Genomic DNA, 57671 nt, shown 5'->3' with positions numbered 1-57671 from the left:
GACCGCCGCCGCACCTGGAAACTGCTGGGCGAGCTGGCGGCCGGCTGAGCCGTCCGCCCTCGGTACCGCCGGGCGGGCCGGCGGCCGGCCGCGCCGTCCGTCCTCAGTGCGGCGCCCTGCTGAAGTGCGTGACCGGGCGCGGGAGGCGTTCGCCGTCCACGGTGAGGTCGACGGCCTCGTTGTAGAAGGCGAGCAGCCCCTTGATCGCGCCCACCGCGGGCAGCGGCTCCGGATAGCTCCACAGGACGTCGGGCGGGACGTCCGCCTCGCCCCCGCACCACGACCAGTACACGGCCGTGCCCTTGTAGGGACAGCCGGTGTGGTGGTCGCCGGGGTGGAACAGGTCGAGGCGGACGTCCTCGCGGGGGAGGTAGTAGCGGGTGGGCAGGCCGGTCTCGAACAGGAGCACCGGACGGCGGCTGTCGGCGACGACCCGGCCGCCGATCCCGACGACGACGTGCCGGCTGCTGGGCAGGGCGTCGACCCGCTTGTGCGGGTCACGGGGGTGGACGAAGATCTCCTCTTCCTCCTCGTACCAGTGGTCCAGGCCCCGGCCGGTGCGCCCGGACCACTCGAAGGCGATGTGGCCGGCCAGGTCCTCGGCGGGGAACGTCCAGGCCGCGTTCTCCAGCAGTGCGCCGTCCACCGCGAGGTCGTAGAAGACCGTCGAGCCGGTGTGCGCTCCGAGGAGCGGTGTCCGCGCCGGACGCAGCAGGTCCTCGCGGACCTCCGCGCGCGGGAAGGCGTACAGCGGCACGGGGACGCCGGGCTCCCACACGAGGACGGGGTGCCGGCTGTCGACGACGGTGACCTCGCCCTTCCGGCCCCGCACCCAGCGTTCACTGGGCTCCCAGAGCAGCCCTTCGGGGGTGGTGCGCAACGACGGGGCGATGCTGAGCGTGGCCATGGCCGCAACTCCTTCTCTTCGCTCTTCGGGCGCTCCGGGACGGGGCGCCTCCTACCCAGGGTGGACCGGGGTGACTCACCCGGTCGTGGACCCGGGCTATGCATGGGCATGCGCAATGATGCATACTCTTCCTATGTCCAAGGTCCTCACTTCCCTTCCGGTCGGCGAGCGCGTCGGCATCGCCTTCTCCGGCGGCCTCGACACCTCGGTCGCCGTCGCGTGGATGCGCGACAAGGGCGCCGTCCCGTGCACCTACACCGCCGACATCGGCCAGTACGACGAGCCCGACATCGCCTCGGTCCCGGGCCGTGCGAAGACCTACGGCGCCGAGGTCGCGCGCCTGGTCGACTGCCGTGCCGCCCTCGTCGAGGAGGGCCTGGCCGCGCTGACCTGCGGCGCGTTCCACATCCGCTCCGGCGGGCGGGCGTACTTCAACACCACGCCGCTGGGCCGCGCCGTCACCGGCACCCTGCTGGTGCGCGCGATGCTCGAGGACGACGTCCAGATCTGGGGCGACGGCTCCACCTTCAAGGGCAACGACATCGAGCGGTTCTACCGCTACGGCCTGCTCGCCAACCCGAACCTGCGGATCTACAAGCCCTGGCTGGACGCGAACTTCGTCACCGAGCTGGGCGGCCGCAAGGAGATGTCGGAGTGGCTGGTCGCCCACGGCCTGCCCTACCGCGACAGCACGGAGAAGGCCTACTCCACCGACGCCAACATCTGGGGCGCCACCCACGAGGCGAAGACCCTGGAGCACCTGGACACCGGCATCGAGACCGTCGAGCCGATCATGGGCGTGCGGTTCTGGGACCCCGAGGTGGAGATCGCCACCGAGGACGTGACGATCGGCTTCGAGCAGGGCCGGCCGGTGACGATCAACGGCAAGGAGTTCGCCTCCGCCGTCGACCTGGTGATGGAGGCCAACGCCATCGGCGGCCGCCACGGCCTCGGCATGTCCGACCAGATCGAGAACCGGATCATCGAGGCCAAGAGCCGCGGCATCTACGAGGCGCCCGGCATGGCGCTGCTGCACGCCGCCTACGAGCGCCTGGTCAACGCGATCCACAACGAGGACACCCTGGCCCAGTACCACAACGAGGGCCGGCGCCTGGGCCGCCTCATGTACGAGGGCCGCTGGCTGGACCCGCAGGCGCTGATGATCCGCGAGTCGCTCCAGCGCTGGGTCGGCGCCGCGATCACCGGCGAGGTGACCCTGCGGCTGCGGCGCGGCGAGGACTACTCGATCCTCGACACCACGGGTCCGGCGTTCAGCTACCACCCGGACAAGCTGTCCATGGAGCGCACCGAGGACTCCGCCTTCGGCCCGGTGGACCGGATCGGCCAGCTCACCATGCGCAACCTCGACATCGCCGACTCCCGCGCGAAGCTCGAGCAGTACGTCGGCCTCGGACTGATCGGCACCGGCAGCCCCACCATCGGCGCCTCGCAGGCGGCCGCGACCGGGCTGATCGGCACCATGCCGGAGCTGCCGGAGGGCGGCGCCGAGGCCATCGCCTCCCGCGGCGAGGTCTCCGAGGAGGACGCCGCGCTGGACCGCGCCGCGATGGAGTCCGGCACCGACTGATCCCGCTCGACGGCCGTACACCCTTGGACAGCGGGCCCCGCCGGTACACCGCCGGCGGGGCCCGTCGTCGTACCGTCCCTCTCGTACGCTGGGGCCCATGCCGTCCCCCCGTCTGCGACGCGTCGCCGTCCTGGTGCTCGAAGGCGCCAAGCCGCTCGACGTCGGCATCCCCGCGCAGGTGTTCACGACACGCGCGAGCATGCCGTACGAGGTGCGCGTGTGCGGGGCGGCGCCCGGACTCGTGACGGGCGGCGACGGGCTGTCGTACCACGTCGCCCACGGCCTCGACGCGCTCGCCTGGGCGGACATCGCCTTCATCCCCGGCTACCGGTTCCCGGACCGCGAGGACCCGCCGGCGCCCGTCGTCGAGGCGCTGCTCGCCGCCCACGCCCGGGGCACCCGGCTCGCCGCCATCTCGACCGGGGCGTTCGCCCTCGCGGCCACGGGCCTGCTCGACGGCAGACGCGCGACCACCCACTGGCACTACTCCCGGGCCCTCGCCGCGAAGCATCCGCTGATCCGGGTCGACGAGGACGTCCTCTTCGTCGACGAGGGCAGCGTGCTGACGTCGGCAGGCGCCGCCTCCGGCATCGACCTGTGCCTGCACATCCTGCGCAAGGACCTCGGGGTCGCCGTGTCCAACCACGCGGCGCGGCGCCTGGTGGCCGCGCCCTATCGCAGCGGAGGTCAGGCCCAGTACGTGCCGCGCAGCGTGCCCGAGCCGATCGGCGAACGGTTCGCCGCCACCCGCGAGTGGGCCCTGCACCACCTCGGCGAGCCGCTCACCCTCGCGGTGCTCGCCCGGCACGCCGCGGTCTCGCCGCGCACGCTCTCCCGGCGCTTCGTCGAGGACACCGGGTACACCCCGATGCAGTGGGTGATGCGCGCCCGCATCGACCTGGCCCGGGAACTGCTCGAACGCTCCGAGCGCAGCATCGAGCAGATCGCCGCCGATGTCGGACTCGGCACCGGCACCAACCTGCGGACCCACTTCCAGCGGATCCTCGGCACCACCCCGAGCGAGTACCGGCGCACCTTCACCCAGGGCGAGTAGCCCCGGCGCGAGCCTGGCGTGATCCTTGCGAACCATGGCGCTCCCGACACGGTCACGAACGGAGCCGCCGGGCGACGCTGATGGGGAGCCGAAGGAACCGTGGGATCCGAAGGGACGATCACCGCTCATGACTCGCATCGCCATCAATGGATTCGGCCGCATCGGACGCAACGTCCTGCGCGCACTGCTCGAACGCGGCAGCGACCTCGAGGTCGTCGCCGTGAACGACCTCACCGAACCCGCCACCCTCGCACGGCTGCTCGCCTTCGACACCACGGCCGGCCGGCTCGGGCGCCCCGTGACCGCGGACGGGGACGCCCTCGTCGTCGACGGCCGCCGCATCACCGTCCTCGCCGAGCGCGAGCCGGGCCGGCTGCCCTGGGCCGACCTCGGCGTGGACATCGTCCTCGAGGCCACCGGCCGCTTCACCTCCGCCAAGGCCGCCCGCGCACACCTCGACGCGGGCGCGCGGAAGGTGCTCGTGAGCGCGCCCTCCGACGGAGCCGACGTCACGCTCGCGTACGGAGTCAACACCGACGCGTACGACCCCGGGCTGCACACCATCGTGTCCAACGCCTCCTGCACGACCAACGCGCTGGCACCGCTGGCCGCGGTGCTGGACGAACTCGCCGGTATCGAGCACGGGTTCATGACGACGGTGCACGCCTACACCCAGGAGCAGAACCTCCAGGACGGCCCGCACCGCGACGCCCGCCGCGCCCGCGCCGCCGCCGTCAACATCGTGCCGACCACGACCGGCGCGGCGAAGGCCATCGGTCTCGTGCTGCCGAACCTCGACGGCAAACTGTCCGGCGACTCGATCCGCGTGCCGGTGCCGGTCGGCTCCATCGTGGAACTGAACACGACCGTCGCGCGCGACGTCACCCGCGATGACGTCCTGGCCGCCTACCGCGCCGCGGCCGAGGGCCCGCTCGCCGGCATCCTGGAGTACTCGGACGACCCGCTCGTGTCCTCCGACATCACCGGCAACCCGGCCTCCTCGGTCTTCGACTCGGCCCTCACCCGCGTCGACGGCCGGCACATCAAGGTGGTCGCCTGGTACGACAACGAGTGGGGCTTCTCCAACCGCGTGATCGACACCCTGGAACTCCTCGCCCGGAACTGACCGGGAACGCGCAGGTCAGCGGCCGGCAGTGGGGGCAGCACCCCGCGCCGCCGTGGGGGAAGCCCCCGGCCGCTCCGGTGACTGACCGGCTGTTCCGGCCGGGCGGGCGCGCCGAGACTCGACGGCATGACCCTTTCCACGCAGGCCCCGGTCACCGACGAGGCGCCGGCCGCCCGTTCCCGCACGTCAGGCTCCGCAGCCGGCAGCGACTTCGCCCGGCTGTCCCGTCGGGTCGCCGAGGCGGGACTGATGAAGCGGCGCCCCGGCTACTACACGGCACGGCTCACCCTGGTGAGCGCGCTGCTGGCGGGCGGCTGGGGCGCCTTCCTGGCGCTCGGCGACACCTGGTGGCAGCTGTCGGTGGCCGCCTTCCTCGCCTTCATGTCCGGCCAAGTCGCCCTGGTGGCCCACGATCTGGCACATCGTCAGGTGTTCCGGCGCGGCCGGCCGAGCGAGACGTGGGGCCGGCTGTTCGGCAACCTGGGGATCGGCATGAGCTACGGCTGGTGGATGAACAAGCACACCCGCCACCACGCCAACCCCAACCACGAGGACCTCGACCCGGACGTCGCCCCGGACATCCTGGTGTGGTCCACCGGCCAGGCCCGCGAGAGCAGCGGCCTCGCCCGGCTCATCGGCGGCCACCAGGCCTGGCTGTTCTTCCCGCTGCTCACCCTGGAGGGCTTCAACCTGCACGTGGCGAGCCTGCGGGCGCTGCGCTCGCGGGCGATGAAACACCGGGGCCTGGAGGCCGGTCTGCTCCTGCTGCACCTCGCGGCCTATGTCTCCGTGCTGTTCCTGGTGCTCTCGCCCGGCAAGGCGGTCGCGTTCCTCGCCGTGCACCAGTGCCTCTTCGGCGTCTACCTCGGCTGTACGTTCGCCCCGAACCACAAGGGCATGCCCACCCTCACCGGTGAGGAGCGGCCCGACTTCCTGCGCCGCCAGGTCCTCACCTCCCGCAACGTCCGTGGCGGACGGCTCACCGACGTCCTGCTGGGCGGGCTCAACCACCAGATCGAGCACCACCTCTTCCCGAGCATGCCCACGCCCCATCTCCGTCGGGCCCGGGTCATCGTCCGCGCGTACTGCGCGGAGATCGGCGTGCCGTACCACGAGACCGGGCTGATCCAGTCCTACCGCGAGGCCCTCACCCATCTGCACCGGGTCGGGGCGCCGATCAGGCGGCAGCGCCGGGCCGCCTGACGGCGGCACCCGGACGTCCCCCCCGCGGAGCCGAGGCGTGGTCACCAGCAGCCGCGGGAATGCCGGAGCCCTCGGCGGCGTTATGACCATCGCTGACATGCTCGGGCCAATTCCGGGGTGTCGGTGAAGGGAGATCCTCATGGCACGCAGCACCGTGCGTCCCGTCGTCAGGCTGAAGTCGACCGCCGGGACCGGCGTCACCTACGTGACGCGCAAGAACCGTCAGAACGACCCCGACCGGCTCGTCCTGCGCAAGTACGACCCGGTCGCCGGCCGGCACGTCGCGTTCCGCGAGGAACGCTGACCACGCCGCCGGACCTTCCCACCACCCCGGTCCGCGGCCGACCGCCGTGTGCCTCCGAGGACGAGGAGAACCCAGTCATGAAAGTACGCGCGTCCCTGCGCTCGCTGAAGTCCAGGCCCGGCGCCCAGGTGGTGCGCCGCCGCGGTGTGGTCTTCGTCGTGAACAAGAAGAACCCGCGCTTCAAGGCGCGCCAGGGCTGACCGAGCCCCGCACGGGCTGACCGAGACCGGCACCGAGAAGACATGGACCCGGACCTGCCCCGCACGGGGGCGGGCCGGGTCCACCGCGTCTCCGGGCCGGCACCGGCCCGGCTGCCGAAGGCGACCGTTCCTCGCACATGGTGACAGCCGGCGTCATGGGCGGGAGCCTCGTGCGGCCGCGTCCGCCGCACATGGCCTTCCGAGGCGGACCTCCCCGGGTGCGCCTTGCGAGCTTCGCCTCGTGACCTTCGCCTTCTGAGTTTCGCCGCTCATGTCACCCCTCTCGTCACCACGGCCCCCACGGATCACAATGTGTCCCAGAGACACACCGGCCGCCGGGAGGCGTCATGAGCACATCAGCCGAGTCACGGGTGTCCGGGCTCGAGGTCCGGTCCATCGACTACGTCCCCCTCGACGAGCGGCACGGCAAGCTCTGGCATCTGGGCCCGCTGTGGTTCATGTCCAACGCGCAGATCGCCACCCTGGCCGTGGGGCTGATCAGCATCACCGAGGGCGGCAACCTCATCTGGTCGCTGCTGGCCATCGTCGCCGGCACCGTCATCGGCACCTTCTTCATGGCCTTCCACTCGGCGCAGGGACCCCAGCTGGGCCTGCCGCAGATGATCCAGTCGCGGCCCCAGTTCGGTTACGTCGGCGCGCTGCTGGTGTGGCTTTTCGCGTATGTGCAGTACGCGGGGTTCAACGTCTTCAACAGCATCCTCGCCGCCGACTCCCTGCACACGACCCTGCACGGCAGTGTCAAGCTGTGGGTGGTGGTGGTCACCGTGGTCGCGCTCGTCATCGCACTGGTGGGCTACGACATCATCCACAAGGCCGAGCGGGTGCTGACCTACACCTTCCTGGTCGTCTTCGGCATCTTCACCGTCGGCGTCCTCGTCACCCTGCACTACCCGGCGGGCTCCTTCGACCTCGGCGCCTTCAAGTGGACGCCGTTCCTCGCCCAGTTCGGCGTGGTCGCCGGCTACCAGATCAGCTGGGCCATCTACGTCTCGGACTACTCCCGCTATCTGCCGCCGGACGTGACGGTTCGCAAGACCTTCTACTGGACGTACTTCGGCTCCGCCCTCGGCGGCATCTGGCTCATGGTCCTCGGCTCGCTGCTCGCCGCCTGGGCCGGCAAGGACTTCGACACCATCAAGTCGATCAACGCAGCCGGAGACAAGGTGTTCGACGGCTTCGGCGCGATCGTGCTGCTCTTCGCCGCCCTGGGTCTGGTGTCCGTCACCGCGCTGAACATGTACGGCGGTTCGCTGACTCTCATCAGCGCCATCGACTCGTTCAAACGGGTGCGCCCGACCCTGGGCGTGCGGCTGCTGACCATCGGCCTGACGGCGGCGCTCTCGCTGATCGGCGCGCTGGCCGCCACCGCCAACTTCCTGACGAACTTCAACAACTTCCTGCTGCTGGTGCTCTACCTGTTCATTCCGTGGACCGCGGTGAACCTCATGGACTACTACGTGGTGCGCCGCGGGCACTACGCCATCGCGGAGATCTTCAACCCGCGCGGCATCTACGGCCGCTGGGGCTGGCACGGCATCATCGCCTATCTGGTCGGCTTCGCCGCGATGATCCCCTTCTTCTCCGTCGGCACCCTGTACGTCGGCCCCGCCGCCAAGGCGCTGGACGGAGCGGACATCTCCCTGTTCATCGGCCTTCCGGTCGCGGCGCTGCTGTACTGGTGGCTGACCCGCTCGATCGACGTCGCGGCCGAGACGCGCATCGCCGAGGCAGAGGCGCAGGCGCTCGAGCAGGCGGCACACGAACACCGCGAGCCCTGAACCGGACGCGGGCCCCTGCCGGGCTCAGGGGGCGGTGATCCCCGCGGCCGCCGCGCCGCAGTGGATACCGCCGCACCGGCTCATCCTCCTCGCACGCGCCCCGTCCTCCTCTCGCATGCGCCGTGATCCCGGCGTGCCCCGTCGTACCCCGCCCGCACCACACGTCCGCAGGCCGGTCGTCTGAGACCCGCTCGCCATGTCACAGATCGCCGGGCTGTTTCGTCCGAGGTCTCGGAGAGCGACTTCGGCGTGGAGGGGTGATGGCGATCGGGGGGCGTGGTCGAGGCACGCGAGGTCAACGGCCGGCCCGGCGCGGTCCTCCGGGACCGCGCCGGCAAAGTCGTCAACATCTGGACCCTCGACATCCTCGGTGGGCGGATCCAGGCGATCCGCACGGTCAGCAACCCCGACAAGCTCGGTCACAGGGGTCCCGTCGCGGACGCCTGGGCGCTGCTGCGCGAACACGGCGGGCCCGCGCGGACACGGCCGGACGGAACGGGGGAGGCCTGGCCGCCATCCACGACTTCGAGTCGGAACCGGAACAGGGCAACCGGACACCAGGTGGCCCGGTGGGAGAGGGGCCTGGCAGCCGGACACGCGGGTGACATCGCGGAGTCCGGCGGGGGAAGGACCACGCCCTGCCGCTGTGCGACGAGATCGGCCGGCGATGCCGGTCCCGGGCGCCGGATCCCTGTTGCCCGGGCCTTGCGGCGGGAAAATGTCGTGTTGAGCCCCGGTCAGGCGTGAGTTAATAAAGGCTGGCGCCGAGTTCTCCGGAAATTGATACTTGCTGCGGCAGGTGTCGTTGTTTTTCGGCGGGGTCCGAGCGGGTATCGGATGGGGGAGGGATTTCGGTAGCAAATCCCGTGGGGGTGTCCGGAGGGGGCCTTCGGGGCTGCGGGGGTGGTCGACGGAGCCGGGCTCGTTACCCCGAGACCTCGCGGTCAAACCAGATTGCCTCCATTGTTATCTTTCCGTGATGTGACTCGGGCGTGAGATGCGTGCCGTTCGGTCGCGCCGGAGGGAAGAGCGGGCTCCGGTTGATGGATCCCCGCTGCTTGCCGCAGGCCACGGCCTTGTTGAGGCCCCAACGCCCGCCCGAGACACGGGGCCGTCACGCTCGCGCCGCGGGGTCGTCACAGGACGGTGCGGTCCCCGCCGGTGCGCGCGTGACCGAACCGAACCCCGCCACCGACCCCCCGCTACGCGCGATGACCGAACCCGCCCGCCCGAGACACCGCAGTGTTTCCCGGCCGGCCCGGACCTGCGTTGACTCCCCGGACGCGCCCCACCTAATGTCGCCGGCACCGACGCAGATAAACGAATGGAACGGACGTGCCGTGGCGGCCTCTTCCATTTCGTCACTGCATCGCATTCCGAGTACGTGTGACGTCCAGGAGGCGATATTCCCATGCTCCCGCACGCCGACAGGTCGACAAAGGTCAGTGGTCATCCGGAATTCCCGCGCAGCGCCCGCCGAGGAGACCGCCGGCCGGCCGCTCCGCACCATGTCACCTGCATGGCGAGCCTCGACCCCGGGCTCAGGATAGAAGCGGCCAACGCCGACTTCTTCCGGCACGTCGCACGGCCGTCCAAGGAGGTCTGCGGACGCAGCATCTACGACGTCCTGCACCCCAGCGCCCGCACCGTCCTGTCCCAGCACTTCTCCCACCTGTCGACCGGCCACGGCAGCCGCTTCGTCGAGCGGGTGGTCGCGATGCGCGGACACGACCGGGTCTTCTCCGCGGAGATCACCGGCATCGCCGTGAAGGGCGAGGGCGACGACCTCTCCGGCGTCGTCGTCCTGATGAGCCCGGACGACGAGCCCACCGAGGCGGCGGAGCGGCCCGCCAAGCCCACGCCGATCCTCACCGCGCTCGACGCCCGCATCCTGGAGGGCGTCGCCACCGGCGCCTCGACCGTGCAGCTGGCCTCGCGCCTCTACCTCAGCCGGCAGGGCGTCGAGTACCACGTCGGCCTGATGCTTCGCCGGTTCAAGGCCCCCAACCGTGCCGCACTCGTCTCCCGCGCCTACTCCATGGGCGTCCTCACCGTCGGCGCCTGGCCGCCCCGCGCCGTGCCCGACTTCGTGAAGTGACGCCCGACTTCGTGAAGTGACGCCGCCGCCACGGCCCTCCGACGCCGGCTTCCCCGCTCCTGCCGGGGAAGCCGGCGTTCGTCGTTCCCACCGGGGAAGCCGGCGCTGGTCGTTCCTGTTCCGCACGCCCGGAGGAGCGGGGTGCGGAACGACACCGCCCGGGGCCCGGGGGCGTACGGAACGCCGAGCGTCGTACGGGCCCGTCCCCGCGCACGTCCCGTCGGCGCCTACGACTCCTCAGCGGCGGTGCCCGCCGATTCCCTCGTCGTCGGCGTCCGGCCACGGCGCGTGCGGGTGCGGCCCGTCGTGCACCGGAACCGGGACCATCTCCCGCGCCACCCCCTGCGCCCCGCGCACGGCCGTCACCGGCAGCCCCGCACCCGGCAGGTCCTCCATGTCCACCTGGAAGCGGTCCAGGTCGTTCATCAGCCTGCGGATGTAAGGGGAGTCGCCGTCGGCCGACCGCAGCGACTCGACACTGCCGCGCAACCTCACCAGGGCGTCGCGCACCTCCGCCAGCTCCGCGCTCATCTGCATTCCCTCCGTCTCCGGGGCCGGACAGGCGCCCGCACGCGCGCCGGGCCGGCACCGCCCCTGCCGGGCGGCACCGCCTCATTGAGAAGGACCGGCCCCGGCGAGCGCAACACCCGCCATCGTCCGGCCCACCATGTCTGGGCGTTTCCCGAAACCCCCCCGCCGCAACGCCGAGTTCCTGCCCTGCCCGACGCGCGGGGAATCTAGGGGCCGCCCTAGTGGGTGCGCACCTAGCGTGGGGAGCCCGACGGCCCGGGAACCCCCAGCCCTGCCCCGACCGGCCGGAGCGGGCCGTCGACCACGCCGTGCGCCGAACGCATGCCGTCGGCACGCGCTGCCCGACGTCCGCGGGCCCACAGGGCTGGGCCGACAAGCTGGTGGAGTGGAATGAGCGAGTCAGAACGCACACGGTACGGGCTCAACGCCGCGCCCCAGCGTGCCATCGCCGTCATCGGCCTGGCCTGCCGTCTGCCCGGCGCCCCGGACGCCGACGCCCTGTGGCGTCTGCTGCGCTCCGGCGACAGCGCCGTACGCCCCACCCCCGCCGACCGGCTGCGGCTCGCCGGCGCCCCCGCCGAGGGCACACCCGGCGACGACGCACCCCGCTGGGGCGGCTACCTCGACGACGTCACCGGTTTCGACGCCGGCTTCTTCGGCATCTCCCCCCGCGAGGCCGACACCATGGACCCGCAGCAGCGCCTGGTCCTCGAACTCGCCTGGGAGGCCCTGGAGGACGCCCGCGTCGTCCCCGCACGCCTCGGCGCCACCAGCACCGGCGTCTTCATCGGCGCCGCCCACGACGACTACGCGACCCTCGCCCACGCGCTCGACCCGGACAGCGTCACCCACCAGGCGTTCACCGGCACCCACCGCGCCCTCATCGCGAACCGGATCTCCTACCTGCTCGGCCTGCGCGGCCCCAGCATCACCCTCGACTCCGCCCAGTCCTCCTCGCTCGTCGCCCTCCACCTCGCCTGCGAGAGCCTGCGCAGCGGCGACAGCGAAATCGCCCTCGCCGGCGGTGTCAACCTCCAACTCGCCCTGCAGAGCAGCCTGTTCCCCCACCGCTTCGGCGCGCTCTCGCCCGACGGCCGCTGCTACACCTTCGACGCGCGCGCCAACGGCTACGTCCGCGGCGAGGGCGGCGGACTCGTCGTCCTGAAGCCGCTCGACCGCGCCCTCGCCGACGGCGACCCGATCCGCGCCGTCATCCGCGGCAGCGCCGTCAACAACGACGGCGGCGGCGCCACCCTCACCGCCCCCGACGCCGCCGCCCAGGAAGACGTCGTCCGCCGCGCCCTGCACAACGCCGGAGCCGCCCCCGGCGACATCCAGTACGTCGAACTCCACGGCACCGGAACCCCGGTCGGCGACCCCGTGGAGGCGGCGGCCCTCGGCGCCGTCCTCAGCACCGGACGACCCGCCGGCACACCACCGCTGCACGTCGGCTCAGTGAAGACCAACATCGGCCACCTGGAAGGCGCCGCGGGCATCGCCGGCCTGCTCAAGACGATCCTCGCGCTCCAGCACCGCGAACTCCCGCCCACCCTCAACCACGAGACCCCCAACCCCGACATCCCCCTCGACACCCTCCGCCTGCGCGTCCAGACCGAGCTCGGCCCGTGGCCCCGGCCCGACACCTCCCTCATGGCCGGCGTCTCCTCCTTCGGCATGGGCGGGACGAACGCGCATGTGGTGCTGGAGGAGGCGCCGGGTGTCGCGGATCCGGGGGAGCGTGAGGAGCCCGCTCCTGTCTTCGCGGCCGGTGGTGTGGTGCCGTGGGTGGTGTCGGGCCGTGGTCGGGAGGGGCTTGCCGGGCAGGCGGGCCGGCTGGCTGCTTTCGCCGAGTCGGCGGACGAGAGTCTGCGGCCGGTGGATGTGGCGTGGTCGCTGGCGGCGACGCGGACCGCGTTCGAGAACCGTGCCGTGGTGCTCGGCGCCGGTACGAGTGAAGCGGGTTCCCTGCTGGGTGAGTTGGCGTCGGGTGCGGTGTCGGCCGCGGGGGTGGTGCGCGGTGCGGTGGCCGCCGGCGTCGAGCGCGTTGCCTTCGTGTTTCCGGGTCAGGGGGCGCAGTGGGCTGGTATGGGGCGGGAGTTGTGGGATGCCTCGCCGGTGTTCGCTGAGTCGATGGAGGCGTGTGAGCGGGCTCTTGCTCCGTATGTCGGCTGGTCGCTGAGTGAGGTGGTGCGTGGCGGCGGTGAGCTGGCTGATGTGGATGTGGTGCAGCCGGTGTCGTGGGCGGTGATGGTGTCGCTGGCGGCGGTGTGGCGTGCCTGCGGTGTCCAGCCGTCCGTCGTCGTCGGTCACTCGCAGGGGGAGATCGCCGCTGCGGTGGTGGCGGGCGGGTTGTCGCTGGAGGATGGTGCGCGGGTTGTTGCCTTGCGGTCGAGGGCGATCCGGGCGATCGCCGGCCGGGGTGGCATGGTGTCCGTGCCGCTGCCTCTGGAACAGACCGAGGAACTGCTCACCGGCTGGCAGGGGCGTATCGGCACTGCCGCGGTCAATGGGCCGTCGTCCGTGGTCGTGGCCGGTGATGCGGACGCGTTGGACGAGTTGATGGCTCACTGCGAGGGCGCTGATGTCCGGGCCCGCCGTGTCCCGGTGGATTACGCGTCGCACACCTGGCATGTGGAGGCCATCGAGGACGAACTCGCGAGGGTTCTCGCCCCGGTTGCTCCCCGGACGGGCGAGGTGCCGTTCTTCTCGACCACCGAGGCTGAGCTGATCGACACGGCTCGGTTGGACGGCGGTTACTGGTACCGCAACCTGCGTCAGCGGGTGCGGTTCGCCGACGCGGTCCAGGGTCTCGTCGAGCAGGGCTACTCGGCGTTCGTCGAGGTCAGCTCGCATCCGGTGCTGGGGATGGCGGTGCAAGACGCGGCTCCCGATGCCGTGGTCGTGGGCACCCTGCGCCGCAGCGAGGGCGGGATCGAGCGTTTCCTGACCTCTCTCGCGGAAGCCTGGGTGCGGGGCATCCCCGTCGATTGGACGCGGGTGCTGGCCGGTCAGGGCGGTCGTACGGTCGCCCTGCCGACGTACGCCTTCCAGCGCCGCCACTACTGGCTCGACGGTGAGGCGTCCCGTCGTACGGTGTCGTTCGCGCAACCGGCCGCGTCGGAGCAGGTCGGATCCCGGGCGGCGGTGACGGGGCAGGGTGATCTGCTCCAGCGGATCCGGGCGCACGCCGCCGTCGTGCTGGGGCATACCGGTGCCGGCGAGGTGGACGCCTCGCTGACGTTCAAGGCGCTGGGCTTCGACTCGGCCACCTCGGTCGAGTTGCGGAACCGGCTCGTCGCGGACACGGGAGTCTCCTTGCCCGCCTCGGTCCTGTTCGACCACCCGACCCCCCAGGCGCTCGCCCGTCATGTGCACCAACTGCTCGAAGGCGGCGCCGAGCCGGCGCCCGAGGCGGTGGAGAAGCCGAGGACCGCGACCGACGAGGAACCCATCGCCGTCGTCGCGATGGGCTGCCGACTCCCCGGCGGCATCCGCACCCCCGAGGAACTGTGGGAGCTGCTGGCGGCCGGCGGAGACACCGTCTCGGCGTTCCCCGCGGACCGCGGCTGGGACCTGGAGAACCTGTACCACCCCGACCCGGAGCACCACGGCACCACCTACGCCCGCTCCGGTTCGTTCCTGTACGACGCGGCCGAGTTCGACCCGTTCTTCTTCGGCATCTCGCCGCGCGAGGCGGAGGCGATGGACCCGCAGCAGCGGCTGCTGCTCGAAGCCTCCTGGGAGGCCCTGGAACGGGCCGGCATCGATCCCGCCACCCTGCGGGAGAGCGACGGCGGCGTGTTCCTCGGACTCATGCAGCAGGAGTACGGCCCCGGGCTCCAGCACGCCCCCGAGTCCGTCGACGGATACCTGCTGACCGGCACCTCCTGCAGTGTCGCCAGCGGACGGATCGCCTACGTCCTCGGGCTGCGCGGACAGGCCGTGACCGTGGACACCGCCTGCTCGTCCTCCCTGGTCGCCCTGCACATGGCCGTGCAGGCGCTGCGGTCCCGCGAGTGCTCGTTCGCGCTCGCGGGCGGCGCCACGGTCATGGCGGAACCCGGGATCTTCGTAGAGTTCAGCCGGCAGCGGGGGCTGGCGCCGGACGGCCGGTGCAAGCCGTTCGCGGCGGGTGCGGACGGTACGGGCTGGGGTGAGGGTGTCGGTGTGCTGCTGCTGGAGCGGCTGTCGGACGCCCGGCGCAACGGTCATCCGGTGCTGGCGGTGATCCGGGGTTCGGCGGTGAACCAGGACGGTGCGAGCAACGGTCTGACCGCGCCCAACGGTCCCTCGCAGGAGCGTGTCATCCGGGCCGCGCTGGCCAACGCCCGGCTCACCCCCGACCTCGTGGACGCGGTCGAGGCGCACGGCACCGGCACCACCCTCGGCGACCCGATCGAGGCCCAGGCGGTGCTGGACACCTACGGCCGGAACCGTGACCCCGAACGCCCGTTGTGGCTCGGTTCGTTGAAGTCCAACATCGGTCACACGCAGGCAGCCGCGGGTGTCGCAGGCGTCATGAAGATGGTCCTCGCGATGCAGCACGGGGTGCTGCCGCGGACCCTGAACGTGGACGAGCCCACCCCGCACGTCGACTGGTCGGCGGGCGCGGTGTCACTGCTGACCGAACCTGTGGAGTGGCCGCGCGTCGAGGGACGTCCGCGCCGGGCCGGTGTCTCGTCGTTCGGTATCAGCGGGACGAACGCGCATGTCGTGCTCGAGGAGGCGCCGCGCGCTCCGGAGCCGGGGGAGCGCGGGGAGCAGCCGGATCCTGTCTTTGCCTCCGGTGGTGTCCTGCCGTGGGTGGTGTCGGGTCGCGGTGCGGATGGACTTGCCGGGCAGGCGGGCCGGCTGGCGTCTTTCGCCGGCTCGGTGGAGGGGTCCGTGCGGCCGGTGGATGTGGCGTGGTCGCTGGCCGCGACGCGGACCGCGTTCGAGAACCGTGCCGTGATCCTCGGCCGGGAAGCAAGCGAACTCCGGTCCATGACACAGGAGTTGGCCGCGCGTGCCGAGGTGGTGCCTTCCTCCGTGATACGGGGCCGGGCGACCCAGAGCGTCAACGGTGTCGCCTTCGTTTTTCCGGGTCAGGGGGCGCAGTGGGCTGGTATGGGGCGGGAGTTGTGGGATGCCTCGCCGGTGTTCGCTGAGTCGATGGAGGCGTGTGAGCGGGCTCTTGCTCCGTATGTCGGCTGGTCGCTGAGTGAGGTGGTGCGTGGCGGCGGTGAGCTGGCTGATGTGGATGTGGTGCAGCCGGTGTCGTGGGCGGTGATGGTGTCGCTGGCGGCGGTGTGGCGTGCGTGTGGTGTCCAGCCGTCCGTCGTCGTCGGTCACTCGCAGGGGGAGATCGCCGCTGCGGTGGTGGCGGGCGGGTTGTCGCTGGAGGATGGTGCGCGGGTTGTTGCCTTGCGGTCGAGGGCGATCCGGGCGATCGCCGGTCGGGGTGGCATGGTGTCCGTGCCGCTGCCTCTGGAACAGACCGAGGAACTGCTCACCGGCTGGCAGGGCCGCATCGGCATTGCCGCGGTCAATGGGCCCTCGTCCGTGGTCGTGGCCGGTGACGCGGACGCGTTGGACGAGTTGATGGCTCACTGCGAGGGCGCTGATGTCCGGGCCCGGCGCGTTCCGGTGGATTACGCGTCGCACACCTGGCATGTGGAGGCCATCGAGGACGAACTCGCGAGGGTTCTCGCCCCGGTTGCTCCCCGCACGGGCGAGGTGCCGTTCTTCTCGACCACCGAGGCTGAGCTGATCGACACGGCTCGGTTGGACGGCGGTTACTGGTACCGCAACCTGCGTCAGCGGGTGCGGTTCGCCGACGCGGTCCAGGGTCTCGTCGAGCAGGGCTACTCGGCGTTCGTCGAGGTCAGCTCGCATCCGGTGCTGGGGATGGCGGTGCAGGAGGCCGCCTCGGACGCCGTGGTCGTGGGCTCCCTGCGCCGCAACGAGGGCGGCACCTCCCGCTTCCTGACCTCCCTGGCCGAAGCCTGGGTGCGCGGTGTGCCGGTGGACTGGACGCGTGTCCTGGCCGGCCAGGGCGGTCGTACGGTCGCCCTGCCGACGTACGCCTTCCAGCACCGCCGCTACTGGCTGGAGAAGACCGCACCCGCCACCGCTGTCGTCGCCTCGGACACCGTCGACGCGCGCTTCTGGGAAGCGGTCGAGCGTGAGGACCTTGAATCGCTCGCCGGGACGCTGCAGTTGGCGGACAGCGAGCCGTTGGCCGAGGTGTTGCCCGCCCTGTCGCGGTGGCGCAAGGACGAGGCCGCCCGGTCGGCGGTGGACGGCTGGCGGTACAAGGTGGTGTGGAAGCCGGTGGGGCGGGAGTCCCGGCCGGTCGCTCTGGATGGTGCCTGGCTGCTGGTGGTGCCCGAGGGCGAGGCAGCCGGTGTGGAGTTCGTCGGTGCCGTCGCCGACGCCCTCACCCGCCGCGGCGCCCGTGTACGCACGCTGACCCTCGCCTCCCGCCATGCCGAGGCCGCCGTTCTCGGGTCCGCGCTCGGCGAGGCGCTGGCCGGCCTGGACGCGCCGCTCGCCGGGGTCCTGGCGCTGACCGGGCTGGACGAGAGCCCGCTGCCCGAGCACCCCGTGCTGTCCACCGGGGCCGCGCTCACCGTGTCGCTGCTCCAGGCCCTCGGCCGGGCCGGTGTGAGCGCACCGCTGTGGTGTGCCACGCAGGGCGCCGTGGCCGTCCGGGACCAGGAGACGGTCGCCCACCCGGAGCAGGCGGCCGTCTGGGGCCTCGGCCGGGTCGCGGCGCTGGAGTTCCCCGAGCGCTGGGGCGGTCTGGTGGACCTGCCCGAGCGGCTCGACGGCCGGGACGCCGCCGCCCTCTGCGCCGTACTGGCGGCGCGCGGTGACGCCCCGGAGGACCAGGTCGCCCTGCGCGGCGGCACGACGTTCGTCCGGCGTCTGATGCCGGCCCCCCTGTCCGAGCACTCCGCCGCCGACGGATCCGGCGCCCGCGTCGCTCCCCGCCGCTGGACCCCCACCGGCACCGCCCTCGTGACCGGCGGTACCGGTGCCCTCGGCGCGCACGTCACCCGCTGGCTGGCCCGGAGCGGTGCCGCGGACGTGGTGCTGGTCGGCCGTCGTGGCGCCACCGACACCGCGGCCCTGGCCGAGCTGGAGGCCGAAGTCGCCCCGTACGGTACCCGGTTGACCGTGGCCGCCTGCGACGTCGCCGACCGCGCGGCGCTGGTCGAGCTGCTGAGCTCCCTGCGCGCCCAGGGCCGTACCGTCCGTACGGTGGTGCACGCCGCCGGTGTCGGCGTCCTCGGCGCGCTCGACGACCTCGGGATCGCGGAGTTCGCCGAGGTCACCGCCGGCAAGGTGGCCGGCGCCCGGAACCTCACCGAGGTCCTGGACCCCGCCGAGACCGACGCGCTGATCTGCTTCTCCTCCATCTCCGGCATCTGGGGTGTCGCCGACCACGCGGCGTACGCCGCCGCCAACGCCACCCTGGACGCGCTCGCCGAGAACGCGCGCCGGACCCGCGGGCTGCCCGCCCTCTCCGTGGCGTGGGGCCCGTGGGACGGCGGCGGCATGATCAGCGAGGAGATGCGCGATCCGCTGCGGCGCCGTGGCATCCCCGTCATCGCCCCCGAGCCCGCGATGGTGGCGCTCCAGCAGGCACTGGACCACGACGACACCGTGGTGGCCGTCGCGGACGTCGACTGGAACCGGTTCGTCTCCGTCTTCACCGTCGCCCGCTCCGCCCCGCTCATCGCGCACCTCAAGCCCAAGGCGCCGGCGGACACCACGCGCACCGGGCGTGGTGAGTCCGCGGAGGCCACCGGCGAGGGGCCGGGTGCCTCGACGCTCGCCGAGCGGCTGCGCGCCCTGCCCGCCGCCGACCGCGACCACTTCGTCCAGGACATCGTGTGCGCCGAGGCCGCCGCCGTGCTCGGCCACTCCTCGGCGGACGCCATCGACGCGGCGTACGCCTTCAAGGAACTCGGTTTCGACTCGGTGAGCGCCGTCGAACTGCGCAACCGCCTCACCGCCCGCACCGGCCTGAAGATCACCACGACGGTCGTCTTCGACCACCCCACGCCGCTCGCACTCGCCCAGCACCTGCGCCACCTGGCCCTGGGCGGGGACGAGGCCCCGCGCGATGCCGCCGCCCTCGAACCGGCCCGCTCCGTCCCGCGCGATGCCGCCACCGACGACGACCCCATCGCCGTCGTCGCCATGGCCTGTCGCTACCCGGGCGGCATCGGAACGCCCGACGACCTCTGGCGTGTCGTCACCGCAGGCGAGGACGTCATCACCGGCTTCCCCGCCGACCGGGGCTGGGACACACATCGGCTCTACGACCCCGACCCCGCACACCCCGGCACCAGCTACGTCCGGCACGGCGGATTCCTGCACGACGCCGGGCACTTCGACGCGGCCTTCTTCGGCGTCTCACCGCGCGAGGCCGAGGCGATGGACCCCCAGCAGCGCCTGCTCCTGGAGACCTCCTGGGAGGCACTGGAACGCGCCGGAATCGACCCGAGGACCCTGCGCGGCAGCCGCACCGGAGTCTTCACCGGCCTCACCGACCAGAACTACGGAACACGCCTCAGCCGCAGCACCGACGGCACCGAGGGCTACCTCGTCACCGGCGCCTCCACCGCCGTCGCCTCCGGCCGCGTCTCCTACGTCCTCGGTCTGGAAGGACCGGCGGTGACCGTCGACACCGCCTGCTCGTCCTCGCTCGTCGCGCTGCACCTGGCGGTGGGCTCCCTGCGGTCCGGCGAGTGCTCGATGGCCCTCGCGGGAGCCGCGATGGTCATGGCCGACCCGGCGCCCTTCGTCGGGTTCAGCCGGCAGCGGGGCCTCGCACCCGACGGACGCTGCAAGCCCTTCGCCGAAGCCGCCGACGGGTTCGCCCTCGCCGAAGGCGTCGGCGTGGTCCTGCTGGAGCGCCTGTCCGACGCCCGCCGCAACGGCCACCCCGTGCTGGCCGTCGTACGCGGTACGGCGATCAACCAGGACGGCGCCAGCAACGGCCTCACCGCACCCAACGGGCCCTCGCAGCAGCGCGTCATCCGGGCCGCCCTCGCCGACGCGCGGCTCACCGCCGCCGAGGTGGACGTCGTCGAGGCCCACGGCACCGGCACCCGGCTCGGCGACCCCATCGAGGCGCAGGCCCTGCTCGCCACCTACGGCCAGGAACGGCCGCAGGACCGGCCCCTGCTGATCGGCTCCGTGAAGTCCAACATCGGGCACACGCAGACCGCCTCCGGCATGGCGGGCGTCATGAAGATGGTGCTCGCCATGCGCCATGGAATCGTCCCCGGCACCCTGCACGTGGACGCGCCCTCCTCCCACGTCGACTGGTCGGCGGGTGCCGTGTCACTGGTGACCGACCCGGTCGACTGGCCGGACACCGACGGCCGTCCGCGCCGCGCCGGCGTCTCGTCCTTCGGCATCAGCGGGACGAACGCGCACGTGGTGCTGGAGGAAGCGCCGGATGTTCCGCAGCCGGAGGAGCACGAGGAACAGCCGGATCCCGTCTTCGCGGCCGGTGGTGTGGTGCCGTGGGCGGTGTCGGGTCGCGGCCAGGAGGGACTGGCCGGTCAGGCGGGCCGGCTGGCCGCCTTCGCGGCGGAGGCGGCGGAGGAGTCCGTACGGCCCGTGGACGTCGCCTGGTCGCTGGCCGCCACCCGGACCGCCTTCGAGAACCGCGCCGTGGTCCTCGGCTCCGGCACGAGTGAACTCTCGGCGCAGCTCGGCGAGTTGGCCTCGGATGCCGTGAGCGCGACCGACGCCCTACGAGGTGCCGTCACCCCGGGTGCTGATCGTGTGGTGTTCGTCTTCCCGGGGCAGGGGGCGCAGTGGGCTGGTATGGGGCGGGAGTTGTGGGATGCCTCGCCGGTGTTCGCGGCCTCTATGGAGGCGTGTGAGCGGGCTCTTGCTCCGTATGTCGACTGGTCGCTGAGCGAGGTGGTGCGTGGCGGCGGTGAGCTGGCTGATGTGGATGTGGTGCAGCCGGTGTCGTGGGCGGTGATGGTGTCGCTGGCGGCGGTGTGGCGTGCCTGCGGTGTCCAGCCGTCGGTGGTGGTGGGTCATTCGCAGGGGGAGATCGCTGCTGCCGTGGTGGCGGGTGGTCTGTCGCTGGAGGATGGTGCGCGGGTGGTGGCGCTGCGGTCGAGGGCGATCCGGGCGATCGCCGGCCGGGGTGGCATGGTGTCCGTGCAGCTGCCTCTGAGGCAGGTGGAAGACCTCGTTGCCCAGTGGACCGGGCGCATCGACATTGCCGCGGTCAACGGGCCGTCCTCCGTGGTCGTGGCCGGTGACGCGGACGCGTTGGACGAGTTGATGGCTCACTGCGAGGGCGCCGATGTCCGGGCCCGTCGTGTCCCGGTGGATTACGCGTCGCACACCTGGCATGTGGAGGCCATCGAGGACGAGTTGGCGCGGGCGCTGGCTCCCGTGGCCCCGCAGTCGAGTGACGTACCGTTCTTCTCCACGGTCGAGGCCGAGCCGGTCGACACGGCTCGGTTGGACGGTGGCTACTGGTACCGCAACCTGCGCCAGCGGGTGCGCTTCGCCGACGCGGTCCAGGGTCTCGTCGAGCAGGGCTACTCGGCGTTCGTCGAGGTCAGCTCGCATCCGGTGCTGGGGATGGCGGTGCAGGAGGCCGCCCCGGACGGGGTTGTCGTGGGCACCCTGCGCCGTAACAAAGGCGGCGCGCCCCGATTCCTCACCTCCCTGGCCGAAGCCTGGGTGCGCGGTGTGCCGGTGGACTGGAAACGGGTGCTGGCCGGCCAGGGCGGCCGTACGATCGCGCTCCCGACGTACGCCTTCCAGCACCGCCGCTACTGGCTCGACGTGCCCGAGCCCGCACTGCCGTCCGGGGTCGCGGACACCGCCCGGGACGACGTGGACGCGCGTTTCTGGGATGCCGTCGAGCGCGAGGACCTGGAAGCCCTGGCCGACACCCTCGACCTCGCTCCCGAGCGGCGCGAGACGCTGGGGGCGGCCGAGCCGGTGCTGCCCGTGCTGGCCGAGTGGCGCAGGCGCAGGCGGGAAAGCGCGCTGCTGAACTCCTGGCGCTACACCGTGACCTGGCAGCCGGCCGACGCGGACGCCACCGAACCCGGTGCGCTGCCCTCGCACTGGCTGGTCGTGCTGCCGGGCGGCGGCCCGGACGCCGGCACCGTGGGCGGAGACGACGACAGCCTGACGCGCGAGCTGATCGAGCGTCTGCGTGACCGCGAGGACGTCGAAGCCGTCGAGACCGTTTTCTTCGACGTGGACCGCGACGACCGGGCCGCCCTGGCGGCGCGGCTGCGCGAGACGCTGGAGCGGGGTCCGGCCGTCGGTGCCGTACTCAACCTGATGCCCCTCGACCCGGCGGACACCCCTTGGGACGACGAGGCGTCGGAGCCCGGCGTACCCCGGCCCGTCACCGCGACCCTGCTGCTCATGCAGGCCCTGACGGACACCTCCGCGCAGCTGCCGCTGTGGACCGTCACCCGGGGAGCAGTGACCGTGACCGGACCGGTCCCCCCGGGCGGGACGTCCGACGGCGGACCCGTGCCGGACCAGGCGGCCGTCTGGGGCCTCGGCCGGGTCTACGGCCTGGAGCACCCGCACCACTGGGGCGGGCTCCTGGACCTCCCGGCGGCCCCCGGCTCCGCCGCCGCGGAACTCGACGCACGCACCTGGGACAGGTTCTTCGCAGGTCTGGCCGGTGACGACGACGAGGACCAGTTCGCCGTCCGCGCCGACGGGCTGTACGTCCGCCGCCTGATCCGCAAGCCCGCCGACCCGGACTCCGGGACCGGCACCGACGCCGCCGGTCGTCGTACGGTCGGGTTCTCCGGTACGACGCTCCTCACGGGCGGCACCGGCGCCCTCGGCGCGCACCTGGCGCGGCGGCTCGCCGCGACCGGTGCCGAACATCTGCTGCTGGTCAGCCGCCGGGGACCCGACGCGCCGGGCGCGGCCGAACTGGAGGCGGAACTCACCGCGCTGGGCGCCGGTGTGACCATCGCCGCCTGTGACATCACCGACCGGGACGCGCTGGCCAAGCTGCTCGCGGACGTGCCGGAGAGCGCACCCGTCAACGCCGTGGTGCACGCCGCCGGTCTGGAACCGCCGGCCGTGAGTGTGGAGGACACCGACCTCGAGGCGTTGCGCGCGGTCGCGGAGGCGAAGATCGCCGGTGCCGTCCATCTCGACGCGCTGCTCGCGGACCGGCCGCTGGAGGCGTTCGTGCTGTTCTCCTCCGGCGCGGGCGTCTGGGGCGACGGCGGACACTCCGGATACGCGGCGGCCAACGCCTACCTCGACGCGTTCGCCGAGTGGCGCCGCGCCCGCGGCCGGGTCGCGACGTCCATCGCCTGGGGAGCCTGGGCGGGCGGCGGCATGGTCGACGACGCCGAGAGCGACCGGCTGCGCCGCTACGGCGTGCCCACCATGGACCCGGAGGTGGCCGTCGGCGCGGTGCAGCAGGCGCTCGGACGCGACGAGACGTTCCTCGTCGTCGCCGACGTGCTGTGGGACCGGTTCGCGGCGACCTACTCCGCCGCCCGTCGCCGCCGTCTCTTCGACGAGATCCCCGAGGTGCGCGGCGCTGCCGCCGCGGCCGCCCGCGCCACCGCGGCCCGTGACGGTGCCGACGGCAGCATGGACGGCGGTGTGACGGGGGCGTTCGCCGGGCGGCTGGCCGGCGTGAGCCGCGCCGAACAGGAGCGCAGGGTGCTCCAGTTGGTCCGCACGCAGGTCGCCGCGGTCCTCGGCCACGACGGCACCGCCGCGATCAGCCCCTCGCACGCCTTCCGCGACCTCGGGTTCGACTCCCTGACCGCCGTGGAACTGCGCAACCGGCTCAAGGACGCCACCGGGCTCGCGCTGCCCGCCACGCTGGTCTTCGACCACCCGACTCCGGCCGCCCTGGCCGGCCGCCTGCTGGCCGAACTGGCCCCGGGCACCGAACAGTCGGGCGGACAGGAACTGTCGGCGCTGGACGAGCTGGAGGCCGCCGTCGCCACGCTCGACCCGGCCGACGACGCGGCCCGCGGCAGGATCACCGCCCGGCTGCAGGCACTGCTGTGGCGGCTGTCCGACAGCCCGGCCGAGTCCACGGCGGCGAGTGCCGGCGCCGGCACCGACGACGACGCACTGCTCGATGCCGTGTCCGACGACGAGATGTTCGACCTGATCGACAAGGAACTCGGCCTCAACTAGACCGGCCGGACGGGCCGAAGCCCCCCGCGGCCCGTCCGGCCTTCAGCCGCACACCACCCACCGCCCGCCCCCGCACGATTCCCACCGACCTGCCCGTTGCCAACGCCGTACGGGTGACTCCAAGCCTTCGGGCCTGCTCTAGGGACTGATGACGTTCATGGCTAACGAGGACAAGCTCCGCGACTACCTCAAGCTGGTCACTACCGACCTGCGGCAGACCCGCCGGCGCCTCCAGGAAGTCGAGGCCCGCCAGCAGGAGCCCATCGCCATCGTCTCGATGAGCTGCCGCTTCCCCGGGAACGCCCACACTCCCGAGGACTTCTGGGACCTGCTCGTCGCGGGCGTCGACACCGTCTCGGAGCTGCCCGCCGACCGCGGCTGGGACCTGGAGAACCTGTACCACCCCGACCCCGAGCACCAGGGCACCAGCTACACCCGCTCCGGGTCCTTCCTGTACGACGCCGCCGACTTCGACCCCGCCTTCTTCGGCATCTCGCCGCGCGAGGCCACCGTCATGGACCCGCAGCAGCGCCTGCTGCTCGAAACCTCCTGGGAAGCCCTCGAGCGGGCCGGTATCGACCCCGGGACGCTGCGCGGCGAGAAGGCCGGCGTCTTCGTCGGCAGCAGCGACCAGGGGTACGGCGCCGCCGCCGCCCACGCCCGTGACCGGGTCGAGGGCCACATGCTGACCGGCGGTTCCGGCGCCGTGCTCTCCGGGCGCATCGCCTACACCCTCGGCTTCGAGGGGCCCGCCGTCACCGTCGACACCATGTGCTCCTCGTCGCTGGTCGCCCTGCACCTCGCCGTACAGGCCCTGCGCCAGGACGAGTGCCGCCTCGCCCTCGCCGCCGGCGCCACGGTCATGGCCGGTCCGCGCAACTTCGTGGAGTTCAGCCGGCAGCGGGGGCTGGCGCCGGACGGCCGGTGCAAGCCGTTCGCGGCGGGTGCGGACGGTACGGGCTGGGGTGAGGGTGTCGGTGTGCTGCTGCTGGAGCGGCTGTCGGACGCCCGGCGCCATGGTCATCCGGTGCTGGCGGTGATCCGGGGCTCGGCGGTGAACCAGGACGGTGCGAGCAACGGTCTGACCGCGCCCAACGGTCCCTCGCAGGAGCGTGTCATCCGGGCCGCGCTGGCCAACGCCCGGCTCACCCCCGACCTGGTGGACGCCCTGGAGGCCCACGGCACCGGCACCACCCTCGGCGACCCGATCGAGGCCCAGGCGGTGCTCGCCACCTACGGCCAGGACCGCGAACAGCCCCTGCGCATGGGCTCCCTCAAAGCCAACATCGGCCATCTCCAAGCCAGTTCAGGTATCGCCGGCGTCATCAAGATGGTCATGGCCATGCGCCACGGCGTCCTGCCGAAGCTGCTGCACCTGGACGAGCCCACCCCGCACGTCGACTGGTCCTCCGGCGCCGTCGAACTCCTCACCGACAACCAGCCCTGGCCCGACACCGGCCGGCCGCGTCGCGCGGGTGTCTCCTCCTTCGGCGGCAGCGGCACCAACGCCCACGTCGTCCTGGAGCAGGCCCCCGAGCCCGACCCCGAGGCCCCCGAGGAGACCGAACCCGGCAACGGCACCGCGACGCCGGCGGTGTTCACCGCGGGCAGCATCGTGCCCTGGCTCGTGTCGGGCCGCGGTCAGGAGGGTCTTGCCGGGCAGGCGGGCCGACTGGCCGCGTTCGCTGAGTCGGCCGACGAGACCGTACGACCCGTGGACGTGGCCTGGTCCCTGGCCGCCACCCGGGCCGCCTTCGAGCACCGGGCCGTCGTCCTCGGCACCGACCGCCCCGAACTCGGCGCCACTCTGGGCGCCTTGGCGTCTCACGGCACGGCACCCGGTGCGATCACCGGCACCTTCGACGCCGTACCCGACGGTGTTGCCTTCGTGTTTCCGGGTCAGGGGGCGCAGTGGGCTGGTATGGGGCGGGAGTTGTGGGATGCCTCGCCGGTGTTCGCTGAGTCGATGGAGGCGTGTGAGCGGGCTCTTGCTCCGTATGTCGGCTGGTCGCTGAGCGAGGTGGTGCGCAGCGGCGGTGAGCTGGCTGATGTGGATGTGGTGCAGCCGGTGTCGTGGGCGGTGATGGTGTCGCTGGCGGCGGTGTGGCGTGCGTGTGGTGTCCAGCCGTCCGTCGTCGTCGGTCACTCGCAGGGGGAGATCGCCGCTGCGGTGGTGGCGGGCGGGTTGTCGCTGGAGGATGGTGCGCGGGTTGTTGCCTTGCGGTCGAGGGCGATCCGGGCGATCGCCGGCCGGGGTGGCATGGTGTCCGTGCCGCTGCCTCTGGAACAGACCGAGGAACTGCTCACCGGCTGGCAGGGCCGCATCGGCATTGCCGCGGTCAATGGGCCCTCGTCCGTGGTCGTGGCCGGTGACGCGGACGCGTTGGACGAGTTGATGGCTCACTGCGAGGGCGCTGATGTCCGGGCCCGGCGCGTTCCGGTGGATTACGCCTCGCACACCTGGCATGTGGAGGCCATCGAGGAGGAGTTGGCCCGTGTGCTGGCTCCCGTGAGTCCGCGCTCTGGTGACGTGCCGTTCTTCTCCACCACCGAGGCGGAGCTGATCGACACGGCTCGGTTGGACGGCGGTTACTGGTACCGCAACCTGCGGCAGCGGGTCCGTTTCGCCGACGCCGTCCAAGGCCTCGTTGACCAGGGGTACTCGGCGTTCGTGGAGGTCAGCTCGCACCCGGTGCTGGGGATGGCGGTGCAGGAGGCCGCCCCGGATGCCGTGGTCGTGGGTACCCTGCGCCGCAACGAGGGCGGTGCCTCCCGCTTCCTGACGTCTCTCGCCGAGGCGTGGGTGCGCGGGGTCCCGGTGGACTGGAAGCGGGTGCTGGCCGGTCAGGGCGGTCGTACGGTCGCGCTGCCGACGTACGCCTTCCAGCACCGTCCCTACTGGTTCGAGCCCGCGGCGCCGCAGGGCGTCACGGTGGGCGGTGCGGCCGAGGACCCGGCGGACGCCGAGTTCTGGGCGGCCGTCGAGGGGCAGGACCTCCAGGCGCTGACCGGTGCGCTCGACGTCGCCGAGGAGGACGGGCAGGAGGCGCTGGCGCAGGCGCTGCCCGTGCTGTCCGCCTGGCGGCGCGGGCGTCGGGCCTCCACGACCATCGACTCCTGGCGGTACCGCATCGCCTGGCGTCCGGCCGCCGACCGCCCCGCCGGGACGCTCACCGGCACCTGGCTCGTCGTCGTGCCCGCGAGCCACGCCGGTTCCGAGCTGGTCCGGGTCTGCCTGGACGGGCTCGCCGAGCACGGCGCCCAGACCGCCCCCCTCTTCGTCGACGCCGCCGACACGGACCGGGAGCGGCTGGCCGCCCTGATGACCGAGACGGCCCGGCACAGCGGCGCCGACGCGTTCGCCGGCGTCCTGTCCTTCCTCGCGCTCGACGAACGCCCGCACCCCGAGCAGCCGGGACTCGCCGCCGGCCTGGTCGCGGGACTCGCGCTGATCCAGGCGTGCGCCGACACCGGGCTGCGTTCCCCGGTGTGGCTCGCCACCAGCGGAGCCGTCACCACCGGTGACGCCGACCCGCTGCGCAACCCCGTGCAGAACGGCACCTGGGGCATGGGCCGGGTCGCGGCGCTGGAACACCCCGAGTTCTGGGGCGGGCTCGTCGACCTGCCCGAGACGCCCGACGACCGTACGGCCGCCCGGCTCTGCTCGATCCTCGCGACCCCCGAGGCGGAGGCCGACGCCAAGGCCGAGGACCAGCTCGCCGTCCGCCGGACCGGCGTTCTCATCCGCCGCCTGGTCCGCACGCCCGCCGGCACCGCGCGTGCCGAGCGCACCTGGACCTCGCGCGGCACCGCGCTGATCACCGGCGGCACCGGCGGCCTCGGCGGACACACCGCCCGCTGGCTCGCCCGCAACGGCACCGAGCACCTGGTGCTGGTCAGCCGCCGGGGCCCGGACGCGCCCGGCGCCGCCGAACTCGAGGCAGAACTGCGCGAGTTGGGCGCCCGCGTCACCATCGCCTCCTGCGACATCGCCGACCGGGACGCCCTGGCCGCGCTCGTGGAGCGCGTGGAGGCCGACGGGCCCCCGATCCGCACCGTCGTGCACACCGCCGGCGTCGGCATCCTCATCCCGCTGGCCACCACGACCCTGCAGGAGTTCGCCGACGGCGCGGAGGCCAAGCTCTCCGGCGTCGCCAACCTCGACGCGCTCTTCGACGACGACCGCCTCGACGCGTTCGTCGTGTTCTCCTCCGTCGCCGGCGTCTGGGGCAGCGGCGACCACGGCGCCTACGCCGCGGCCAACGCGTACGCCGACGCGGTGGCCGAGCACCGCCGGGCCCGCGGCCTGGCCGGCACCTCCATCGCCTGGGGCATCTGGAGCGACGAGGGCGGCGGCATGGGCCTCGACGTCGTCCAGGAGCAACTGCGCTGGCGCGGCATCCCGTTCATGGACCCCGCGCTCGCCGTCGCCGCCATGCAGCAGGTCCTCGACCGCGACGAGTGCTTCATCGCCGTCGCCGACATCGACTGGGAGCGCTTCGTCCCCGTCTTCACCGCGGCCCGCCGGCGCCCGCTGCTCACCGAGGTGCCCGAGGTCGCCGAGCTGCTGCGCGCCGAGGAGGACCGCCTGCGGCAGGACGTCCCGGACACGCAGAGCGCCGGACTCCTCGCCCGGCTGCGCGGCCTGTCCGCCGACGACCAGGAACAGGCCGTGCTCGACCTGGTCCGCGGCCAGGTCGCGGGCGTGCTCGGGCACAGCAGCCCGAACAGCGTCGAGACCGGACGCGCCTTCCGCGAACTGGGCTTCGACTCCCTCACCTCCGTTGAGCTGCGCAACCGGCTCAACGCCGCCACGGGACTGCGGCTGCCCGTCACCGTCATCTTCGACCGGCCCACGGTCACCGCTCTCGCCCGGCACATCCGCGAGGAACTCGTCGGCTCCTCCTCCGACGCCCTGCCCGTCCCGGCCGCCGCTCCGGCACCGGCCGCAGTCGCGGCGCCCGCGGCCGACGACGACCCCATCGCCATCGTCTCGATGAGCTGCCGCTACCCGGGCGGCGCCAACAGCCCCGAGGAACTCTGGCGCATCCTCGCCGAGGGCCGCGACGTCATCGACGTCTTCCCCGACGACCGCGCCTGGGACCTCGACGCCCTCTACGACCCCGACCCCGACCGCGAGGGCACCTGCTACGCCCGCGAGGGCGGCTTCGTCTACGACGCCGGCGACTTCGACCCCGCGTTCTTCGGCATCTCCCCGCGCGAGGCGATCGCCATGGACCCCCAGCAGCGGCTGCTGCTGGAGACCTCCTGGGAGGCCGTCGAACGCGCCGGACTGCTCCCCGAGAGCCTGCGCGGCACCCCCGTCGGCGTCTACGTCGGCGCCGCCAACCAGGGCTTCGGCGGGCTGGACAACCTGCCCGAGGGCGTCGAGGGCCACATCGTCACCGGCAGCGCCACCAGCGTGCTGTCCGGCCGCATCGCCTACACTCTCGGCCTCGCGGGAAGCGCGGTCACCATCGACACCGCCTGCTCGTCCTCCATGGTCGCCCTGCACATGGCCGTGCAGGCGCTGCGCTCCGGCGAGTGCTCCATGGCCCTCGCGGGCGGTGTCGCCGTCATGGTCGAGCCCATCGGGTTCATCGGCTTCGCCCGCACCCGCGGCGTCGCCCGCGACGGCCGTTCCAAGGCCTTCGCCAAGGCGGCCGACGGCATGGGCCTCGCCGAAGGCGCCGGCATGGTCCTCCTGGAGCGGCTGTCCGACGCCCGGCGCAACGGGCATCCGGTGCTGGCCGTCATCCGCTCCACCGCGCTCAACCAGGACGGCGCCAGCAACGGGCTCAGCGCCCCCAGCGGCCCCGCCCAGCAGCAGGTCATCCGCGCCGCCCTCACCAAGGCCGGCCTGTCCCCGGCCGACGTCGACGCGGTCGAGGCACACGGCACCGGCACCACCCTCGGCGACCCCATCGAGGCTCAGGCGCTGCTCGCCACCTACGGCCAGGGCCGCGACCCCGAACACCCGCTGTGGCTCGGCTCGGTGAAGTCCAACATCGGCCACACCCAGGCCGCCTCCGGTGTGGCGGGCGTGATGAAGATGGTCCTCGCCATGCAGCACGGCGTGCTGCCGCGGACCCTCCACGTGGACGAGCCCACCCCGCACGTCGACTGGTCGGCGGGCGCGGTGTCGCTGCTGACCGAACCTGTGGAGTGGCCGCGCGTCGAGGGGCGTCCGCGCCGGGCCGGTGTGTCGTCGTTCGGCGTCAGCGGGACCAACGCCCATGTGGTGCTGGAGGAGGCCCCCGAAGCGCCGGAGCCCGAGGAACGGCCCGCGCCGGATCCCGTGTTCGCGGCCGGCGGTGTGGTGCCGTGGGTGGTGTCGGGCCGCGGCCAGGAGGGTCTTGCCGGGCAGGCGGGCAGGCTGGCTGCTTTCGCCGAGTCGGCGGACGAGAGTCTGCGGCCGGTGGATGTGGCGTGGTCGCTGGCGGCGACGCGGACCGCGTTCGAGAACCGTGCCGTGGTGCTCGGCGCCGGTACGAGTGAAGTGGGCTCCCTGCTGGGTGAGTTGGCGTCGGGTGCGGTGTCGGCCGCGGGGGTGGTGCGCGGCGCGGTGGCCGGTGGCGCCGCCGATCGTGTCGCCTTCGTGTTTCCGGGTCAGGGGGCGCAGTGGGCTGGTATGGGGCGGGAGTTGTGGGATGCCTCGCCGGTGTTCGCTGAGTCGATGGAGGCGTGTGAGCGGGCTCTTGCTCCGTATGTCGGCTGGTCGCTGAGTGAGGTGGTGCGTGGCGGCGGTGAGCTGGCTGATGTGGATGTGGTGCAGCCGGTGTCGTGGGCGGTGATGGTGTCGCTGGCGGCGGTGTGGCGTGCCTGCGGGGTCCAGCCGTCCGTCGTCGTCGGTCACTCGCAGGGAGAGATCGCCGCTGCCGTGGTGGCGGGCGGTCTGGCGTTGGAGGATGGTGCGCGGGTTGTGGCGCTGCGGTCGAAGGCGATCCGGGCGATCGCCGGCCGTGGGGGCATGGTGTCCGTGCCGCTGCCTCTGAGGCAGGTGGAAGACCTCGTTGCCCAGTGGACCGGGCGCATCGGCATTGCCGCGGTCAACGGGCCGTCGTCCGTGGTCGTGGCGGGCGATGCGGACGCGTTGGACGAGTTGATGGCTCACTGCGAGGGCGCCGATATCCGTGCCCGTCGCGTTCCGGTGGATTACGCGTCGCACACCTGGCATGTGGAGGCCATCGAGGACGAACTCGCGAGGGTTCTCGCCCCGGTTGCTCCGCGCACGGGCGAGGTGCCGTTCTTCTCCACCACTGAGGCGGACCTGGTCGACACGGCTCGGCTGGACGGCGGCTACTGGTACCGCAACCTGCGCCAGCGGGTGCGGTTCGCCGACGCGGTCCAGGGTCTCGCTGAGCAGGGTTACTCGGCGTTCGTCGAGGTCAGCTCGCATCCGGTGCTGGGGATGGCGGTGCAGGAGGCCGCCCCGGACGCCGTGGTCGTGGGCACCCTGCGCCGAAAGGAGGGCGGCACCGCCCGTTTCCTGACCTCTCTCGCGGAAGCCTGGGTGCGGGGTGTCCCCGTCGATTGGACGCGGGTGCTGGCCGGTCAGGGCGGCCGTACGATCGCGCTGCCGACGTACGCCTTCCAGCACCGCCGCTACTGGCTCGAGAAGACCGCACCCGCCACCGCTGTCGTCGCCTCGGACACCGTGGACGCTCGATTCTGGGAGGCGGTCGAGCGTGAGGACCTTGAATCGCTCGCCGGGACGCTGCAGTTGGCGGACAGCGAGCCGTTGGCCGAGGTGCTGCCCGCCCTGTCGCGGTGGCGCAAGGACGAGGCCGCCCGGTCGGCGGTCGACAGCTGGCGGTACAAGGTCGTCTGGAAGCCGGTGGGACGCGATTCCCGGCCGGTCGCACTGGATGGTGCCTGGCTGCTGGTGGTGCCCGACGAGGAGGCCGCCGACGCCGAGTTCGTCGCCGCCGTCGCCGACGCCCTCACCCGGCACGGCGCCCGCGTGACGACGCTGAGCGTCGCCGCCCGCACCGACCGGGCCGGCCTCACCGCGCTGCTCACTGGTGCGCTGAACGCCGACGGCCGGCTCGCCGCCCCCGCCGGGGTCCTGTCGCTGCTGGCGCTGGACGAGTCGCCGTACTCCACCGGCAGTGCGCTGCCCGGCGGACTCGCGCTCACCACCGCGCTGCTGCAGGCGCTCGGGGACGCCGGTGTCGCGGCGCCGCTGTGGATCGGCACCCGGGGCGCCGTGTCCACGGGCCGCGCCGACCGGCTCACCGCGCCGGTGCAGGCGCAGGCCTGGGGGCTCGGACGGATCGCGGCGCTGGAGTACCCGCAGCGGTTCGGCGGGCTGGTCGATCTGCCGCAGGAACTCGACGAGCGGACCGGAACCCGGCTGGCCGCCGCGCTGGCGGGGACGCCGGACGAGGACCAGCTGGCCGTGCGCGGCACCGGGCTCTTCGTACGGCGGCTGGTGCGGGCCGGGCGGCCCGACGCCACGCCCGCCACGTGGGCGCCGGAGGGTACGGTGCTCGTCACCGGCGGCACCGGAGGCGTCGGCGCCCAGGTGGCGCGCCGGCTCGCCCGCAACGGCGCCGGGCACCTGCTGCTCGTGGGGCGCCGGGGGCCGGACGCTCCCGGTGCGGCCGAGCTGGAGGCGGAGCTGACGCGGCTCGGCGCCCGGGTCACCGTGGCGGCGTGCGACGTCGCCGACCGGGAGCAGTTGGCGGCGCTGCTGGCCGCCGTACCGGAGGACCGGCCGCTCACCGCGGTCGTCCACGCGGCCGGTGTCCTGGACGACGGCGTGCTGGACGGACTGACCCCGGAGCGCGCCGAGACCGTGCTGCGGCCGAAGACCGCCGCCGCCTGGCACCTGCACGAACTCACCCGGGACCTGGACCTGTCGGCGTTCGTGCTGTTCTCGTCGCTCGCCGGCACCCTCGGCGGGCCCGGACAGGGCAGCTACGCCGCCGCCAACGCCTTCCTCGACGCGCTCGCCCGCGCCCGGCGCGCCGACGGGCTGCCCGCGACGTCGATCGCGTGGGGCGCGTGGGGCGGCGGCGGTCTGGCCGCCGGCGAGACGGGGGAGCGGCTGGCCCGCACCGGCATGCCCGCCATGGATCCCGAGTCGGCGCTGACCGCGCTCGAACAGGCCGTCCTCGGCGCCGAACCGGTGCTGGCGGTGGCCGACGTCCGGTGGGAGACCTACGCGTACGCCCACGCCGACCGGCCGGCCCGTGTCCTCGCCGACCTGCCCGAGGTGCGCGAGGCCGAAGCGGTCCGGCAGACCACCGCGGCGGCCGGCGGTGACGGCAACGCGGTCACGGCACGGCTCGCCGGGCTGCCGTACGAGGAACAGCGCCGTGAACTGCTCACCCTGGTAAGGACGTTGGCCGCAGGGGCGCTCGGCTACGCCGGGCCGGAGGAGATCGACGAGGAGCGGGCCTTCCGCGACCTCGGCTTCGACTCCCTGACCGCGGTCGCGCTGCGCAACACCATCGCGGAGACCACCGGGCTGCGGCTGCCCGTCACTCTCGTCTTCGACCACCCGACAGCGACCGCGCTCGCCGAACGGCTGCACCAGGACCTGTTCGGCGCCGCACCCGGCGCAGCGGAGCCGGAACGCAGTGCCGTGCCCGCCGTGGCCGCGACCGGCGAGGACCCCGTCGTCATCGTCGCGATGAGCTGCCGCTACCCGGGCGGGGCGAGCAGCCCCGAGGACCTGTGGCGGCTGCTGGTGCGCGGCGGTGACGCCGTGTCCGCCTTCCCCGAGGACCGCGGCTGGGACCTGAAGGGCGCCTACGACCCCGATCCCGAGCGGCCGGGCACGTTCTACGCCCGCGGCGGCGGATTCCTGTACGACGCACACCACTTCGACCCGGAGTTCTTCGGGATGAGCCCGCGCGAGGCGCTGGCCGTCGACCCGCAGCAGCGGCTGCTGCTGGAGACGTCGTGGGAGGCGTTCGAGCGGGCCGGGATCGACCCGGGCACGCTGCGCGGCAGCCGCACCGGCGTGTTCGTCGGCTCCAACTACCACGACTACGGCTCCCGGGTGCAGCACGCCCCCAAGGACTTCGAGGGCTACCTCGCCACCGGCAGCGCCGGCAGCGTGGCCTCCGGGCGCATCTCCTACACCTTCGGTCTTGAGGGCCCGGCCGTCACCGTCGACACCGCCTGCTCCTCGTCGCTGGTGGCGCTGCACATGGCCGCCCAGGCGCTCCGCTCCGGTGAGTGCGGCATGGCACTGGCCGGCGGTGTCACCGTGATCTCCTCGCTGGACACCTTCATCGAGTTCAGCCGGCAGCGGGCGCTGTCCGCGGACGGCCGCTGCAAGGCGTTCTCCGACGACGCCGACGGCGCGGGCTGGGCCGAGGGCGTCGGCATGGTGCTCCTGGAGCGGCTGTCGGACGCCCGCCGCAACGGCCACCCGGTGCTGGCGGTGCTCGCCGGCTCCGCCGTCAACCAGGACGGCGCCAGCAACGGCCTCACCGCGCCGAGCGGACCCGCGCAGCAGCGCGTCATCCGGCAGGCGCTGGCCGCCGCCGGCCTGTCCCCGGCCGACGTGGACGCCGTCGAGGCGCACGGCACCGGCACGACCCTCGGCGACCCCATCGAGGCACAGGCCCTGATGGCGACGTACGGCCAGGACCGGCCCGCGGACCGGCCGCTGCGTATCGGCGCCCTGAAGTCCAACCTCGGCCACACCCAGGCCGCCGCCGGTGTCGGCGGCGTCATCAAGATGGTCCTCGCGATGCGGCACGGACTGCTGCCGCGCACCCTGCACGCCGACCGGCCGTCCACGCGGATCGACTGGACCGAGGGCGCGGTGGCGCTGCTGACCGAGCCCGTGGAGTGGCCCCGCGACGCCGAACGGCCGCGCCGCGCCGGTGTGTCGGCGTTCGGCATCAGCGGCACCAACGCCCACGTCATCCTGGAGGAGCCACCCGCCGAAACCCCGGCGGCCACCGGCAGCACCGCTCTCCCGGCCGCCCCCGCGGGCGCCGGTGACGAGAACGCCACCTCGTCGGTGGGGGCGACCGTCCCCGCCGCCGCCGGCGAGGTGGTCCCCTGGGTGCTGTCCGGGCGCGGCGCCGACGCGCTGCAGGCCCAGGCCGCCCGGTTGCTGGCACACCTGGAGGACCCCGAGCGGCAGGACGCGGCGAGCGACCTCGACATCGCCCACACGCTGGCCACCGGCCGCGCCGCGTTCGACCACCGGGCGGCCCTCGTCGGCCGCGGCCGGGACGAACTCCTCGGCGCGCTGCGGGCGTTGGCCGACGGCCGGGAGGCCCCCGGTGTGCTTCGGGGCGTGCGGCGCCGCGGCGGACGCACCGCGTTCCTCTTCAGCGGCCAGGGCAGCCAGCGTCCCGGCATGGGCAGGGAGCTGTACGCCGCGTACCCGGTCTTCGCCGACGCCCTCGACGCCGTCTGCGCCGAACTCGACCGGGAGCTGCAACGCCCCCTGAAGGACGTGCTGTTCGCCCCCGCGGGCACCCCGGACGCCGCCCTGCTGGACCGCACCGTCTACACCCAGGCCGGCCTGTTCGCCCTGGAAGTAGCCCAGTTCCGGCTGCTGGAACACTGGGGGCTGCGCCCCGACGTCGTCGTCGGCCACTCCATCGGCCAGCTCGCCGCCGCCCACGTCGCCGGGGTCCTCGACCTCGCCGACGCCTGCCGTCTGGTCGCCGCCCGCGGCCGGCTGATGGAGGAACTCCCCGCCGGCGGCGCCATGCTGTCCGTGCAGGCGAGCGAGGCCGAGGTCGCCGAGGCGCTGCGCACCTACGAGGACCGGGTGGCCGTCGCCGCCGTGAACGGCCCGGCGTCCGTGGTGGTCTCCGGTGACGAGGAGGCCGTCGAGGAACTCGCCGAGGCGTGGCGGGAGGCCGGACTGCGCACCAAGCGCCTGACGGTGTCCCACGCCTTCCACTCGCCGCGCATGGAACCCGTGCAGGCGCCTTTCGCCGCCGTCGCCCGCGACCTCGCCTACGCCGCTCCCGCGGTGCCGGTCGTCTGCGACCTGACCGGCGAGAGCGCCGCACCCGGCGAACTGGAGGGCGCCGACTACTGGGTGCGCCACGTGCGCGGCACGGTGCGCTTCGCCGACGCCCTCGCCACCCTGGAAAGCCAGGGTGTCACCACGTACGTCGAACTGGGCCCGGACGGGGTGCTCAGCGCCATGACCCGCGACTGCCTCACCGACCCGGACGCCGCCGTCGTCACGCCGCTGCTGCGCCGCGACCGGCCCGAGGACACCGCTGTCACCACCGCCCTGGCCACCCTGCACGTCCACGGCGCCGGCCCCGACTGGGCCCGGTACTTCGCCGGCCGGCCGGTCCGCCGGGCCGACCTGCCGACGTACGCCTTCCAGCGGGCCCGCTACTGGCTCGACGCCGAGCCGGTGACGCCCGACCTCGCGGCGGCCGGCCTCGTCGCCGGGGACCATCCGCTGCTCGCGGCGGGCACCGCGCTCGCCGGCGGCGACGGCTACCTGCTCACCGGGCGGCTGTCGCTGAGCAGCCACCCCTGGCTCGCCGACCACGCCGTGTCCGGTACGGCCGTGCTGCCCGGCACCGCCTTCCTGGAGCTGGCGCTGCTCGCCGCCGACCGGGTCGGCTGCCCCACCGTCGACGAACTCACCCTGGAGGCGCCGCTCGTCCTGCCCGAGCAGGGCGCCGTCCACGTCCAGGTCACCGTCGGCGCACCCGGCGAGGACGGGACGCGCCAGGTCAGCGTCCACGCCCGGCCCGACGACGCCACCGACGACGAACCCTGGACCCGGCACGCCGTCGGCCGGCTCGCCCCGGACACCCCGGAGACCGCGCCGGACGCCGAGGCGCCGCTCACCGTCTGGCCGCCGCAGGGCGCCGAACCCGTCACCGTGGACGGCCTGTACGACCGCTTCGCCGAGGGCGGGTTCGCCTACGGCCCGGCGTTCCAGGGCCTGACCGCAGCGTGGCGGCTCGGCGACGACGTCTACGCCGAGGTCGAACCGCCCGCCGGCATCGCCGCCGACACCGCCCGCTACGGGCTGCACCCGGCGCTGCTCGACGCCGCCGTACAGACCGTCGGCCTCACCCCCGCGGCCTCCGCCGCCGTCATGCCGTTCAGCTGGACCGGCGTGCGCCTGCACACGCCCGGCGCCGGGGCGCTGCGGGTGCGGCTCACCCCGACCGGGCCCGACGCCGTGACCCTGCGCGTCACCACGGCCGACGGCCGGCCCGTCGCCACGGTGGCCGGACTGACGCTGCGCCCGCTGCCCGACGCCGGCCGGCTGGGAGACCGGCGCGCCGCCGCCCGCCATCTGCACGAGGTGGACTGGGTGACCCCGGCCACCGCCCCGGCCCGCGTCGCCGGCGCCTGGGCCGTCCTGAACGGCGACGCCGACCCCGGCGCCCTCGCCGCGCTGACGGCCGCCGGGCTCGCCGTCACGCACCACCCGGACCCGGCCGCCCTCGCCCGCGCCATCGCCGGCGGCGACACCGCGGCCCCCGCGACCGTACTGGCCGCCGTCCCGGGCCTCGGCGACGACACCGACCCGCTGTCCGGGGACACCGGTACGCCCGCGACGGCCGACGCGGTGCGCCGCGCCACCGGGCACGTACTGCGGCTGCTGCAGGACTGGCTCGCCGACGACACCTTCGGCGCGACCCGGCTGGTGCTGGTCACCCGGCACGCCGTGACCGTGCACGACGGCGACCTGGCCCCCGACCCGGTGGCCGCCGCCGTCTGGGGCCTGGTGCGCACCGCGCAGACCGAGAACCCGGGCCGGTTCGTGCTGCTGGACTGGGACGGCGCCCAGGAGTCCCATCCGGCGCTGCCCGCCGCGCTCGGCCTCGACGAACCGCAGGTCGCCCTGCGCAAGGGCGAGTTGCGGGTCCCGCGGCTCGTCCGTGCGACGACCCTCACCGGCGGCGCCGGGGACGGCGCGGGGACGCTGCTCGACCCGGACGGCACCGTCCTGGTCACCGGCGCCACCGGCGCGCTCGGCGGCCTCGTCGCCCGGCACCTGGTCACCCGGCACGGCGCCCGCAACCTGCTGCTCGTCGGCCGCCGCGGCCCCGAAGCCCCGGGCGCCCGGGAACTCGTCGAGGAGCTGACCGGGCTCGGCGCCCGCGCCGACCTGGTCGCCTGCGACGCCTCCGACCGGGAGGCGCTGGCCGCGCTGCTCGCCACGATCCCGGACGAGCGTCCGCTGACCGCCGTCGTCCACACGGCGGGCGTCCTCGCCGACGGCGTCATCGGGTCCCTCACCCAGGAACACCTCGACACCGTGCTCGCCGCGAAGGCCGACACCGCCCTGCACCTGCACGAGCTGACCCGGGACACCGGGCTGCGCGCCTTCGTGCTGTACTCCTCGCTCGCCGGTGTCTTCGGTGGCGCGGGACAGGGCAACTACGCGGCGGCCAACGCCTTCCTGGACGCCCTCGCCCAGCAGCGGCGCGCCCAGGGCCTGCCCGCCCAGTCCCTGGCGTGGGGCCTGTGGGAGGAGCGGTCGGCGATGACCGGCAAGCTGGACGGGGCCGACCTGCGGCGCATGGCGCGCGGCGGTGTCGTACCGATGCCGTCCGAGCAGGCCCTGGAGCTGTTCGACGCGGCCGTCGCCACCGACCGTGCGGTGCTGGTCCCGGCCCGCTTCGACACGGCCGGGCTGCGCACCCCCGACGGCGAGGTACCGGCCCTGCTGCGGTCCCTCGTCCGGCCCGCACCCGGCCGCCGCACCGGCACCGCCCCCGCGGCCGAGGGCGCCGGTTCCGCGGAGCGGCTGCGGCAGCGGCTCGCCGGACTCGACGCCGAGGCCCGGCTCACCCTCCTCGTCGACCTCGTCCGCGACCACGCCGCGGCGGTGCTCGGCTACGCCGACTCCGACGCCGTGGACGCCGAACGGGGCTTTCTGGAGATGGGCTTCGACTCGCTGACCGCCGTCGAACTGCGCAACCGGCTCACCACCGCCACCGGGCTGCGACTGCCGGCCACGCTGCTGTTCGACTACCCGACGCCCCTCGGTCTCGCCCGGCACCTGCGCGACGAGACCGCGCCCGGAGCCGCCGTCTCCGTCCAGCCCGTCCTCGCCGAACTCGACCGTCTGGAGGGCGTCCTGGAGGAGATCGCCGGCGACGACTCGGTCCGCGCCACGCTCGCCGGCCGGCTGCGCGGCCTGCTGACCCGCCTGGACGGGCCGGTCGCGGCCGTCGGCGCGGCAGGCGGTGCGGCCGGCACGGTCGGCGGCGACCCGGCGGCGGAGCCGGTCGTGGCGGTCGAGGAGCAACTGGAGTCGGCCAGCGACGACGACCTCTTCGACTTCATCGACAAGCAGTTCGGCTCGGCGTGACGGGCCTTCGGATCACCGCAAGCGCCGGACCGGCGGGTGCCGGTCCGGCACTTCGGCCGGGCTCCCGAGCGGCACGTCCGCCGGGCCGGGCGGGGGACCGAGTCCGACGCGCCCGACGAGGCCGCCGGACCGTCGGGACCGACCGGGCCGTAGCTCCGGCGGCCCCCGGCGGCGTCACCGTGTCCTCGTCCCGACAGCATCGCGGGCGCGAGCCGTCGCCGTGCATCGTCCACCCCATCGGAAAGAGAGCGAGACCGTGTCGGAACGCATGCTGAACGTCGGAGTGATCGGCTGCGCCGCCATCGCCCAGCGCACCACCCTGCCCGCGCTGGCGGCCGAGCCGTCGGTGCGGCTCGTGGCCGTCGCCAGCCGCAGCCGCGACAAGGCCGAGGCCGTCGCCCGGCGGTTCGGCTGCGAGGCGGTCACCGGCTACGCCGCGCTGCTCGCCCGGGACGACATCGACGCCGTCTACGTGCCCCTGCCGCCCGCGCTGCACGCCGAGTGGGTGGCGCGGGCACTCGCGGCGGGCAAGCACGTCCTCGCCGAGAAGCCGTGCGTCACCGACCGCGCCCAGGCGGCGGAGCTGGTCTCCGCCGCCCACGACGCCGGGCTGCTGCTGATGGAGAACTTCGCGTTCCTCCACCACGGCCAGCACGACGCCGTACGGGCCCTCGTCGACACCGGCGCGATCGGCGAACCCCGCCATCTCACCGCCGAGTTCGCCTTCCCGCCGCTGCCCGACGGCGACATCCGCTACGACCCGGCGCTCGGCGGCGGCGCGCTGCTCGACGCCGGCGTGTACACGCTGCGCGCGGCGACCCTCTACCTCGGCCCGGAGGTCGCCGTCCACGGCGCGGTGCTGCGGGAGGACCCGGCCACCGGCGTCGACGTGGCCGGCGCGGCGCTCGTCGCCGACCCGGCCGGACGCACCGGGCAGCTCACGTTCGGCTTCGACCGGTCGTACCGGTGCGCCTGCACCCTGTGGGGCAGCGAGGGCAGCATCACCCTCGACCGCGCGTTCACCGCACCGCCCGCCCTGCGCCCGGTGCTGCGGCTCGTACGCCAGGACCACGTGGAGGAACGCACCCTGCCCGCGGGCCACCAGTTCGCCTCACTGGTCTCCCGGTTCGCCCGCACGGTGCTGGACGGCGGCGACTTCAAGGGGCCCGGCCAGGACATCCTGCGGCAGGCCGAACTGGTCGACGCGGTACGCGCGGCGGCGGGAAAGGGGCCGGCCCGCTGAAGGAGCGCCTCTGAGAGCCCGGCCGTGCGGGAGTGCGCCGGGCGGCGGGCGTCAGGCCGGGTGCTGCTGCGGCCTGTCGCCGCTGTCCTCCCCGGCGCCCGCGTCCACGAGGGCGAACAGCCCGGGCGCCGTACGGCGGCCGTCGATGACGTCCCGCAGCTGGGAGCGCGCGGTGACGCCCAGCTTCGGGAAGCTCCGGTACAGATGGGAGCCGACCGTGCGCGGGGACAGCTGGAGCCGCTCGCCGATCTCCCGGTTGGTCAGCCCGCGCGCCGCCAGGCTCACGATCTGCCGCTGCTGCGGGGTGAGCGCGGGCAGCCGGTCCCGGCCGCCGGTGTTCTGACGGATCCCGGCGGCCCGCAGCTCCGCCCGGGCGCGGGCGGCCCACGGTTCGGCACCGAGCCGTACGAACGTCTCCAGCGCGCCGGCCAGCAGGGGCCGGGCCCGGCCCGAGCGCAGCCGGCGGCGCAGCCATTCGCCGTACTCGAGTTGCACCTGCGCGTGGCTGAACGGCCGTTCCTGCGCGCCCGGTTCGTCGAGCGCCGCCCGGAAGTGCTGCCCGGCCTCCTCGCCGTCCGCCAGCAACGCCCGGGCGCGGGCGAGCTGGGCCCGCTGCCGCGGCGACGAGCCCGCCGTGCGCTCCGCGAGCCGGGCCACGATCCTGCGGGCGCTCTCCCGCCGCCCGATCCGCGCGGCCGCCGCGGCGAGGTCGCCCAGGCCGTACCGGGAGACGTGGTAGTGGACCTCGTCGCCGTCGGCGGTGAACATCGCGCGGAACTGGTCGTAGGCGTCCTCGTGGTCGCCGTCCGCCCACGCCGCCATGCCCAGCGCCCAGCGGGCCCGCACGGTCACGAACCGGTTCTCCCGCGCGGCGACGAGGTCCAGCGCCTGCCGCGCCGCGGCGCGCGCCGGACCCGTCTCCCCGCGCAGCGCCAGCACCGCGGCGTCCAGGGCGGGCGGCGCCGCCGCCGTGTAGGGCGGGTCGCTCTGCGCCGCCGCGCGTGCCGAGGCCGCCGCGACGGCCCGGGCACGCGCCCACCGGCCGTACTCCAGACAGACCCACCCCTCCACGCAGCGCAGCCCGTCCGGCAGCGGCGACGGGGCCGCCGGGGACCCGCCCACCGTGTCGAACAGGCCGAGGGCGAGGGCGTTCTCGTCGAGCAGCCACGCCAGGGTCGCCGTGGCCGCCGCCAGTTCCGGTCCGGCCGTGTCGAGGGCCGCCAGCCCGCGGACACCGGCGAGCAGTGCGGCATGGTCCGCGGACGGGTCGGTGGCGGTCAGGATCCACAGGGACGCCAGGTCCGGTTCGGGGCGCGGGCCGATGGCGGCGGCGAGCCGGAAGAAGTCACGGCGCAGTTCGTCCCGTTGCCCGGCGTCGCCGCCGTAGTAGCAGATCAGGGCGGCGGTCGCGAGCGCCTGCAGGGCGTCACCGGGGTCGTGGGGGGCCAGGTCCCGCGCGGTGCGGGTCAGCAGCGGATAGGCCGCGGCCCGGCGCGGGGTGAGGGCGAGGGCCTGGCCCCGGCAGAGGGCGGCGTGGGCGAGCAGCACCGGGTCGTCGCAGAGCGTCCGCACCCGGTCGGTCAGCTCCTCGACCCAGGCCGTCTGCCCGGTCGGCGCGGCCAGCCGGGCGGCCAGGGTGAGCCGGCGGGCGCGCTCGCGGCGGTCCGGGGTGAGCTCGGCCGCCCGCTGCAGCGCCAGCGCCGCCGAGACGAGACCGCCCCGCCGTCCCGTCTGCCGCGCCGTGCGCTCCATCTCCCGCGCCACCGACTCGTCCGGTCCGGTGCCCGCGGCCGCCAGGTGCCAGGCCCGCCGGTCCGGCGCCTCGCGCAGCGCGGCGGCACACCGCCGGTGCGCGGCCCGGCGCTGGGTGGGCGGCGCCGCGTGGTAGACCGCGGACCGGATCAGGGGATGGCAGAACCGTACGACGGCGTCGCGGACCTCGATCAGGCCCGCCTGCTCGGCCGGCCGCCACACCTGAGGCGGCACGCCGGACACGGCGCCCGGGTCCGTCGCCGCCAGCAGCAGCGCTTGTCGGGTGGCCCCGGGCAGGCCGGCCAGCCGGGCGGCGAACCGCTGCTCCAGCCGGTCCGCCAGCGGCAGCGGTTCGACCGGCCACGGCGCCTGGCCGGGGTCCGAACGGGCGAACTCGATCAGCGCGAGCGGATTGCCCTCGGCCTCCTGAAGGATCCGTGCCCGCAGCGGGCCGGTGGGGCGGCGCGGCTGTGCGTCCAGGAGCCGGCCCGCGGCATCCGCGTCCAGGGGACCCAGGTCCAGCACCGGGCAGCTCCGCGCGAACGCGGGCAGCGGGGCGCCGGCGCGGACCAGCCCCAGCAGGGCGATCCGCTCGCCCTCCAGCCGCCGCGCGACGAACGCCAGCACGTCCACGGTGTCCTGGTCCAGCCACTGGGCGTCGTCCACCACGATCAGCACCGGCCGCGACCGGGCCACGTGCGCGAGGAGGCCCAGTACGGCGATGCGCAGGATCAGCTGGTCGGGCTCGTCCGGCGTGTCCGACATGCCGAAGGCGCCGAGCAGCGCGTCGCTCTGCCGCCGCGGCAGGACCGGCGCCTGCGCCAGCACCGGCCGCAGCAGCTGGTGCAGCCCGGCGAACGCCAGCTCCCGTTCCGTCTCGCTGCCCTCGGCCCGCAGCACCCGCACCCCGGTCCCGGCCGGCTCGCCGACCTCGCTGTCGACGAGGGCGCTCTTGCCGATGCCGGGACTGCCGGTGACGACCAGGACGTGCCCGTCCTCACCAGGGTTCCTGACGAACTGCCGTATCCGGGCGGCCTCGGAGGCCCGGCCCACGAGGGCGCCGCCCGACAGCGTCACGGTGGTCAAGAGCGCCTCCCTGGTCTCGCTGCGCGGCGTCCGACACCGAAGGACGCTAAGCCCGCGGCGACCGCGTCCTTGCGCCTGACGCACGGGCTCTAAGGAATCCCCTCGAAGGTCGGTGGGGGTTCGGGCCGGTGACCTGCCGGACCCGGCCGCCGGGCGGCCGGCGGCCGGCGGTGACCGAGGTGACCGCAGGCCGCAGGGTGCAGTCGGTTGACGGATGCGCCCGGCGTGCGCCGCGGTCCACACTGCGGGAGACGGCCGGGGGCGGAGGCCTTGCGATGCGGTGCGCTCTGCGGCTCCGGCTGCGGGGCCGTTCCTACGAAGGGCCGCGCGACGGTGCGCCGGATTCCGTGTGCTCGTCCGCGGGGGCTCCGGCCCGCACGGCCGTACGGCGGCGTCGTGGGCGTCTGCGGCTCTGGTCGCCCGGTTGCCGGGTCGGACGGCGCCGTTCGCTCGGCACAGCGGGTTCTGGCCGCGGTGGCCGTCCGCGAGCTCGGTCCGTCGCATCGGCGAGTGCGAGGGAGCGGCTGCCGTCAGGGGAGCAGCCGACGACCGGACGCCCCCGGTGCGGCCGCCCCTGCCGGAACCAGAGGGAAGGCCGACCGCCGGGGCACCGCCGGGACTGCCGAGCCGCCAGGAGGCTGCCGGCGCAACCAGACTGCCGGAGCCAGCGGAGCCAGCGGAGCCACCGGCGGCAACGGACCGGGCGGCGGCAACGGCCCGGACGGTCCGCACAGGTGTAGCCCCACCGGGGCCGTCGTCCGGCTCCGTGGCCGTCGGCCGGGAAGGAACGGGAGAACGTGGAACGAGCAGCCGTCGTCGCAGGGCTCGGGGGCTGGGTGCCCCCCACCGTCGTCACCAACGACCGCCTCGCCGAGGCGCTGGACACCAGCGACGAGTGGATCCGCAGGCGCACCGGCATCCGGGAGCGGCGCTGGGTCGGCCCGGGACAGTCCACCGGTGACCTGGCCGTCGAGGCCGCGCGTCGGGCGCTGTGCTCCGCCGGCGCCGGCGCCGTGGACGCGGTGGTCCTCGCCACCAGCTCCCCGGACCGCCCGTGCCCGGCGACCGCACCGGAGGTCGCCGCCCGGCTCGGGCTCGGTCCGGTCCCCGCCTTCGACGTGGCGGCGGTGTGCACCGGCTTCGTGTACGCGCTCGGGACGGGCGCCGGGCTCGTCGCGCTCGGCGCCGCCGACCGCGTGCTCGTCATCGGCGCGGACGCGTTCTCCACGCTGCTGTCGCCGGACGACCGCGCGACCCGGGTGATCTTCGGCGACGGCGGGGGAGCGGTGGTGCTGCGCGCCGGGAAGCCGGGCGAACACGGCGCGCTCCAGGGGCTGAACCTCGGCAGCGACGGCGCCCTCAGCGACCTCATCGAGGTACCGGCGGGCGGTTCCCGGCAGCGGTCCACCGGGCTGCCCGTGAAGACCGAGGACACCTGGTTCACGATGCAGGGGCAGGCCGTCTACGCCCAGGCGGTGCGGCGGATGGCCGAGACGGTGCGCCGCACGGCCGAGCGCACCGGGTGGCGCCTGGAGGACGTCGACGCCTTCGTGCTGCACCAGGCCAACGCACGGATCCTCGACGCGGTCGCCCGCCGGCTCGGCCTGCCCCCGGAGCGGTTCCCGAACCACATCGGCACCCGCGGCAACACCGTCGCCGCGTCCATTCCCCTCGCCCTGACCGACGCCGCGGTCTGCGGCCGGCTGCGGCCGGGACACCGGGTGGTGCTGGCCGGTTTCGGCGGCGGTCTCACCTGGGGCTCGGTCGCCCTCGTCTGGCCCGACATCCCCACGGAACCGGTCACGCCGTCGACCGCCCCCTGACCACCGCCCCCGCCCACCCCCACCCCAGCCCGCAGGAGACCCCGTGGACGCGCAGTCCCTCGTGTTCCAGCTGCTCACGCCCGAAGGACGGGCCGATCCCTACCCCCTGTACGCGCTCGCCCACGAACTGGGGCCCGTCTCCCCGGCAGGCGACGGCCTGGTGCTGGTGTGCGGGTACGAGGCCTGCCGGCAGGCCCTGCGCGAGCCCGGCCTGGGCGCGGACGTCAACCTCGTCACCTGGGGAGCCGACCCGGCGCGGCACCCGTCCCTGGCGATGCTCGGCCGGTCCCTGCTCGTGGCCAACGCGCCCGACCACGGCAGGCTGCGGGCGTCGATGGCGCACATGTTCACCGCGCGCGCCGTGGCCGCCCTGGAGGACAACGTCGTACGGATCACCGAGGCGCTGCTCGACGACCTCCAACAGGCCGAGGGAGCCGTGGACTTCATGGAGGCGTTCGCCTTCCGCCTGCCCGCCCACGTCATCTGCGACATCATGGGCATCCCGGCGGCCGATCGCGCACGCTTCCGCGGCTACGCCGCCGATCTCATGGCCACCCTGGAACCGGCGTCCGACCCGGCCGGTCACGAGGCCGGACTGGCCGCCGCCGACCGGGCGGCCGTCGAGGTCGACCGCTACTTCACCGACCTGATCCGGGCCCGCCGCGCCGACCCGGGCGACGACCTCGTGACCTCGATGGTGTCGGCGCGGGACGAGGGGCTGCTGCGGGACGACGACGAACTCGTCGCCAACCTCGCGAGCCTCCTGCTGGCCGGATTCGAGACGACCACCCACCTCCTCGGCAACGGCCTGCGGCTGCTGTTCGAGCACCCGGACGTGATGAGCGGCCTGCGCGGCGGCACGGTCCCGGTCGGCGGCTTCGTGGAGGAGGTGCTGCGCCACGACTCCCCGGTGCAGCTGAGCAACCGGGTCGCCCTCGCCGACGGCGTGTCCGTCGCCGGGCTGCCCGTGTCGGCCGGAACCCATGTGCTGCTCCTGCTCGGCGCCGCCAACCGCGACCCGGCCTGCTACCCCGACCCCGACCGGTTCGACCCCGGCCGCGACGACAGCCGGCCGCTCAGCTTCGGCGGGGGAGCGCACTACTGCCTCGGCGCCCTGCTGGCCCGGCTGGAGGCGACCGTGGCTTTCGGCCGGTTGCCGACGCGCTTTCCCGGCCTCGCACCCGCTCCCGGCACCGCGCCGGTCCGCCGCGACCGGATCGTCCTGCGTGGCCACGCGTCCCTTCCGGTCGTCCTCGACGGCCGGGAAACCGCCGGAATTTGAAATCGCTACCACGACCGAAATGCCACCACGGAGAGCCCGCGGGTTGTTTCGTCCGGCCGCACCGTGAAACATTCGGGCCGGGTTGAGTAACACCTTGGAAGGGAAAGCCAGTTGTCGCTCACCACGGGATCCGCCCAGCGGGCCCTGCACGTCCTGACACCATCCAGTGACACCGCCCTGGTCGCCCGGCACGCCGGCGGAAAGGGAAGAAACCTCCACACCCTCACCGCGTCCGGATTTCCCGTGCCGACGTGGTCGGTCCTCGGCCTGGACGTATTCCAGGAATTCTGCCGGGACAGCGGACTGGACGAGCAGCTGGCGCGGCTGCTCGCCGACGGCTGGGAGACGAAGGCCGAGCAGGTCGCGCAGGAGATCGCCCGCCTGATCGAGACAGCGCCGCTCGGCGCCCGCGTCGCCGACGCGATCGCCCTCGCCCACCGGGAGGCCGGCGGCGGCACGGTCGCCGTACGCTCCTCCGGAGCGGAGGAGGACGGCGAACGGCACTCCTTCGCCGGGCAGTTCGACAGCTTCCTCGGCGTCCGTGGCCTCGACGCCGTCACCGACCGGGTCCGCCGCTGCTGGGCCTCCGCCTTCTCCGCGCGTTCCCTGCTCTACCGCGCGCAGCGCGGACTGCCGCCCGGCACCGGCGGCGTCGCCGTCGTCGTCCAGCGCATGGTCGCCGCCGAACGCAGCGGCGTGCTGTTCACCGCCGACCCGGCGACCGGCCGCACCGACCGCCACGTGGTCAGCGCCGTGTTCGGGCTGGGGGAGGGGCTCGTCTCCGGCGCCGTCGACGCGGACACCGTCGTCCTCGACGCCGCCACCGGGCAGACGCTGAGCACGGTCGTCGGGGACAAGCAGGAGCGGTACGACGCCGGATCCGGATCCGGATGCGAGGTCTCACCCGTCGCCGACGAGGACCGCGCCGCCCTGTCCCTGACCGACGACGACCTCGCCCGTCTGCACGACGCCGGGGTCCGTATCACCGCGCACTACGGCGCCCCCCAGGACATCGAGTGGGCCATCGCCGACGGCACGCTGTGGATCCTGCAGAGCCGCCCCGTCACCACCCTCACCCCGGCCGCCGGCTCCGAGTCCGAGCCCGAGGGCGAGCTGCGGATCTGGGACAACTCCAACATCATCGAGAGCTTCAGCGGCGTCGTCTCCCCGCTCACCTACACCTTCGCCGCCGACACCTACGCCAAGGTGTACGAGAGCTACGCCCGCGCCCTCGGCGTCCGCGGTGAGCAGCTGCGCGAGGTCCGGGAGTGGACCCCGCACCTGCTCGGCCACATCCACGGACGGGTCTACTACAACCTGCTGCACTGGTACCGCATGGTGCGCCTGGCCCCGCTCTACCCGCTCAACCGGCGCGTGCTGGAGAAATCCCTCGGCGTCGCCGAGAGCATTTCCGACGAACTCGCCGACACCCTCCACCCGTTCACGCCCCGGCCCGGACTGCGCGGCCGTCTCTCCCGCCTGGCCCGCACGGTCGTCTTCGCCCGGCGGTTTTTCACCATCGGGAAATCCGTGGAGACCTTCCACCGCGATTTCTACCGGGCGTATGCGGTCTTCAACAATGTCGACTACGACGCCCTGCCCGGAGACGAGACCTATCGCCGTTTCCGGAAGCTCCAGCGGGAACTCATCGAGAAATGGGGCCCGATGCAGGCCCTGGACGCGACGATCCTGCTCTCCGTGGGCCTGCTCGCCCTGCTCACCCGCCGCTGGCTGCCCGACGCCCCCGAGTGGTTCACCTGGGCCGCGGCCGCACCCGGCGGCGCCGTGGAGTCCGCCGAACCCGCCTGGGCACTGCGCGAGTTGGCGGCCCGCGCCCGCGCCGACGCCGAGATCCTGGACCTGCTGGAGCGCACCCCGGACGACGCGGCGTACCAGGCGCTGAGCGACGGCGGCCACACCGGCTTCCTCGCCGCCGTCGACGCCTACATCGCCGACTACGGCTACCGCAGCCCCGACGAACTCAAGCTCGAGGTCCCCGACCTGCACGAGAACCCGGCCGGGCTGTTCACCCTGCTGCGCGACGCCCTGCCCGAGACCGGCGACACCAGCCCACAGGACCGCGGCGGTGAGGCCGACGCCTACCTCGACGCACACCTGCGCGGCCCGCGCCGCTTCGTGTACGAGCGGGTACGCGCCAAGGCTCGGGCCGCGCTCACCGACCGGGAACGGCTCCGGTTCTGCCGCACCCGCGCCTTCGGAGCGGCCAAGCGCATGCTGCGCGCCCTCGGCCGCGATCTGGCACGCGCCGGCGCCCTCGACGCCTGGGACGACGTGTTCCTGCTGCGCCTCGACGAAATCAAGGGCGCCTACGAGGGCATGATCGTCCACACCGAGCTGCGGGACCTGGTCGCGGTGCGCCGCAGACAACAGGCCGCCGACCGCGAGCTGCACGCCCCGTCGCGTTTCACCACCCGCGGCGCCCCCTACTGGTGGGGCAATCTGGAACGGGCCGGCTGGACCAGTGGCCCGGCGGCCCGCAGTGGCGCCCGCGAACTGCGCGGCACCCCCTGCTGCCCCGGCGTCGCCGAGGGACCCGCCGTCGTCACCGACACCCCGCGCGACATCGGCGGCGGCGTCCTGATCACCTACCGCACCGACCCCGGCTGGGTGGCCGCGCTGCCCTCGGCCGCCGCCCTCGTCATCGAACGCGGCAGCCCGCTCACGCATGTCGCCGTGGTCGCCCGGGAGTTGGGTATCCCCACCGTCGTCCAGGTCAAGGGCGCGACCACCGAGATACGCGCCGGCAGCCGGCTGCGCGTCGACGGCGCCGCCGGCACGGTCACCGTACTCGCCGCCCCGCCCGACGACGCCGCCCCGCCTGACGACGCCGCCACGGCCGACGACGCCGCCACGGAAGGCGCCGAGGGCACGATCGGTGCCGAGGCCACGACAGGCGCCGGGGCCACGGCCGTCGCCGGCGCCACGGACACCGGCGAAGCGGAGCCCACCGAAGGCGCCCTGGCCGCTCACGACGCCACGCCCACCGCCGAGGACACCGCCCGAACGGAGACACACCCGTGATCCTCACCGAGGACCAGCTGCAGGATCTGCTCGACAAGTCCCTCGCCGAACTGCCACGCGGCGCCGAGTGGGCCGTCACCCTCGAGGGCTCCATCGCGGAAGGGTTCGGCAACCCCTCCTCCGACATCGACTTCCTGCTCGTCGGCCGCTCCGAGGACGACCTGCCGACCATGCCGTCGCTGCTGTTCGTGGACGGCCGGCGTGTCGAGATCCGCACCCGGTCGGTGCGTCAGCTCGCCGAGCAGTTCCGCGCGGTGGAGGAGGGCGCCAAGCGGCCGGGCCGGCTCTCCGAGGACCTCCTCAACCGCTGCCAGCGGCTGCTGCACAGCCACCCGCTGCGCGGCCACGCCCTCATCGAGGAGGTCAAGGCGCTGCTGCCCGTCGAGCGGTTCCGCGAGATCACCGCCGACTGGTGGGCCCACCGCGCCCGCCAGTCCCTGCGGCACGCCATGGCGCTGCTCTGCCTCGGCGAGAGCGGCGAGGCCGTCGACTGGACCCGCGCCGGCCTGGTGCAGACCGTCAAGTCCTGGGCGGCCCGCCTCGGCGAGACCTACCTCGAACCCAAGTGGCTGTCCATGCAGCTCGACCGCGCCGGCCGCGGCGACGTGCGCGACCGCTACTGGCAGCTGGAGGCCGCCGCCCCCGCACCCGGCGACCCCGACGCCGCCCGCACCCACCTGACGGCCGCCCTCGCCTTCGCCGCGGACCTCGGGCTCACCGGCGTGCCCTGGCAGCCCGAGCGCATCACCGTCGAGCGCGTCAACGGCGTCACCACCTGGCAGACCGGCGACCGGGTGCACGTCCTGCGCGGGCGGCGCGAGGTGTTCGCCCTCGGCGCCGACGCCGCAGCGGTGTGGCGTTCCCTCGTCCTCGGCCGGCCGCTGCCCCAGGTGCTCGCCGCGACCGCCGGCAGCGGCGTCGCCGACCCGGGCGCGCTGCTCGCCACGTTCCTGCGCTACGGGCTGATCCGCCTCGCCTGGAAGGGCGGTGGCACCGTCACGCCGTCGCTGCCGCTCGCCGCGCCGCCCGGCCCCGTCACCCCGCCGCCCTCCACCGCGCGCCCGGTGCTGTCCGTGCGCGGCGCGGCCGTCGCCGGGCCCCGCGCCGTCGACCTGATGCCGCTGCCGGCCGACCGGTTCGCCGCCGCCGCGATGGCCCTCGTCTGGTCCAACGTCGTCGTCGAGAACGCCGTCGAGGACCTGACCGGGGCCCTCCAGCGCGGCCAGTGGCGGGTCGCCGAGCTCACCGCCCGCCGCGCCGTGCACGCCGCGCTGCGCGGCCTGTTCAGCGCCCACGGCGTCAACTCGCTGCCCGCCGACTCCGACCTCGTCCGCCGCCTCGACCTGCTCCCGCCGTCCGCCGCCGGGCCCATCGGGGAGGGCGCCGGGAAACTCCTGCGGCGCACGGTGGACGCACCCGGCCAGGGCGACGCGCTCCTCACCGACCTGCGCTCCTTCATCGGCCTGGTGCGCGGCGCCGTCGGCGCCGACTCCTTCCCGCTCTCCTTCGAGTCCGCCGACACCTGGCGGGCCACCCTCGAACTCGGCTACGACTGGCTCCGCATCGGCGCCCACCTCGACGCCGAACTCCCCATCGAAGAGGCCCGCGACCTCCTGGCCAGCAACGGCACCCAGCCCCACCAGGCGGCGCCGCTGTGAGGCACGGGGGACGTTTGCGGCGGTGAGGGTGCGTCCCTGCGCGCATCGTCAGGATCGGCTTGCGCGGCGACCGCGCACTGCCGTGGAGCGTCGCGCTCGCGGGCCGTGCAAGGGACTCCGCCCCGTGAGTTCGTCGACGGCCCGTGGGCGGCGGTGTCCCGCTGGGTCCGCTCCGCGCGGCGACCGCGCCCGGCTGGGGAGCAGTGCCCCGCTGGGCCGGGTCTCGCTCGGGAGCCACCGCGGGCTTCGTCACCTCGGCCGGCGGTTTCCGCCTTGCGTCGGCATCCCTTCCCGCACAGGCCCGGCCCCGCACGGCCCACCCGGCACCCCGAACGCTGCCACCTGGCCGGCCCCACCGCTTCCCGACCCGCACCCCACCGCCCGAACCTCCCACCACCTCCCCACCGCCCACCCCACCCGACCCGTCCTCCCGGAGGAGCCCCAGATGTCCGATCCCATGACCGTGCTGGTGACCGGTGCCAGCGGATTCGTGGGTGCGGAGGTGACCGCGCGGCTCACCGCTGCGGGGCACACCGTGCTGCCGCTGATGCACCGCACCGCCGGCCTGGTCCGCAACAACGGCCGGAAGGTCACCCCCGGCCGCGGCGCCATCACCCCCCTCGCCGGGGACATCACCCGGCCCGGCCTCGGGCTGAGCGACGAGGACCGGCGGCTTGCCGCGGGCGCGGACCGCATCGTGCACTGCGCCGCCGTCACCGACTTCGGCCTGCCCGACGAACGGTACGAGAGCATCAACGTCGCCGGCACCCGCCACGTCCTCGACGTCGCCCTCGCCCACCGCACGCCGCTGGTGCACGTCAGCACCGCGTACGTGTGCGGGGAACGCGACGGCGTCGCCCGCGAGGACGAACTCGACGTCGGCCAGCACCCGGGCAACGGCTACGAGAAGAGCAAACTGACCGCCGAGACCATGGTCCGCAAGGCCGCCGCGGACGGACTGCCCGTGGCCGTGGTGCGCCCCAGCATCGTCACCGGCGCCTCCCGCACCGGCCACGCCCGCGACCGCAAGACCATCTATCCGGTGCTGCGCGTCCTCACCCGGGGCCTGGTGCGCACCGTGCCCGGCCACTACGACGCCCGCCTCGACCTCGTCCCCGTCGACCGCGTCGCCGACCTGGTCACCGACGCCACCACACGGTTCGAGGAGGCCGAGGGCCGCACCCTGCACGCGGTCGGCCATGTGCTGACCCTGCGGGACTTCTCCGACGTCCTCGCCGAGTACCCGTCCTTCCACGTGCCGCGGTTCGTGCCGCCGTCCGCGTTCTCCGCCGGTGCCCTCTCCGACCGCGAACGGCCGTACTACGACCGCGTCATCGCCCTGTACGCGACCTACTTCCGGCGGCGCGTCCACTTCGACGACAGCCAGGCCGCCGCCTTCGTGCGCCGGCCCGCGGCCACCGGGGCACGGCCCTACCTGCGCCGCCTCCTCGACGACTGCCTCGCGACCGGCTACCTCGGCCCGGCCCCGGGCCCCGAGCAGACCGCCGACCGACCCGATGGGAGCACCCACCGATGAACCCGGCCCACCCCACCGAACCCGCGCACGGCATACCCGTCTCGCCGCTGCTCACCTGCCACCCCGCCAAGCAGCGGCTGTACGGCGCCGACACCTACTTCCAGGAGAGCCACGACCAGCTCGCCGCCCTCACCGACGACGTCACCGGCTTCGCCCACCGGCACGCCGCGCTGCTGCTGAAGCCCGACGCCGTGGTGGCCCGGCGGCTGGAGGCGGCCGTCGACTGGCTCACCGAGCAGCGCTTCCGCATCGTCGGCGCCGCCGTGACCCGGCTGACCCGCACCATGATCCGCTCCCTGTGGTACTTCCAGTGGAACCTCGCCACCCCCTACCGCAGGCGGCTCGCCGCGCTGTTCCTGGAGGACGCCGACGCGCTGGTGCTGCTCGTCCGCCCCGAGGACGAGCCGGTCGTCCCCGCGTCCGTGGAACTGACCCGGCTCAAGGGGCCCACGGACCCCGACGCCCGCCGACCGGGCCAGCTGCGCCACCTCCTCGGCCGCTACAGCTACCTGCTGAACCTGGTGCACACCCCCGACGAACCCGCCGACGTGCTGCGGGAACTGGCCGTCCACTTCGACGACGGCACACGCGAGCAACTGTTCCGCTCCGCGCTCGCCGGCGAGGACCGCACCGCGCACGCCCTGGAGCTGACCGGCCGGCTGTACGCCGCCACCAAGCCCCGCGACCTCGACTTCGACCCCGCAGTGGAGCGGCTGCGCGACACGCTGTCCCGGCACCCCGGCGCCGCCCCCGGCGACGCCACCCCGCGCGCCCTGCTGGAGAGCGCGTGGGAGCGGGGCGTCGACCTCGACCCGTGGGACGCCGTGATCGTCGGTTCCAAGGTGCTCCCCATGCGGGTGCCCGGCCGCGCCCCCGTGCTGGACGGGGCCGACGCCGGCACCTGGCGCCGCCATCTGGACGCCCTGCGCGCCCGGCACACCTGAGGAGCGCACCGTGCAGTACACCCGGACCCTCCCCAGGGAACTCGTGCACCGCGCCGCGGTCGCCGAGGTGTTCCTCACCGACGCCGAACGCCACGGCGAGGACGACGTGCTGCTCGCCGCGCAGCTGCCCCGCCGCCACGCCTTCTACCACGACACCCTCGCCGACCGCGCCCGCCACGACCCGATGCTGCTGCTGGAGGCGTGCCGGCAGGGCATCTTCGTGGTCGCCCACCGCTACCTCGACGTGCCCCTGGGCCACAAGTTCCTGCTGCGCGCCGTCGAGTTCGAGGTGCCGGACCCCGCGGCCCTCGTCTGCGGCGACCACCCCACCGAGGCGGTCATCGCCACGCGCATCGAACACCGGTTCCGCAACCGGGCCGGAGTGACCGGGCTGCGGCTGCGGTTCGGCATGACCGTCGGCGACCGGGAGGCCCTGCTCGCCCGCATCGACTACTCCTGGATGCCCCCGCGTGCCTGGACCCGTCTGCGCGCCGGGCAGCGCGGCGCGCTCGGCCTGCCCGAGACGCCCGTCGCCCTGCCCGGCCGACGCGTCGAACCGGCCCGCGTCGGCCGCCGCGACCCCGGCAACGCGGTCATCTCCGCGCCGCGCACCGGCCCCGACGGCACCCGCACGGCCCGCCTGGTCCCCGACACCGGCCACCCCGCCCTGTACGACCACTGGGTCGACCACGTGCCCGGCATGCTCGAACTCGAGGCGCTGCGCCAACTCGCCCTGACCGCCGCCGTCGACGCCGGCGCCCTGTCCGCGCCCACCGCGCTGCCGGTCGGCCTGGCCGCGCGGTTCCGCTGCTTCGCCGAGATGGACCTGCCGCTGGAGTGCCGTACCGGCCCGGTCCTGCCCGGCGCCGACATCGAGTGCTCGCTGCACCAGCCCGGCGCCGTGGCCGTCGAGGCCCGGCTGCGGCTCGCCGAGCCCGGCCCGGCCCGCCCGACGGCCGGCGCCCTCGCCGCCCCGGCCGCCCACGGCGCCGTATGAGCCCCGCCCCGGCACCTTCACGACCCGCACCAGAACGGAGAGACCGCCCGCAGTGACCACCGTCGCCGTCCCCCAAGTCCCCGCACGGCTGGGCCGGTTCGTACTGAGCATGTTCCGGCCGCACGTCTACGCCACCTACGGACTGCTGTGGGTCCTCGCCCTGGAGAGTTCGGCGGTGGCCGCGACCGGCACGGCCTGGCGGCCGTCCGGCGCCACCTGGCTGCGGGTCGTCAGCGTGGTCCTGGCGCTGCTGTTCCTGCGCATGCTCGACGAGCAGAAGGACCTCGCCTACGACCGAGTGCACCACCCCGACCGGCCGCTGGTCACCGGCGCCATCACGGCCGCCGAACTGCGCGGCGCCATGGCCGTGATCACCGCGCTGGTCACCGGCCTGAACGCCGCCCTGTCGGCCACGGCCGCCCTGCTGATCCTCGCGGCCCTCGCCTACGGCCTGTTCCTCGCCCTCCTGGAACGGCTCTCGCCGGCCGTCCGCGACCGCCAGGTGCTCAACCTGGCCGTCACCTACCCGGTGCAGGTGCTCCTCGGCGCTTACGTGTACGGCTCGCTCGTCGCCGCCGGAACGGTCCCCGCCGACTGGCGCGGACCGCTGCTGCTGACCCTGTGCGCCGGCGTCTTCCTGCACTTCGAGTTCGCCCGCAAGACCGCCTGGGAGGCACCGCCCGGCGCCCGCCTGTACTCGGCGGACCTCGGCCCCCGGCGCAGCGCCGCCGTCACCGCGGCCTGCGCCGCCGTGGCCGTCGGCTGCGAGCTGCTGCTGCTCGCTTCGCGCGGCCCGCTCGCGCTCCTGCCCTGCCTCGCGGCCCTCCTGCCCGCCTGGGGCACCCGGCGCTTCCTGACCGCAGGGCGCGGGGCCTGGCCGGTGCCCCTCGCGATGGGCTTCATCGTCGCCACGTACCTCGCCCTCGTCGCCCGGGCGGTGCTCCTGCCGTGACCGAGCCCCTGCCCCTCACCGCCGAGGAACTGCTCACCACCACGCGCAGCGTCCGGCGCGGACTGGACCTGGACCGGCCCGTGGACCCCGAGCTCGTCAAGGACTGCCTGCGGATCGCCCTGCAGGCCCCCAACGGCAACAACCGCCAGAACTGGCGCTGGATCGTCCTCACCGACCCCGCGCTCCGCGCGGACGTCGCCGCGGTGTACCGGGCCGCGTTCCACGACCGCAACGCCGAGACGCTGCAGCGCCTGTCCGAACTGCCCGAGCGGACACGCGCGATGATGTCGGGCGCCCGGCTGCTGGCCGAGCGGCTGCACCGCGTGCCCGTCCTGGTCATCCCGTGCATCGAGGTGCCCGACGGCCGGCTGCCCGAGGGCAACCAGGCGGGCCTGTGGGCCTCGCTGCTGCCCGCCGCGTGGAGCTACGCGCTGGCCGCCCGCAGCCGCGGCCTGGTCACCGCCTGGACGGCGGTCCACCTGGACCGCGAACGGGAGGTCGCCGACCTCCTGGGCCTGCCTCCCACCGTCCGCCAGGGCGCCCTCCTCCCGACCGCCCACCCCCTGCGCACCGTCTTCCGGCCGGGACCCCGCCGGCCCCTGGAAGAAGTTCTGCACCTCAACGGCTGGCAGAGCGGGAGGAGTTGACCCGGCACGACGATGGGGCCCCTCGCCGTCCACCGGCGAAGGGCCCCTCCCGCGTGTCCTTCAGCGGATCACTTCTCGTTCCAGCGGAAGAACCGCAGCGTCAGCGCGGTCACGACCGCCGTGAAGGCGAGCATGCCGCCCATCGTCGGCAGGGCGTCCGACAGGCCGCCGCCCCGGCTGAGCACGGCCTCGCTGCCCTTGACGAGGTAGCGCAGCGGCATCATGTACGACACGGCCTGGACCCAGCCGGGAGCGTTGTCCAGCGAGAAGAACGAGCCGGACAGGAACGACATCGGCAGCACCAGCAGCTGCGCCAGACCGCCCGCGGACTCCTCGGTGCGGGTGAGCGAGCCGATGAGCAGACCCAGCGACATCAGCGCCAGCGTGCCGCACATCACCAGCGGGATCACCAGCCACCAGCTGCCGGTCAGCCGCAGCCCGAAGTACGGCAGCGTCGCCACGACCAGGAACAGCGCGGTCTGCGTCAGCGCCATCAGCATGGTCATGGAGATACGCGCGGCCACGACCTCCCAGGCCCGGATCGGCGACAGCCGCATCCGCTGCAGGATCTTCTTGCGGCGCAGCGTCACCAGCGTCAGCGCCGTGCTGAACACCGCGCTGGAGGCGATGGCCCAGCCCATCAGGCCCGGGGTCAGGTACTGGATCGGCTTGACCGACTCGTCCTCGACCTGGCTCGCCCTCAGCGTGTACGTGGGCGGTGTGCCGGTCGCGGCGAGGTTCGCCTGCTCCAGCACCGCGTTGAGCGTGGCGCGGGCGGAGGCGCCCTTGACGGAGTCGGCGGCGCTGTAGCGCAGGACGACGGTCCCGCCGTGCTGCTCGACCAGCGCGTCGTAGTCGCCCTTGCGGACCTTCGCCAGCGCCGACTTCTCGTCGCTCACCCTGGTGACGGTGGCGGCCTTGGCCAGCTGGTCGCGCTGACCGGCGGTGAGCGAGTCGAGCACCTTCACCGGGCCGACCTGGGCGACCTTGATGTGCGCGGTGCCGTCGCTCTTGAACAGCGTGCCGAACAACAGCAGGAACAGGATCGGGAAGATCAGCAGGAAGAAGATCGTGCCCTTGTCGCGCAGCACGCTCAGGATCATGGTCCGGGACAACTCCCGTACCGGGTTGAGCCGGTCCTTCCCGGAACCGCCGCGGTCGCCCTTCGGGACCTCGCCGCCGGTCCCGGCGTCCTTGCGTCCGGCGTCCCCGCTTCCCGTGCCCGGCGCGCCGCCGCCTTCGCCGGCCGTCGTCCCCGCGATGCGCGGGGTCGTCTCCTCGATGCTCACGAGCGGTACTCCCGTCCGGTCAGCTGGAGGAACACGTCCTCCAGGGTGGCGCCGCGAACCTCCAGGCCGCGCAGGGCGCCCCGGTCGGCCAGGACGGACAGCACCGGTCCCGGCGTGACGGTCGCGACCGTCAGCAGC

26 protein-coding genes (2 of these 26 cut by a window edge) are annotated in these 57671 nt (G+C 74.0%); 21 read left to right on the top strand and 5 right to left on the bottom strand.

Annotation, left to right across the window (positions count from 1 at the left end; all coding sequences use genetic code 11):
* Window positions 1-48, top strand: the 3' end of a protein-coding gene (locus OG956_RS01930) for a TIGR03564 family F420-dependent LLM class oxidoreductase (protein ID WP_330336155.1). The gene continues 870 nt to the left of window position 1, outside the view; only the last 48 of its 918 coding nucleotides appear in the window; its start codon lies beyond the left edge, outside the window; it ends in the stop codon at window positions 46-48.
* A 55-nt stretch (window positions 49-103) separates the two neighbouring features.
* Here the strand turns inward: OG956_RS01930 and OG956_RS01925 are convergent, their stop codons facing one another.
* Window positions 104-907, bottom strand: coding sequence for a DUF427 domain-containing protein (locus tag OG956_RS01925; protein ID WP_330336154.1), 804 nt, complete (start codon window positions 905-907; stop codon window positions 104-106).
* Between the two features lie 133 nt (window positions 908-1040).
* Here OG956_RS01925 and argG point away from each other — a divergent pair, with 133 nt between their 5' ends.
* From argG to OG956_RS01880, 8 genes are all read left to right on the top strand, one after another.
* Entirely contained in the window at window positions 1041-2495 is a 1455-nt protein-coding gene (argG, locus tag OG956_RS01920; protein WP_330336153.1) for an argininosuccinate synthase, read from the top strand.
* Between the two features lie 97 nt (window positions 2496-2592).
* Window positions 2593-3549, top strand: coding sequence for a GlxA family transcriptional regulator (locus OG956_RS01915; RefSeq protein WP_330336152.1), 957 nt, complete (start codon window positions 2593-2595; stop codon window positions 3547-3549).
* A gap of 127 nt (window positions 3550-3676) precedes the next feature.
* A complete protein-coding gene (gene gap / locus OG956_RS01910; protein WP_330336151.1) occupies window positions 3677-4675 on the top strand; it encodes a type I glyceraldehyde-3-phosphate dehydrogenase in 999 nt (332 codons plus the stop codon).
* Window positions 4676-4801: 126 nt separating this feature from the next.
* Window positions 4802-5878, top strand: a complete 1077-nt coding sequence (locus tag OG956_RS01905) for a fatty acid desaturase family protein (RefSeq protein WP_330336150.1) — start codon at window positions 4802-4804, stop codon at window positions 5876-5878.
* Window positions 5879-6017: 139 nt separating this feature from the next.
* Window positions 6018-6182 carry a 50S ribosomal protein L33 gene (gene rpmG, locus OG956_RS01900; protein WP_330336149.1) on the top strand — a complete coding sequence of 55 codons (165 nt, stop codon included), beginning with the start codon at window positions 6018-6020 and terminating at the stop codon, window positions 6180-6182.
* Between the two features lie 77 nt (window positions 6183-6259).
* Entirely contained in the window at window positions 6260-6382 is a 123-nt protein-coding gene (gene ykgO, locus OG956_RS01895) for a type B 50S ribosomal protein L36 (RefSeq protein WP_330336148.1), read from the top strand.
* A 347-nt stretch (window positions 6383-6729) separates the two neighbouring features.
* On the top strand, window positions 6730-8181 hold the full coding sequence (locus OG956_RS01890) for a purine-cytosine permease family protein (protein ID WP_330336147.1): 1452 nt from the start codon (window positions 6730-6732) through the stop codon (window positions 8179-8181).
* A 1519-nt stretch (window positions 8182-9700) separates the two neighbouring features.
* A complete protein-coding gene (locus OG956_RS01880) occupies window positions 9701-10279 on the top strand; it encodes a helix-turn-helix transcriptional regulator (protein WP_330336146.1) in 579 nt (192 codons plus the stop codon).
* Window positions 10280-10516: 237 nt separating this feature from the next.
* Here OG956_RS01880 and OG956_RS01875 read toward each other — a convergent pair whose 3' ends face one another.
* On the bottom strand, window positions 10517-10810 hold the full coding sequence (locus OG956_RS01875) for a hypothetical protein (RefSeq protein ID WP_330336145.1): 294 nt from the start codon (window positions 10808-10810) through the stop codon (window positions 10517-10519).
* A gap of 390 nt (window positions 10811-11200) precedes the next feature.
* On the opposite strand from OG956_RS01875, the gene OG956_RS01870 reads away from it, so the two are divergent.
* From OG956_RS01870 to OG956_RS01860, 3 genes are all read left to right on the top strand, one after another.
* The gene (locus tag OG956_RS01870) at window positions 11201-23992 is read left to right on the top strand and encodes a type I polyketide synthase (RefSeq protein WP_330336144.1); all 12792 of its coding nucleotides are present in this window, start codon (window positions 11201-11203) and stop codon (window positions 23990-23992) included.
* A 157-nt stretch (window positions 23993-24149) separates the two neighbouring features.
* On the top strand, window positions 24150-39281 hold the full coding sequence (locus OG956_RS01865) for a type I polyketide synthase (protein WP_330336143.1): 15132 nt from the start codon (window positions 24150-24152) through the stop codon (window positions 39279-39281).
* A 256-nt stretch (window positions 39282-39537) separates the two neighbouring features.
* Entirely contained in the window at window positions 39538-40524 is a 987-nt protein-coding gene (locus OG956_RS01860; protein ID WP_330336142.1) for a Gfo/Idh/MocA family protein, read from the top strand.
* A 51-nt stretch (window positions 40525-40575) separates the two neighbouring features.
* Here OG956_RS01860 and OG956_RS01855 read toward each other — a convergent pair whose 3' ends face one another.
* Entirely contained in the window at window positions 40576-43353 is a 2778-nt protein-coding gene (locus tag OG956_RS01855; RefSeq protein ID WP_330342704.1) for an ATP-binding protein, read from the bottom strand.
* Between the two features lie 806 nt (window positions 43354-44159).
* Between OG956_RS01855 and OG956_RS01850 the strand changes: the two genes are divergently transcribed.
* The 9 genes from OG956_RS01850 to OG956_RS01810 all read left to right on the top strand — a co-directional run bounded on the left by OG956_RS01850 (window position 44160) and on the right by OG956_RS01810 (window position 56244).
* Window positions 44160-45185, top strand: coding sequence for a beta-ketoacyl-ACP synthase III (locus OG956_RS01850; RefSeq protein WP_330336141.1), 1026 nt, complete (start codon window positions 44160-44162; stop codon window positions 45183-45185).
* 43 nt (window positions 45186-45228) lie between these two features.
* Window positions 45229-46467: a cytochrome P450 gene (locus OG956_RS01845; RefSeq protein ID WP_330336140.1), complete on the top strand. Its 1239-nt coding sequence runs from the start codon at window positions 45229-45231 to the stop codon at window positions 46465-46467.
* 111 nt (window positions 46468-46578) lie between these two features.
* On the top strand, window positions 46579-49509 hold the full coding sequence (locus OG956_RS01840) for a phosphoenolpyruvate synthase (RefSeq protein WP_330336139.1): 2931 nt from the start codon (window positions 46579-46581) through the stop codon (window positions 49507-49509).
* Window positions 49506-51167, top strand: coding sequence for a hypothetical protein (locus OG956_RS01835; protein ID WP_330336138.1), 1662 nt, complete (start codon window positions 49506-49508; stop codon window positions 51165-51167). Before OG956_RS01840 ends, OG956_RS01835 begins: the two co-directional genes overlap by 4 nt.
* A 445-nt stretch (window positions 51168-51612) precedes the next feature.
* Entirely contained in the window at window positions 51613-52704 is a 1092-nt protein-coding gene (locus OG956_RS01830; RefSeq protein WP_330336137.1) for an SDR family oxidoreductase, read from the top strand.
* Window positions 52701-53648, top strand: coding sequence for a nucleoside-diphosphate kinase (locus tag OG956_RS01825; RefSeq protein WP_330336136.1), 948 nt, complete (start codon window positions 52701-52703; stop codon window positions 53646-53648). Before OG956_RS01830 ends, OG956_RS01825 begins: the two co-directional genes overlap by 4 nt.
* Window positions 53649-53658: 10 nt before the next feature.
* Window positions 53659-54645 (top strand): ScbA/BarX family gamma-butyrolactone biosynthesis protein, encoded by a 987-nt coding sequence (locus OG956_RS01820; RefSeq protein ID WP_330336135.1) that lies wholly within the window; start codon window positions 53659-53661, stop codon window positions 54643-54645.
* Between the two features lie 52 nt (window positions 54646-54697).
* Entirely contained in the window at window positions 54698-55597 is a 900-nt protein-coding gene (locus tag OG956_RS01815) for a hypothetical protein (protein ID WP_330336134.1), read from the top strand.
* Window positions 55594-56244: a nitroreductase family protein gene (locus tag OG956_RS01810; protein ID WP_330336133.1), complete on the top strand. Its 651-nt coding sequence runs from the start codon at window positions 55594-55596 to the stop codon at window positions 56242-56244. The genes OG956_RS01815 and OG956_RS01810 overlap by 4 nt, the downstream gene beginning before the upstream one ends.
* A 68-nt stretch (window positions 56245-56312) precedes the next feature.
* On the opposite strand, the gene OG956_RS01805 is transcribed toward OG956_RS01810, so the two are convergent.
* Together OG956_RS01805 and OG956_RS01800 are read right to left on the bottom strand one after the other, a co-directional pair.
* On the bottom strand, window positions 56313-57533 hold the full coding sequence (locus OG956_RS01805; RefSeq protein WP_330336132.1) for an ABC transporter permease: 1221 nt from the start codon (window positions 57531-57533) through the stop codon (window positions 56313-56315).
* A protein-coding gene (locus OG956_RS01800) for an ABC transporter ATP-binding protein (RefSeq protein ID WP_330336131.1) crosses the window boundary here: on the bottom strand, window positions 57530-57671 show its final stretch. The gene runs 779 nt beyond the window's last position; the window shows 142 of its 921 coding nt (coding positions 780-921); its start codon lies off the right edge, out of view; it ends in the stop codon at window positions 57530-57532. Before OG956_RS01800 ends, OG956_RS01805 begins: the two co-directional genes overlap by 4 nt.

The organism is Streptomyces sp. NBC_00557, from assembly GCF_036345995.1.
GTDB lineage: Bacteria > Actinomycetota > Actinomycetes > Streptomycetales > Streptomycetaceae > Streptomyces.
Note: the sequence above shows the minus strand (reverse complement) of the source record. Positions and strands in the feature narration are given on the sequence as shown.

Bases quoted from the DNA above. Each gene is read 5' to 3' on its own strand.
- OG956_RS01875 (WP_330336145.1), bottom strand. From the start codon at position 10,810: ATGAGCGCGGAGCTGGCGGAGGTGCGCGACGCCCTGGTGAGGTTGCGC.
- OG956_RS01825 (WP_330336136.1), top strand. From the start codon at position 52,701: ATGAACCCGGCCCACCCCACCGAACCCGCGCACGGCATACCCGTCTCG.
- OG956_RS01870 (WP_330336144.1), top strand. From the start codon at position 11,201: ATGAGCGAGTCAGAACGCACACGGTACGGGCTCAACGCCGCGCCCCAG.
- OG956_RS01880 (WP_330336146.1), top strand. From the start codon at position 9,701: ATGGCGAGCCTCGACCCCGGGCTCAGGATAGAAGCGGCCAACGCCGAC.
- OG956_RS01830 (WP_330336137.1), top strand. From the start codon at position 51,613: ATGTCCGATCCCATGACCGTGCTGGTGACCGGTGCCAGCGGATTCGTG.
- ykgO (WP_330336148.1), top strand. From the start codon at position 6,260: ATGAAAGTACGCGCGTCCCTGCGCTCGCTGAAGTCCAGGCCCGGCGCC.
- OG956_RS01925 (WP_330336154.1), bottom strand. From the start codon at position 907: ATGGCCACGCTCAGCATCGCCCCGTCGTTGCGCACCACCCCCGAAGGG.
- OG956_RS01890 (WP_330336147.1), top strand. From the start codon at position 6,730: ATGAGCACATCAGCCGAGTCACGGGTGTCCGGGCTCGAGGTCCGGTCC.
- gap (WP_330336151.1), top strand. From the start codon at position 3,677: ATGACTCGCATCGCCATCAATGGATTCGGCCGCATCGGACGCAACGTC.
- rpmG (WP_330336149.1), top strand. From the start codon at position 6,018: ATGGCACGCAGCACCGTGCGTCCCGTCGTCAGGCTGAAGTCGACCGCC.
- OG956_RS01915 (WP_330336152.1), top strand. From the start codon at position 2,593: ATGCCGTCCCCCCGTCTGCGACGCGTCGCCGTCCTGGTGCTCGAAGGC.
- OG956_RS01865 (WP_330336143.1), top strand. From the start codon at position 24,150: ATGGCTAACGAGGACAAGCTCCGCGACTACCTCAAGCTGGTCACTACC.
- OG956_RS01905 (WP_330336150.1), top strand. From the start codon at position 4,802: ATGACCCTTTCCACGCAGGCCCCGGTCACCGACGAGGCGCCGGCCGCC.
- argG (WP_330336153.1), top strand. From the start codon at position 1,041: ATGTCCAAGGTCCTCACTTCCCTTCCGGTCGGCGAGCGCGTCGGCATC.